This window comes from Microbacterium sp. NPDC012755, from assembly GCF_042901325.1.
GTDB classification, from domain to species: domain Bacteria; phylum Actinomycetota; class Actinomycetes; order Actinomycetales; family Microbacteriaceae; genus Microbacterium; species Microbacterium natoriense.
The window spans coordinates 3,502,279-3,559,065 of sequence record NZ_JBIBCT010000001.1; the positions used below are offsets into that span (position 1 = coordinate 3,502,279).

Consider the following 56,787-nt stretch of genomic DNA (forward strand, 5'->3'; position numbering starts at 1 on the left):
GCGACGCCCGAGATCCAGGCCGTCGACGAACAGCTCGCTCCGCTGATGGCCGCGCACACCGACGCCATCACCCTCGACGGCGCCCTGTACTGGCGCGTCAGGCTCGTGCACGAGCAGCGGGACTCCCTCGACTTGGACGCCGAGCAGGGCTACCTGCTCGAACGGCGGTTCCGCGAGATGACCCACGCCGGGGCGGCGCTCGACGACGAGGCCAAGGCGCATCTCACGCTCCTCAATCAGCAGCTGTCCACCCTGAGCAACACGTTCGAGCGGAACCTCCTCAACGACACGAACGACCTCGCGGTGGTCTTCGACTCCGCGTCCGAGCTCGACGGGCTCAGCGCAGGAGAGCTCTCCGCCGCCGCACGGGCTGCCCAGAGCCGCGGCCTCGACGGGAAGCTCCTCGTGTCCCTCCCCCTCTTCACCGGGCATCCGTACCTCGCACAGCTGCGCGATCGCGACGCCCGTCGTCGCATCATGGACGCGTCGCGCAGCCGGGCATCGCGCGACAACGCCGACGACAACCGCCCCGTGCTGCGCGAGATCGTGCGTCTCCGTGCCGAACGCGCCGCACTGCTCGGGTACGAGTCCCACGCCGCGTACGTCACCGCGGACGAGACGGCGAAGACCCCCGATGCCGTCGAACGGATGCTGCGCGCGCTCGCTGCGCCGTCGGCCCGCAATGCTCGCGCGGAGCGAGCGGCGCTGCAGGCCATCGTCGACGGGACCGAGCCGGAGCCGTTCGCGATCGAGGCGCACGACTGGGCGTTCTACACCGAGCGGGTGCGAGCGGCGACCTACGACATCGACACCAGCGCGCTTCGTCCGTGGTTCGAGGCGGAGCGGGTCCTGCAGGACGGGGTGTTCTTCGCCGCCACGCGGCTGTACGGGGTGACGTTCCAGGAGCGGCCCGATCTGACGGCGTACCACCCCGGTGCGCGGGTGTTCGAGGTCTTCAACGCCGACGGCAGCGCGCTCGGGCTGTACGTCCTCGACCTCTACACGCGCGACTCGAAGCGCGGTGGAGCGTGGATGAACCCCATCGTCAGCCAATCGCGTCTGCGCGGCACCGCCCCGGTCGTCGTCAACAATCTCAACGTGCCGGAGCCGGGAGACGGCGAGCCGACTCTGCTGACGCTCGATGAGGTGACGACGCTGTTCCACGAGTTCGGGCATGCACTGCACGGGCTGTTCGCCGTCGTGACCTACCCCCATTTCTCCGGGACCAACGTGTACCGCGACTTCGTCGAGTTCCCCAGCCAGGTCAACGAGATGTGGATCCTCTGGCCGGAGGTCCTCGACAACTACGCACGGCACCACGAGACCGGCGAGCCGCTCGACCCGGCGATCATCGACCGGCTCCGCGCCACGGAGACCTTCGACCAGGGACACGCCACCAGCGAGTACCTCGCCGCCGCCTGGCTGGATCAGGCGTGGCATCGGGTGGGTGCGGATGCCGACGTCGACGACGTCGCCGCGTTCGAGGCGGCGGCCCTCGCCGACATCGGCCTGAACGACCCGGTGGTCCCCACGCGCTACTCGTCGACGTACTTCGCGCACGTGTTCTCCGGCGGATACAGCGCCGGCTACTACTCGTACATCTGGAGCGAGGTGCTCGACGCCGACACGGTCGACTGGTTCCGCGAGAACGGCGGTCTCACACGGGAGAACGGCGACCGCTTCCGCGACCGACTCCTCGGCGTCGGCGGATCGAAGGATCCCCTGGAGGCGTACCGTGACTTCCGCGGTCGCGATGCCGAGATCGCCCCTTTGCTGAAGCGGCGAGGGCTGGATGTCTGATCGCATCGAACTGATCCGCCGCGCCTTCGACGGACGCGCGGCGGACTATGACGACAGCACGATGCATCGGACACTGGCTGCAGATGTCGCCGATGCCGTCGACCTCGACGGCGCGCGGACCGTGCTCGACATCGCCACCGGCACGGGGCTCGTGCTCCGCGCGCTCGCGCAGCGGGCGGACGGCATCCGACTGATCGGGGTCGACATCTCGTCGTCCATGCTGGCTGTGGCTGAGCGCGCGCTGCCGGTTGCGGAATGGATCACGGCGGAGGCGACGCAGCTGCCCCTGCTACCGGCCTCTATGGACATCGCGATCTGCGTGACGGCGCTGCACATCATCCCCGACGTGCCCGCCGCGCTCGACGAGTGGCACCGTGTGCTCCGTCCCGGCGGACGTCTCATCACCGCGACCTTCTCCTCGGAGTACAGGAGCGGCATCCCGAAGGCGTCCACCAATCGGACATATCCCAGCGACCACGATCCGTACGCGAGCGTCCCCGCGATCTCCGCCACCCTCGCACCGCACGGCTTCGGACTGCGCGCTCACCGAAACTGGACCGACGGGACCGACGCTGTGCTGATCGCGGAGTTCGTGGCAGAGTCGAGACCATGAGCGCCTTCCCCGAGACCCCGTTCGGCCTGATAGACCGCATCGAACTGGATGCCGTGGCTCTGGCGGTGATCCGCCACGAGGGCATCACGATCTCGGATCTCCGCGACGTGTTCGACGCGGGCTACTCGGCACTGGGGTCGTTGTTCACCTCGGGCGCCCTGGTGCCGGCGGGCCCCGCGGTGGCCGTGTACTACGGCGACCCGATGCGCGTGTTCGACCTCGAGCTCGGCTTCCCTCTCGTTCTCGCACCCGAGCAGCCCATCCTCGTGAACGGTCTCGAGGTCACGGCATCCGCTCTCCCGGCGGGTCCGGCGGCCGCGACGACCGTCCTGGGGTCGTACGACGAGCTCGGCGCCGGCTGGATGGGCCTGTCCGACCGAGCCCGCGCCGAGGGACTCGATCCGAGGGGCATCTGGATCGAGGTGTACGTCTCCGACCCGTCCACGGCGACCGACGCCTTGCGCACGGATCTCATCCTGCCCGTCGCCTGACGAGCACGACGAGGGCACGAACGCTCCCGTCGAGGCGAGACCGCCTCGACGCTCAGGCGCTCTTGCGCTTGCGCTCCATCACGATGGTGGGCGGGGCGCCCTCGTCGACCGCAGCGCGGGTCACGATGACCTTGGCGACGTCTTCGGCCGAGGGGATCTCGAACATGATCGGTCCGAGCACGTCTTCGAGGATGGCACGGAGACCACGAGCGCCGGTCTTGCGCTCGACGGCGAGGTCGGCGATCGAGCGGAGCGCGTCCTCCTCGAACTCGAGCTGCACCCCGTCGATCTCGAACATGCGCTGGTACTGCTTGACCAGCGCGTTGCGCGGACCGGTGAGGATGTCGATCAGCGCGCTCTGGTCGAGCGGCGACACCGAGGTCACCACGGGAAGACGGCCGATGAACTCGGGGATGAGGCCGAACTTGTGCAGGTCCTCGGGCAGGACCTCGCTGAACAGATCGAGATCCTTGCCCTTGTCGTGCAGCGGAGCACCGAAGCCGATGCCGTGCTTGCCGACGCGCGCCGAGACGATGTCCTCCAGGCCTGCGAAGGCGCCGGCGACGATGAACAGCACGTTCGAGGTGTCGATCTGCAGGAACTCCTGGTGCGGGTGCTTGCGACCGCCCTGCGGCGGCACCGATGCGACCGTGCCCTCGATGATCTTCAGCAGGGCCTGCTGCACGCCCTCACCCGAGACGTCGCGCGTGATCGACGGGTTCTCGGCCTTGCGGGCGATCTTGTCGACCTCGTCGATGTAGATGATGCCGGTCTCTGCGCGCTTGACGTCGTAGTCCGCTGCCTGGATGAGCTTGAGCAGGATGTTCTCGACGTCTTCTCCGACGTACCCTGCCTCGGTCAGCGCCGTCGCATCGGCGACGGCGAAGGGGACGTTGAGGCGCTTCGCGAGCGTCTGCGCGAGATAGGTCTTGCCGCAGCCGGTCGGGCCGATGAGCAGGATGTTGCTCTTGGCGATCTCGACGCTCTCGGCCTTCTGCTCGGCGGTCTGAAGCGTGCCGTGCGCGCGGATGCGCTTGTAGTGGTTGTAGACCGCGACGGCGAGGGCCTTCTTCGCGGGCTCCTGCCCGACCACGTACTCCTCGAGGAAGGAGAAGATCTCGCGCGGCTTGGGCAGATCGAAGTCGGCGGTGCCTGTGGCGGCGGACTCCGCCATCCGCTCCTCGATGATCTCGTTGCACAGCTCGACGCACTCGTCGCAGATGTACACACCGGGGCCAGCGATGAGCTGCTGCACCTGCTTCTGGCTCTTTCCGCAGAACGAGCACTTGAACAGGTCAGCGCTTTCACCGATACGGGCCATGCGCGTCCTCCTCAGGATGCCGAGATCGTCATCCGAGCCTAACCTCTGCACCGGACACCGGGACGCATTGGCGCGGTCACGATTATCCCCTGCACGCATCGACGCCTCCCGCCGAACGACGACGCCCCACCTGACCGACGTCGGCCCGGTGGGGCGTGGACGGTCAGCTGGGGCGTCGGCGAAGCGCTTCGGCGGGGTCAGACCATGCTCTTCGTGTGCCAGACGGTCTTCACCTCGGTGAAGGCCCCGATGCGCTCGGGAGAGGCCGAGACGGCGCCGGGGGCGAGAACCCGCTTGAGGGTCTCGGCCGCGGCGATCTGCATGTCGACCCAGTCCAGGTCACCGGCTCCGGCGAGGTCGAGTGCGTTCACATCCTGGTGGGAGGCGAGCCACGGCGCGATCTCGGCCGGCGAGCCGGTGAGGACGTTCACGACGCCCCCTGGCACGTCGCTGGTCGCGAGGACCTCGGCCAGGCTGATCGCGGAGAGCGGATGCCGTTCGCTGGCGATCACGACGACCGTGTTGCCCGCGACGAGCGCCGGCGCGACGACCGACACCAGGCCGAGAAGAGCGGAGTCCTGCGGCGCGACGATCGCGACGACGCCGGTCGGCTCCGGCACCGAGATGTTGAAGTACGGGCCGGCGACCGGGTTCGCGTTGCCTGCGACCTGCGCGTACTTGTCGCACCAGCCCGCGTACCAGACCCAGAGGTCGATGGCTTCATCGACCTGTGCACCCGCGACGGCGGCGGACACGCCCTCCTGGGCGACGATCTCGTCGACGAACTGCGCACGGCGTCCCTCCAGGACCTCCGCGACACGGTAGAGCACCTGACCGCGGTTGTAGGCGGTCGCACCGGACCAGCTCTTCACCGCGGCGCGCGCGGCGACGACGGCATCCCGAGCGTCCTTGCGCGACCCCTTGGCCGCGTTCGCGAGGAACGCCCCCTTCGCGGAGAGCACCTCGTAGGTGCGTCCGGACTCGCTCCGCGGGAACGCTCCGCCGATGGCGAGCTTGTAGGTCTTGGGCACGGTGAGTCGCTTGCTCATGATGCTGCTCCCTGGAGGTAGGCGGTCAGACCCTGACGTCCGCCTTCGCGGCCGTATCCGGACTCCTTGTAGCCGCCGAACGGGCTGGACGGGTCGAAGCGGTTGAAGGTGTTGGCCCAGATCACGCCGGCGCGCAGACGGTCTGCGACGGCGAGGATGCGCGACCCCTTGTCCGACCAGATTCCCGCGGACAGGCCGTAGGGGGTGTTGTTGGCCTTGGCGATCGCTTCCGCCGGGGTGCGGAAGGTGAGCACCGAGAGCACTGGTCCGAACACCTCGTCGCGGGCGATCCGGTGCGACGCCTCGACGCCGGTGAAGATCGTGGGAGCGAACCAGAAGCCCTTCTCGGGGATCACGCAGTCCGCGGTCCAGCGCTCGGCACCCTCGGCCTCTCCGATGTCGCTGAGCTCGCGGATGCGGGCCAGCTGAGCGGCGGAGTTGATCGCGCCGATGTCGGTGTTCTTGTCGAGCGGGTCGCCCAGGCGCAGCGTCGACAGGCGGTTCTTGAGCCTGTCGATGACCTCGTCGTGGATCGACTCCTGCACGAGCAGCCGGCTGCCCGCGCAGCAGACGTGCCCCTGGTTGAAGAAGATCCCGTTGACGATGCCCTCGACGGCCTGGTCGATCGGCGCATCGTCGAACACGATGTTCGCCGCCTTGCCGCCGAGTTCGAGCGTGAGCTTCTTGCCGGTTCCCGCGACGGCCTTGGCGATGTCGCGACCGACTCCGGTGGAGCCGGTGAACGCGACCTTGTCGACGTCGGGGTGACGGACGAGCGCCGCGCCGGTCGCACCGGCTCCGGTGATGATGTTCACCACACCGGCGGGGAGGTCGGCCTGCTGCAGGATCTCCGCGAAGATCAGCGCCGTGAGGGGCGTGGTCTCGGCGGGCTTGAGCACGACCGTGTTCCCCGCAGCCAGCGCAGGGGCGAGCTTCCACGCGAGCATGAGCAGCGGGAAGTTCCACGGGATGACCTGGCCTGCGACGCCGAGCGCGCGCGGGTTGGCGCCGAGCCCGGCGTAGTCGAGCTTGTCGGCCCAGCCGGCGTAGTAGAAGAACCAGGATGCGACGAGAGGAACGTCGACATCGCGGCTCTCCTTGATCGGCTTGCCGTTGTCGAGGCTCTCGGCGACCGCGAGCTCGCGGGCGCGCTCCTGCACCAGACGTGCGATGCGGAACAGGTACTTGCCGCGGTCCCGCCCGCTCATCTTCGACCAGGTCCGGTCGTAGGCGCGACGTGCGGCGGCGACGGCACGGTCGACGTCCTCGTCGCTCGCGGTGGCGATCTCCGCGATGCGGGTCTCATCCGACGGCGAGATGGTCGTGAAGCTCCTCCCCGATCCGTCGACGAACTCACCGTCGATGAACAGGCCGTAGCTGTCCCTGAGGTTCAGGACGGCCTTCGACTCGGGCGCGGGGGCGTATTCCAGAAATGACATGTTCGGTTCCACTCAGTCGATCGTGACGTAGTCGGGGCCGGAGTAGTGGCCGGAGGCGAGCTTCTGACGCTGCAGCAGCACGTCGTTGAGGAGGCTCGATGCGCCGAAGCGGAACAGGTGCGGCTGCAGCCATTCCTCGCCGACGGTCTCGGCGACGGTCACCAGGTACTTCACCGCGTCCTTCGACGAGCGGATGCCGCCGGCCGGCTTGACGCCGATCTTCTCGCCGGTGCCGCGGTGCCAGTCGCGCACGGTCTCCAGCATGAGCAGCGTGGTCGGCAAGGTCGCAGCGGGCTGCACCTTGCCGGTGGAGGTCTTGATGAAGTCGCCGCCCGCGAGGATGCCGAGCCAGGAGGCGCGCTTGATGTTGTCGTAGGTGTTGAGCTCGCCCGTCTCCAGGATCACTTTGAGCGAGGCATAGCTGCCGTCCTCGCGACGGCAGGCCTCCTTCACCTGGGCGATCTGGTCGAACACCAGACCGTAGCGACCCGACAGGAACGCCCCGCGGTCGATCACCATATCGATCTCATCGGCGCCCGCGGCGACGGCCTCTGCCGTGTCTGCGAGCTTGATGGCGAGGGATGAGCGACCGCTGGGGAACGCCGTGGCCACCGCCGCGACCGAGATGCGGCCGTCGTCGGGGTCGCCGTGCAGGTCGCCGAGAGCGGTGACCGCGTCGCCGACCATGTCGCCGTACACGCACACCGCGGCGACGCGCGGCGTGGTCGGGTCTGCCGCATCCGGATTCTTCGCCTTCGCGACGAGGGAGCGCACCTTGCCGGGCGTGTCTGCGCCCTCCAGGGTGGTGAGGTCGATCAGTTTGATGATCGTGTCGAGCGCCCAGGCCTTCGACGTCGTCTTGATCGATCGCGTGCCGAGTCCGGCCGCTCGCTGTTCCAGGCCCACCGCATCCACACCGGGGAGTCCGTGCAGGAAGCGCCGGAGCGTCGCATCGTCGGGCTCACCGCCCAGCACGTCCACCGCCGATCGGCGGCTGAGTTCTTTGGTCGTCACTGTTCCTCCAACAATGCTCTGGCTGTGTTCTCATCTGTCACGATCACGCTGCACAGGCCGCTGGTGACGACCGTGCGCGCGATGTCATGCTTCGCCGCACCCGTGGCGACGAAGACCGCCCTCGTGGCGGCGCGGAGTCTGTCGAGCTCGACACCCACCGTGCGGGCGTCGAGCTGGGGGTCGACGATGTTGCCGTCGGCGTCGATGTAGCGGCCGAGGACGTCGCCGACCGCTCCGCGGCGCGCCAGCTCCTCGACATCGGATGCCGTCAGGTAGCCGTTCTCGACGTGCGCGGATGTCGCGTCGCAGGGACCGGCGGTGAAGAGGAAGGCCTGCGCCTCCGCAGCCTCCTCGAGCACCGCGGCGACCGTGCGATCGGCTTCGATCGCCTGCTTGGTCTCGACGCGTTCCAGGATCGCCGGGCTCGGCAGCAGAGACACGTGTCCCGATGCCCGCTGGGCGATCGTGACCGCGAGACCGGCGGCACCACCGGAACGGCGGTTGAGGCTCACTCCCCCGTTCAGCTGCACGACCGTCACTCCCGTGGCCCAGCCGTCGGGCAGCGCCTCGGCGACCGCGCGGAGCGTACGGCCCCAGCTGACCCCGAGCGTGCGGGGAACGGGACGCATCGCGGTGAGATAGTCCGCTGCGGCCTGGGCGACGCGTTCGAGCGTGCCCTCATCACCTTCGGGCGCCGGCACGACGATGGCGGCGGCGAGGCCGTGCTTCTCCACGAGCTGGCGTTCGAGGCCGAGTCTGCGGGCGCGCGGATGCACGATCTCGATGCGGACGATGCCGCGCTCGCGAGCCTGCGTGAGCAGGCGGCCGACCTTCCAGCGGGAGATCTTGAGAAGGGCGCCGATCTCGTCCTGAGTCTTGTCCTCGTCGTAGTACAGCTCGGCGACGCGAACCATGACCAGCTCTTCTTCCACGGCATCCTCCTTCCTTCACCAGGATAGAGGGTCATCTGCGTTCGTGCACCCGTTTGCTCATATGAGCACCCGGTGCGCGAGTGGATGCGCAAAAGGACGCCGGTCTGATGACCGGCGTCCTTCTGCGGAGTGGAGCGCAGCTCAGACGCGCTTGCGCGTGGTGAGCACCTGGTCGACGATGCCGTACTCCTTCGCCTGCTCGGCGGAGAGGATGTTGTCACGGTCGATGTCGCGGTTGACCTGCTCGGCGGTGCGGTTGGTGTGGTGAGCCATGGTCTCCTCGAGCCAGGTCCGCATGCGGAGGATCTCCGCCGCCTGGATCTCGATGTCGGAAGCCTGACCGTGGCCCGCCTCGCCCATCGCCGGCTGGTGGATCAGCACACGAGCGTTCGGCAGAGCCAGACGCTTGCCAGGGGCACCGGCCGCGAGCAGCACGGACGCGGCGGACGCCGCCTGTCCGAGCACGACGGTCTGGATCTGCGGCGCAACATACTGCATCGTGTCGTAGATCGCCGTCATCGCGGTGAAGGATCCGCCGGGCGAGTTGATGTACATCGTGATGTCGCGCTCGGAGTCCTGGCTCTCCAGGACGAGGAGCTGCGCCATCACGTCGTCGGCGGACGCGTCGTCGACCTGTACGCCGAGGAAGATCACGCGGTCTTCGAACAGCTTGTTGTACGGGTCCTGACGCTTGAAGCCGTAGGCCGTGCGCTCCTCGAACTGCGGGAGCACGTAGCGGCTGGACGGGAGGTTGCCAGCGGACTGGAAGGTGGGGGTGTACATGTGATTCCTTCTCTTTCCGCTTACTTGGAGTCCTGCTCGGTGCCGCCGCCGCCGATGACGTCGGAAGCCGATTCGCGGATGTGGTCGACGAAGCCGTACTCGAGCGCCTCCTGAGCCGTGAACCAGCGGTCACGGTCGCCGTCGGCGTTGATCTGCTCGACCGACTTGCCGGTCTGGGCCGCGGTGATCTCCGCGAGGCGGTTCTTCATCGAGGTGATGAGCTGCGCCTGCGTCTGGATGTCGCTCGATGTTCCGCCGAAGCCGCCGTGCGGCTGGTGCAGCAGCACACGGGCGTTCGGGGTGATGTACCGCTTGCCCTTGGTGCCGGCGGTCAGCAGCAGCTGCCCCATGGACGCCGCCATTCCGATGCCGACGGTGACGATGTCGTTCGGGACGAACTGCATCGTGTCGTAGATCGCCATACCCGCGGTGATCGAGCCACCGGGCGAGTTGACGTAGAGGAAGATGTCCTTCTCGGAGTCCTCTGCCGCGAGAAGAAGGATCTTCGCACAGATCTCGTTGGCGTTCTCGTCGCGCACCTCCGACCCCAGCCAGATGATGCGGTCCTTCAGCAGACGGTCGAAGACGCTCGTCGCGAGGAGGGGTTCTGCAGCCATGTCAGCTCCTGATTCCGTGTTTCAGTGATTTCGAATCTACCGGCGACAACGCGGCGTTCAGGCCGTGTTCGCCGTCGGCATATCAGGTGTCGGCGTCGGCGATCTCGTGGGCGTACGCGGTCATGGAGCGGTGGTAGCGCGGCAGGTGCGGAACGAGGGCGAGCAGCGCCACCGAGAGGCCCCGTGCGGGCTGCCCCGCGTTCGCGAGGATGAGCGCGTGCACGGTCGCCACGGCATCCCGATACGGTCCGTCGGGCGAGCGCTCCTCCTCCGCCGTGATCACGGCGAGAGCATCGTCGTACTCTCCGAGATTGCGCAGGGAGCTCGCCAGCTGGATCACGCACTGCGGGCGGTGCTCCTCATCGAGGCCGAGCTCGAGCGCGCGACGGTAGAGCACCACGGCTTCGGCAGGACGTCCCGCCGAATCCCGCGCCCCCGCGCGCTCGAACTCCGCTCGCGCATCGTCCGCCCCGCGCTCCGCGGCGAGTGCGTCGATGCGTGCGATGGTCTCGTCGCCGACCTCCTCGCCCGAGGCGTCATCCCACACGTCGTCGATCCGCTGGTCCCAGCTCTTCATACCCTGTCCTTCCGGTGATGAAAAAGGGGCGGATGCCGCAGCATCCGCCCCTTCTCGTGATCGTTCGATCACTCAGCCTTGTCGGCGGCCTTCTTGGCCGGAGCCTTCTTGGCGGCCGGCTTCTTCGCGGCGGGCTTGTCCTCCGCTGCGGCGTCGGCCTTGTCAGCCGGAGCCTTCTTGGCCGGAGCCTTCTTCGCGGGAGCCTTCTTCGCGGGCTTCTCCTCGGCGGGAGCCTCCTCGTCCGAAGTCTCGTCATCGACGACGACGAAGTCGCTCAGGTCCACGGCCTTGCCGTTGGTGTCGACGACCTTGACCTTGCCCAGGGCGATCGCGAGGGCCTTGTTGCGGGCGACCTCGCCGACGAGCGCGGGCAGCTGGTTCGACGACTGCAGCGCCTCGACGAACTCCTGCGGCGCCATGCCGTACTGCGCAGCGGACTGCACGAGGTACTGCGAGAGCTCCTCCTGCGAGACCTGCACGTCAGCCTGCTCGGCGATGGTGTCGAGCAGCACCTGCGTGCGGAACTGCTTCTCGCTCGCCTCGGTGACCTCGGCACGGTGCACGTCGTCTTCGAGGCGGCCTTCGCCCTCGAGGTGGTTGTGCACCTCGTCCTCGATGAGCTGCGGCGGAACGGGGATCTCGATCTTCTCGAGCAGCGTCTCGACGAGCTTGTCGCGAGCGGCGGAGCCCTGCGTGAAGACGCCCTGCTGCGAGACGCGCTCGGCCAGGCTCGCGCGGAGCTCGGCGATCGTGTCGAACTCGCTGGCGATCTGCGCGAAGTCGTCGTCGGCCTCGGGGAGCTCGCGCTCCTTGACGGCCTTGACGGTCACGGAGACCTCGGCCTCGGAGCCGGCGTGGTCGCCGCCGACGAGGGCGGAGCGGAAGGTCGTGTCCTCACCGGCGGTGAGCGACTCGATCGCGTCGTCGATGCCCTCGAGCAGCTCGCCGGAGCCGACCTCGTAGGAGACGCCCTCCGCGCGGTCGATCTCGGCGCCGTCGATCGTGGCGACCAGGTCGAGCTCGACGAAGTCGCCCTTCGCTGCGGGGCGGTCGACGGGGACGAGCGTGCCGAAGCGGGCGCGCAGCTTCTCGAGCTCCTCGTCGAGAGCCGCGTCGTCGGCCTCGACGGCGTCGACCGTCAGGGTGATGCCGTCGTAGGAGGGCAGCTCGATCTCGGGGCGGACGTCCACCTCGATGTCCACGAGCAGGTCGCCCGAGAAGTCCTTCTCGTTCGGCCACTGCGTGATCTCGGCCGACGGGCGGCCGACGACGCGGACCTTGTGCTCGACCGTGGCGTCACGGAAGAACTTGTCGAGGCCCTCGTTGACCGCGTGCTCGATGACCGCACCGCGGCCGATGCGCTGATCGATGATGGGAGCAGGGACCTTGCCCTTGCGGAAGCCGGGGATCTGCACGTCCTGAGCGATGTGCTCGTAGGCGTGGGCGATGCTGGGCTTGAGGTCTTCCGGGGTGACCGTGATGCTGAGCTTGACCCGGGTCGGGGTCAGCTTCTCGACGGTGCTGTTCGCCATGCTGGTTTGTTCTCCTTGTAGTTTCCGCGCTGAATCGCGGCGCTGAGGCTTGAGAAAGCCGTGTCGGGGCGACAGGAGTTGAACCTGCGACCTCCCGCTCCCAAAGCGGGCGCTCTACCAAACTGAGCTACGCCCCGGGGAATCCGCGCGCAGATTCAGCCCCATCGAGTCTAACGGACAAGAGCACCCCTGACTGTCCGCTATGATCGATGAGTCGGTGCGGCGCCAGCAATGGCCCGCGTCGGGGGTGTAGCTCAATGGTAGAGTCTCAGTCTTCCAAACTGATTGCGCGGGTTCGATTCCCGTCACCCCCTCGATCTGATCAGGTCCTCGCCCACGGCGAGGACCTTTTCTACAGGGAGGGATGCCGTGACCGACCCGGACTCCCCTCTGCGCGGCGCACATGACCTTCCGCTCCTCTTCTCCAGTGCGCCCGTCGCCCCGACCCGTCCGAGGAGAAGGCGCACGGGACCGGTGCTCGGGGTCGTCGGAGCTCTCGTCGTCGCCGGCGGACTCGCCGCGGCTCAGCTGGGTGCGAATCTGAGCTACGACGACGCCGCCGAGCGGTACGACGCCGCAGTGCAGACGACACGCGAGACCATCGCCGAGGTGCGAGCGGACACCGACGACCTGCAGTCGGCCACCGGCTACGCCTCCCAACTGATCCAGAGCGATGACGGGACACTGGTGGATTCCGCGTCGAAGGACGCGCTCGCCGCTGCCGTGTCCGGAGCGGAGGCCGCCGCATCCGACGCGGAGGACGTCCTGGACTCGCGCATCCCCGAGCCCGGCGAGAAGCCCACCTGGTTCTGGGAGCTCTTCGCCGTGTCCGATCGGCTCGCAGACGACCGCGACGGTCTCGACGATCTGGCAGACGACCTCGCCGATGAGACTCCGGCGATCGACGAGGCGCAGACGGCGCTGTCGGATGCCGGTCTGACGCTGCTCACGACGGCGGCATCGACCGCCGCCGGATTCGAGGCCGCGCATCCCTCGGCGAAGAACGATGCGGTGATCGCTCTCCGCGATGCGGCGGCGAAGGCGTCCGCGGCGACCGGCATCGACGCCAGCGCCGCGACGTCGCTCGCCTCCCTGCAGAGCGCCGCCGCCCTGGTCGTCTCGTCCGAGCAGGCCGAGCTGGCCGAGAAGGCGGGGCCGCTGCTGTCGAAACGGCTGGAGATCGAGGCGTTCGCGCGCTCGCTGGCGCCCGGCGTGCTCCTGGAGTTCGACTGGAACCCCATCGTCAGCGGAGCCGGAGGCAGCGGGAGCATGGGCGGACTCACCACCTGGTGGTGGGACACGCCAGGACGCGCGGTGATCGAGCTCTCGAACTCGGTGGCGGAAAGGTGGCCCTCCTACAGCAGCAAGTCGCTCGTCGCGCACGAGGTCGGCCACGCGATCAGCGTCAAGTGCGAGGACATGTACGACTCGTCCACCCAGGACAGTATCGAGAAGTGGGCGACGGCCTGGGCGATCAGCATGGGGTACACGGACGACGCGAACGGGGTCTGGGCCTACGGCTATCCCCCGCAGTCGTACATCGACGCCGCTGCCGGATGCCGGTGATCGCACCGACCTGACCGCGGACCGAGCCCGACGACGCGAGAGGCCGCCACGACGGATCGTCGTGGCGGCCTCTCGCGAAGGAACCGGGGTCTTACTGACCCCGGCGCTCGCGCAGCTGTGTCAGCGCGTCCTCGAGGAGCTGAACGGCTTCCTCGTCGGTGCGTCGCTCCTTCACGTACGCCAGGTGGGTCTTGTAGGGCTCGGTCTTGGCGAGAGCAGGAGGGTTCTCCTTGTCTCGACCGGCCGGCAGACCCGACTGCGGGTGATCGATGATCTCCGGGATCTCCTCTTCGGGGAGACCTGCGGCGAAGTAGCGGACGGTCTCGTTGCCGAGTCCGTCCCAGTAGGAGACCGCGATGCGGTCTGCGTGATAGCCGTGGTCCTGCTCGCCCATCGGGCCGGAGCCGACCCGGGTGCCTCGGATCGCGTTGCCGCCGGTAGCCATCAGATCACCTCGAACTTGGTGATGAGGCCGAGCGCGACGATCGCCACGAACCAGGCCAGCGCCAGGACGACCGTGAAGCGGTTGAGGTTCCGCTCGGCCAGACCGGACGAGCCGACCGCCGAGGACATGCCTCCGCCGAACATGTCGGACAGGCCGCCGCCGCGACCCTTGTGGAGCAGGATGAGGAGGGTCAGCAGGACGCTGGTGATGCCCAGCACGACCTGCAGGACGAACTCGAGAATTTCCACGAGGAAGAGCCTTTCGCTGGGGCACGACTGCCCCCGTAACGGTCAAGTATACGGTGCGGCGGGGCCGGAGCCCCGCCACAACTCACACTCCGACGTGCTTCTCGAACCGGATGATCGCGGCGAACTCGTCGACGACGAGGCTCGCCCCGCCGACCAGAGCGCCGTCCACATCGGGCTCGCGCATGAAGCTGGCGATGTTCGCCGACTTGACCGAACCGCCGTAGAGGATGCGCGTGCGCGCGGCGGCCTCGTCGCCGAGGACCTTCGCGATCACACCGCGCAGAGCGGCGCAGACGTCCTGCGCCTGCTGCGGCGTCGCCGCCTGGCCGGAGCCGATGGCCCAGACCGGCTCGTAGGCCACGACGATGTCGGCATCCTTCGAGACGCCCTGGAGCGCTGCCTCCAGCTGCCCGGCCGGAACCGCGCTCGCACCGAACTTCTCGAGGTCCTCCGCGGTCTCGCCGACGCAGATGACCGGAACGAGTCCGTTCTTCAGCGAGGCCTTCACCTTCGCGGCCACGACATCGTCCGACTCCGCGTGGTACTCACGGCGCTCGGAGTGGCCGATGATGACGTACTTCGCGTCGAGCTTGGCCAGGAACGCGCCCGAGACCTCGCCCGTGTACGCGCCGGAGTCGTGCGCCGAGACGTCCTGCGCGCCGAGGGCGAACGGGATCTTGTCGGCGTCGATCAGCGTCTGCACGCTGCGGATGTCGGTGAACGGAGGGAAGACCGCGACCTCGACGGACCCGTCCTCGTGCTTCGCATCCTTCAGCGTCCAGTGCAGCTTCTGGACGAAGGCGACCGCCTGCAGGTGGTCGAGGTTCATCTTCCAGTTTCCCGCGATCAGCGGGGTGCGCTTGTTCGTCGCCACGATGTCACTCCCATCCCAGGACGGTGAGTCCGGGTAGTTTCTTGCCCTCGAGGAATTCGAGGCTGGCGCCGCCGCCGGTCGAGATGTGGCCGAACTGGTCGTCGGCGAAGCCGAGCTGGCGCACGGCCGCAGCGGAGTCGCCGCCGCCGACGACGCTGAGTCCGTCGACCTCGGTGAGAGCCTGCGCGACGGTCTTGGTGCCACCGGCGAAGGCCGGGAACTCGAACACGCCCATCGGGCCGTTCCAGAACACCGTCTTCGAGCCGCGTACGACCTCCGCGAACCTCGCGGCGGTCTCCGGACCGATGTCGAGGCCGATTCCCGAGGCGCCGAATGCGGTGTCCTCGATCGCGTCGGCCGCAGCGATCTCATGCGCGGCATCCGCGGCGAAGGCCGAGGCCACCACGACGTCGGTGGGGAGCACGAGTTCGACTCCGCGCTCCGCCGCCTCGGCGATGTATCCGCGAACGGTGTCGAGCTGGTCCTCCTCCAGGAGGCTCGAGGCGACGTCGTGCCCCTGAGCCTTGAGGAAGGTGAACAGCATGCCGCCTCCGACGAGGATGCGGTCGACGCGCGGGAGCAGGTGCGAGATGACGCCGAGCTTGTCGCTGACCTTCGAGCCGCCCAGGACGACCGCGTACGGACGCTCCGGGTTCTCCGTGAGGCGGTCGAGCACATCGAGCTCGGCAGCGATCAGCAGACCGGCGGCCGACGGCAGGATGTCGGCGAGATCGTAGACGCTGGCCTGCTTGCGATGCACGACGCCGAAGCCGTCGGAGACGAGGACGTCGCCCAGTTCGGCGAGCTGCGCCGCGAACGCGCCGCGGATCTCGTCGTCCTTGGAGGTCTCCCCCGCGTTGAACCGCAGGTTCTCGATGACGACGACGCCGCCGTCTTCGAGCGAGGCGACGGCATCCTTCGCGGATTCGCCGACCGTGTCGCGCGCGAACGCGACCGGAGCGCCGAGCAGCTCGGACAGTCGCTGCGCGACCGGCTCCAGGCTGTACTGCGGGTCGGGTGCACCGTCGGGACGACCGAGGTGCGAGCAGACGACGACGCGGGCGCCGGCGTTGATGAGGGCGTTGAGGGTCGGCAGCGAGGCGCGTACACGCCCATCGTCCGTTATGACCCCGTCCCGCAGGGGGACGTTCAGGTCACAACGGACGATGACGCGCTTGCCCTCGAGCGAACCCAGTGAGTCCAGGGTGCGCAGAGTCATGTGTCTGAGATTCAGAGACGCTCGGCGACGTACTCGGTCAGGTCGACGAGACGGTTGGAGTAGCCCCACTCGTTGTCGTACCAGCTCGAGACCTTGACGAGGTTGCCGCTGACGTTGGTCAGCGTCGCGTCGAAGATCGAGGAGTGCGGGTTGTGCACGATGTCGCTGGAGACGATCTGGTCCTCGTTGTACTGCAGGTAGCCGGCGAGGCGACCCTCGGCAGCGGCCTTCTTGTAGGCCTCGTTGACCTCGTCGACCGTGAGGTCCTCGCGGTCGGTGATCAGCGTGAGGTCGACGATCGAGCCGGTGGGAACCGGAACGCGGTACGACGAGCCGCTCAGCTTGCCCTGGAGCTCCGGGAGCACCTCTCCGATCGCCTTGGCGGCACCGGTGGAGGCCGGGGTGATGTTGATCGCGGCGGCGCGTGCGCGGCGCAGGTCGCCGTGCGGGCCGTCCTGCAGGTTCTGGTCGGCCGTGTAGGCGTGCGCGGTCATCATGAAGCCGCGGTCGATGCCGAACGCGTCGTTGAACACCTGAGCCAGCGGCGCGAGGCAGTTGGTCGTGCAGGAGGCGTTGGAGATGATGTGATCCGTCTCCGGGTTGTAGGTGTCCTCGTTCACGCCCATGACGAACGTGCCGTCGACACCCGTGCCGGGAGCCGAGATCAGGACCTTCTTGGCGCCGGCCTCGATGTGCTTTTTGGCCAGCTCCGCCTTGGTGAAGAAGCCGGTCGACTCGATCACGATGTCGACGCCCAGCTCGCCCCACGGGAGGTTGGCGGGGTCGCGCTCAGCGAACGCCTTGATCTCCTTGCCGTTGACGGTGATGCTGTCGTCGTCGTAGCTGATGTCGGCGTCGAGGACGCCTCCGACCGAGTCGTACTTCAGCAGGTGCGCCAGCGTCTTGTTGTCGGTGAGGTCGTTGACCGCGACGATCTCGAGGTCAGCCCCCTGCGCGAGAGCCGCGCGGAAGTAGTTGCGTCCGATGCGGCCGAAGCCGTTGATACCGATCTTGACAGACACTCAGGTCTCCTGATTTCTTGTGCGCTCGCGCGCGGTTTCAACTAGAGAGAGCATGGACAACGGCGTCCCGACGGGCGAAGAGTCCATCGGGACGCCCGTCTTGTTTACGACAGTACCAGCAGGCCAGCGGTCTTCTCACGGGCGATGTCGAAGCGCTGTGCGACGTTCTCCCAGTTCGCGATGTTCCAGGCGGCCTTGACGTAGTCGGCCTTCACGTTCAGGTAGTCGAGGTAGAAGGCGTGCTCCCACATGTCGAGCTGGAAGATCGGGACCGTGCCCTGAGCCGTGTTCGACTGCTGGTCGAACAGCTGCTGGATGATCAGTCGCTGTCCGATCGAGTCCCAGCTCAGCACCGACCAGCCGGAGCCCTGGATGCCGAGGGCGTTCGCGGTGAAGTGCGCCTGGAACTTCTCGAAGGAGCCGAAGAACTCGTCGATGGCGGCGCGGAGCTCGCCCTCGGGCTCGCCTCCGCCGTTCGGCGACAGGTTGGTCCAGAAGATGGAGTGGTTGACGTGACCGCCGAGGTTGAACGCGAGGTCCTTCTCGAGCTTGTTCACGTTCGCGAGGTTTCCGGTCTCACGGGCCTCAGCGAGACCGTCGAGCGCGGCGTTGGCACCGGCGACGTAGGCCGCGTGGTGCTTGTCGTGGTGCAGCTCCATGATCTTGCCGCTGATGTGCGGCTCGAGGGCTGCGAAGTCGTACGGAAGGTCGGGGAGCGTGTAGGTCGCCATTTCGCTTTCATCCAATCCGCGCCGCGCCGCGGCGCTTGCCGATCCTCCGCGCCACCGAAGTGCGGTGCGGAGCGGACGCTTTTCATCCTACTGACGACAACGCGGCGAGGGACCCGTTCCTTCCGCCGTATGACGAAAGAGAGCCGGCCCCGTCGGGGGTCGGCTCTCTTTCGTCGGTCGTGAGATCAGACGTCGAGTCCTGCCGGCACGGCGGCCTCGGTACCGGGGATGCCCTCCTGCTGCGCGCGCTTGTCGGCCATCGCGAGGAGTCGGCGGATGCGCCCTGCGACGGCATCCTTCGTCATGGGAGGCTCGGCGTGGTGGCCGAGTTCGTCGAGGCTCGCATCGCGATGCGCCAGGCGCAGCTCGCCGGCGACCTTGAGGTGGTCGGGCACGTCATCGGCGAGGATCTCCAGTGCGCGCTCCACGCGCGCGCACGCGGCGACGGCGGCCTGCGCGGAGCGGCGGAGGTTCGCGTCGTCGAAGTTCACGAGGCGGTTCACGCCGGCCCGCACCTCGCGGCGCTGACGCATCTCCTCCCAGGCGACGGCGGTGCGCTGAGCACCCATCTCGCTGAGGATCGTGCGGATCGCCTCGCCCTCGCGGACGACGACGCGCGGCATCCCGCGGACCTCGCGGGCCTTCGCGGCGACGCCGAGACGGTGTGCGGCGCCGACGAGGGCCATGGCGGCCTCGGACGTGGGGCAGGACACCTCGAGCATCGCGGAACGGCCGGGCTCGCTGAGCGTACCTGCAGCGAGGAACGCTCCGCGCCACAGTCCGGAGACCTCCGCGCGGGAGCCGGTGGTCAGACGGTTCGGCAGGCCGCGCACGGGGCGACGGCGCTGGTCGAGGAGACCGGTCTGGCGTGCGAGGGTCTCCCCCGAGGCGATCACGCGCACGGCCCAGCGGGCACCGTCGTTCGCGGTGCTCGACTGCACCTGGGCGATCTCCGGGCGCACGCCGTAGATCTCCGCGAGGTCCCTGGCGACGCGCTGTGCGAGCACCTCCGCATCCACCTCGGCTTCGACGGCCACCCGGCCGGCGATCGAGTGCAGTCCGCCGGCGAACCGGAGGATGGCGGTGACCTCCGCGACACGCACCGTGGGGGGTGCATTGCGGATGCTGACCAGCTCAGCCTTGACGTCGGTGGTTAGTGCCACGGGACTCCTTCACGTTCACGCGCCGGGTCGCGACGCAAACCTCCAGCCTACCCGGCTTTGCGGCTCGGCTACTCCCGGCCCAGGTCTCTGTGACGCACGCTGACGGCGACTCCGGGGACCGCCGCGAGGCGTCGAGCGAGCTCCTCCACCATGGCGACCGAGCGGTGCTTTCCGCCGGTGCATCCGATGGCGACGGTGGAGTGGCTCTTGTTCTCGCGCTGGTAACCCTCGAGGACCGGCGTGAGGGCGGCAGTGTAGGCGTCGAGGAACTCCGTCGCCCCTTCCCGCGAGAGCACGTAGTCTCGCACCGCCTCATCCTGACCGGTCTGTCCGCGGAGCTCCTCGTTCCAGAACGGATTGGGCAGGAAGCGCATGTCTGCGACGAGGTCGACGTCGGTGGGCAGACCGTACTTGAAGCCGAAGCTCATCAGCGTCACGCGGTGGCGGGCGGCGCCCTCTTCGGAGAACAGGTCGGACACCTGGGTCGCGAGCTGATGGATGTTCAGCGAGGACGTGTCGATCACGAGATCCGCCGCCTCGCGGATCGCCGCGAGACGCGAGCGCTCGATGCGGATGCCGTCGAGCAGCGTGCCGTCGCCCTGCAGCGGATGCGGCCGGCGGACCGACTCGAATCGACGCACGAGCACGTCGTCGGAGGCGTCGAGGAACAGCACACGCACGGATCCTCGCGAGCGCAGCGCACGCGCGACCCCGGGGAAGTCGTCGAAGAGGTTGCGACCGCGGACATCGACCACGGCGGCGATCTTCGGAAGCGCATCACCGCCCATGTCGGTGAGGTCGAGGAGGGGCCGCAGGATCTGCGGTGGGAGGTTGTCGACGACGTACCAGCCGAGGTCCTCGAGTGCGTTCGCGACGGTCGTGCGCCCCGCGCCCGACATCCCCGTGACGATGAGGAACTCGCCCTTGTCCCCGTCTGCCATCATTGCTCCTTCTCCCCCGCCGTCACCAGCCTAGCGAGTGGAGAGATGCGTGTGGATGCTCTGTGCGAGCACGGGGCCGATGCCTTGGACCTCTTCGATCTCCCCCGGCTGCGCCGCACGCAGCGCGGTGACCGAACCGAAGTGCTTGAGCAGCACCTTGATGCGGGCAGCGCCGAGCCCTGGGACCTCGGCGAGGATCGTCGTGATGTCATTGCGCCGGCGCTTGCGCTGGTGCGTGATCGCGAAACGATGCGCCTCGTCGCGGAGACGCTGGAGAAGGTACAGGGACTCGCTCGTGCGCGGGAGGATCACCGGGAAGTCCTCGCCGGGCAGCCAGATCTCCTCCAGGCGCTTGGCGATGCCGCAGACCGCGATCTCGGTGTGCCCCGAGTCGCGGAGCGCCCGTGCGGCGGCTTCCACCTGCGGCTGACCTCCGTCGACGAGCAGGAGCTGCGGCGGGTACGCGAAACGCGGCTTCCTGCGCCCGGTCGTCTCCTCACCCTCGGTGTCCTCCAGAGGCTCCGGCCTGTCGAGGTAGGCGAGGCGCCTGGTGAGCACCTGGTACATCGAGTCGGTGTCGTCGGTCGTCTCTGCGATGTTGAACGAGCGGTACTGGTCCTTGCGTGGGAGGCCGTCCTCGAAGACGACCATCGACGCCACGACGTTCGTGCCGCTCAGATGCGAGATGTCGTAGCACTCGATGCGCAGCGGAGCATCCGCCATTCCCAGGGCGTCCTGCAGATCGGTGAGCGCCTGCGTGCGGGCGACGTAGTCGCTGGTGCGTCTGGTCTTGTGCCTGATCAGCGCTTGCTGCGCGTTCAGCGTCGCCGTGCGCATGAGGTCGGCACGCTGCCCTCGCTGAGCGACGGCGATCTCGACCTTCTTGCCGCGGCGCTCTCTGAGCCAGAGCTCCAGCTCCGCCGCGTCGTCGGGCAGCGTCGGCACCAGGATGCGGCGGGGCACGTCCTGGGCATCGCCGTAGGCGCGCTGCAGCACCTGATCGACGAGTTCCGCACCGGAGATGTCGATCTCCTTGTCGAGCGCCAGCGCCCTGACGCCTCGCACCCGACCGCCTCTGATGACGAAGTGCTGCACAGCCGCCGACAGCTCGTCCTCCGCGATCCCGAACAGGTCGGCGTCCTCGTCGGGCGAGAGCACGAGAGCGCTCTTGCCGAGCACGGCCTCGATCGCGGAGAGCCGGTCGCGGTACTTCGCCGCGGCCTCGTAGTCCATGGCTGCGGATGCGGCGAGCATCCTCGCGGTCAGGTCCTTCGTGAACCGTTCATCGCCCCCGGCCATGAAGGCGACGAAGTCGTCGACCATGGCACGGTGCTCCTCGATCGTGACCGTCATCGAGCACGGTCCGCCGCACTTGCCGATCTGCCCGGGGAAGCAGGGACGCCCCGTCTGCATGGCGCGCTTGTAACTGGCGTCGCTGCACGTGCGGATGGGGAAGACCTTGATCATCAGGTCGATCGTGTCGTGCACGGCCCACACCTTGGGGTACGGACCGAAGTAGCGCGCGCCGGCGATCTTGCGGTTGCGGGTCACGATCACGCGAGGAGCTTCGTCTCCGAGGGTCACCGCCATGAAGGGGTAGGACTTGTCGTCCTTGTAGCGCACGTTGAAGGGCGGATCGAACTCCTTGATCCACATGTACTCCAGCTGCAGGGAGTCCACGTCGGTCGACACGACCGTCCACTCCACCGACGCCGCCGTCGTCACCATCCGCCTGGTGCGCTCATGCAGGGTGCGCAGCGGGGCGAAGTAGTTCGAGAGACGCTGGCGCAGGTTCTTCGCCTTGCCGACGTAGAGCACGCGCCCCTCCGCATCGCGGAACCTGTACACGCCGGGGTCGGTGGGGATCTCACCGGTCCGCGGCTTGTACGGCAGCACGTCGGCCATCAGCTGGCCTTCCGAGCCGCCCGCCCGTCGCCGAGGATCTCCGCGAGGAACTGACCGGTGTGGCTCTCCTCGACGCGGGCGATCTGCTCCGGCGTGCCGACCGCGAGGATCTCACCACCGCCCGAGCCGCCCTCGGGGCCGAGGTCGATGACCCAGTCCGCCGACTTGATGACGTCGAGGTTGTGCTCGATGACGATGACCGTGTTGCCCTTGTCGACGAGTCCGTTCAGCACCTCGAGGAGCTTGCGGACGTCTTCGAAGTGCAGACCTGTCGTCGGCTCGTCGAGCACGTAGATGCTGCGTCCGTTGCTGCGACGCTGGAGCTCGGTCGCGAGCTTCACGCGCTGCGCTTCGCCGCCCGACAGGGTGGTCGCGGACTGCCCCAGCCGCACGTAGCCGAGGCCGACGTCGACCAGCGTCTTCATGTAGCGGTGGATCGCCTGGATCGGCTCGAAGAACTCGGCGGCCTCGGCGATCGGCATCTCGAGCACCTCGGCGATGTTCTTGCCCTTGTAGTGCACGGCCAGGGTGTCGCGGTTGTACCGCTTGCCGTGGCACACCTCGCAGTCGACGTAGACGTCGGGGAGGAAGTTCATCTCGATCTTGATCGTGCCGTCGCCAGAGCAGGCGTCACAGCGTCCGCCCTTGACGTTGAAGCTGAAGCGCCCGGGCTGGTAGCCGCGCACCTTCGCCTCCGGCGTCTCGCTGAACAGCGTGCGGATGCGGTCGAACACGCCCGTGTAGGTCGCCGGGTTCGACCGCGGGGTGCGCCCGATCGGCGCCTGGTCGACATGCACGACCTTGTCGAGGTTGTCGAGGCCGGAGACGCGGGTGTGCTTGCCGGGGACCGTGCGCGCTCCGTTGAGTCGCGAGGCGAGCACCTGGTACAGGATGTCGTTGACGAGCGACGACTTCCCCGAACCGCTCACACCCGTCACGGCGGTGAGGAGGCCGAGCGGGAAGTCGGCGTTCACGTTCTTGAGGTTGTTCTCCCGCGCTCCGACGACGCTCAGCATCCGCTTCTTGTCGATCTTGCGGCGCTTCTTCGGGGCGGGGATCTCGCGGCGTCCGGAGAGGTACTCCCCCGTCATCGACGCGGACTCGCTCAGCAGCGCGGAGTACGGCCCGGAGTGGACGACCTCTCCTCCGTTGACGCCGGCGCCGGGGCCGATGTCGACGACCCAGTCGGCCGCCTCGATGGTCTCTTCATCGTGCTCGACGACGATGAGGGTGTTGCCGAGATCGCGGAGCTTGAGCAGCGTGTCGATGAGCCGGCGGTTGTCGCGCTGGTGCAGTCCGATGGACGGCTCGTCGAGCACGTACAGCACGCCGGTGAGGCCGGAGCCGATCTGCGTCGCGAGCCGGATGCGCTGCGCCTCGCCGCCGGAGAGCGACCCTGCGGATCGGCTCAGGTTGAGGTACGAGAGACCGACCTGCAGCAGGAAGTCGAGGCGGAGACGGATCTCGCGCAGCACCTGCGCGGCGATCTTCGCCTCGCGGTCGGTGAGTGTGAGCGTGCCCATGAACTCACGCGCATCGGCGAGGCTGAGGTGCGAGACCTCGGCGATCGAGTGTCCGTGCACCTGCACCGCGAGAACCTCGGGCTTGAGGCGGTTGCCGTCGCACACCGGGCACGGCACCTCGCGGAGGTACTCGCCCCAGCGGGCCCGCTGCGTGTCGGACTCCGCCTGCGCGTACTGCCGCTCGATGTAGGGCACGACGCCCTCGAATCCGGAGGCGTAGCGCATCTCGCGGCCGTACCGGTTCTTCCACTTGACCGTGACCTTGTAGTTCTCACCGCGGAGGATCGCATCCTGCACGTCGACGCGCAGATCCTGCCATGGTGTGTCGAGCGAGAAGTTGAGGTCGGAGGCGAGCCCCTCGAGAAGCCGCTCGTAGTACTGGAACAGCCCCTTGCCCTGCGTGGTCCAGGGGATGATGGCGCCCTCGCGGATCGAGAGCTCCTCGTCGCCGAGCATCAGATCGATGTCGACCGACATGCGCGTGCCGAGACCCGAGCACGCGGGGCACGCGCCGAACGGCGCGTTGAACGAGAAGGTCCGCGGCTCGATCTCGGTGAGCGTGATCGCGTGGCCGTTGGGGCATGCGAGCTTCTCCGAGAACGACTGCCAGGCGTCGTCGCCCTCCTCGTCGACGAAGTTGACCTGCACGACCCCGCCGGCGAGACCGAGGGCGGTCTCTACGGAGTCCGTGACGCGGCCGAGGATGTCATCGGCGGCCACGAGGCGGTCGACGACGACGGCGATGTCGTGCTTGTAGCTCTTCTTCAGCGTGGGCGGCTCGGCGAGCTGGATCAGGTCGCCGTCGACGATCGCGCGCGAGTAGCCCTTGGCCCCCAGCTCGCGGAACAGGTCGACGAACTCGCCCTTCTTCTGCGAGACGACCGGCGCGACGATCTGATAGCGGGTGCGCTCGGGGAGCTCCATGAGCTGGTCGGCGATCTGCTGCACGGTCTGACGCTGGATCTTCTCTCCGCACTCCGGGCAGTGCGGGATGCCGATGCGCGCCCACAGCAGACGCATGTAGTCGTAGATCTCGGTGATCGTGCCCACGGTGGAGCGCGGGTTGCGGTTGGTCGACTTCTGGTCGATCGACACCGCGGGGCTCAGCCCCTCGATGAAGTCGACGTCTGGGCGGTCCACCTGCCCGAGGAACTGGCGCGCGTACGCGCTCAGCGATTCGACGTAGCGGCGCTGCCCCTCTGCGAAGATCGTGTCGAACGCGAGGCTGGACTTCCCGGAGCCGGACAGGCCGGTGAACACGACGAGGGAGTCGCGCGGGATGTCGATGTCGACGTTCTTGAGGTTGTGCACGCGGGCACCGCGAACACTGAGTTTTCCTGGGGTTGCAACCGGGACGATAGGCACCGGTCAAGTCTACGAGGGGCCACGGACATCGGCTCCGCCGGCGGCCTCGGTGCGCTCCTCCTCCGTGGCGGGGCACCGCCGACGGCTAGGCCCCGGACAGCTCCGTGACGCGCCGACCCGCGAAGGCCGACAGGCCGTCTCTCAAGACGGACACCTGCGAGATGTCCATGTCGACGGCGGCCATGACCTGATGCGGAACGTCGAGGGCCCGTTCCCGCAGCGCGGCGCCGGCATCCGTCAGCGCGATCTCCAGCCGCCTCTCGTCCTGCGGGCTGCGCTGTCGGGTGACGAGTCCGTCCGCCTCGAGGCGCTTGACCAGCGGCGACGCGGTGGCCGGCTCCATGGCGAGATCGGCGGCGAGGTCGGCGAGGGTGCGAGGCGCCCGCTCCCAGAGCGCGAGCATGACGAGATACTGCGGGTGCGTGAGGCCGAGGGGCTCGAGGATCGGACGGTAGATCGCCACCACGTTGCGCGCGGCCGTGACCACGGCGAAGCACAGTTGGTTCTCGAGCTTGAGCAGGTCATCGGATGCCGTCACGGCTCCGAGTATACATAGGCACTAATAGTTAGTACACTAATGAACATGGCAACGAACTCCGACCGCGCTCCCCTTCGCACCCGTATCCGCGAGGCGGGCGGTCTCTACGCCTGGTTCAACACGAACCTGATCCGCTTCGCCGGCCCCGCCTCGGTGGGCCCGTACGAGAAGACGCCGCCGCCCAGCGCCGCCGAACGCGCCGAACGTGCGTGCCCGCTGTGCGGCGCGCCGATGACGGAGCACGAGATCGACCGCTCGGGCCCGAAGCCCCTCATGCACTGCCCCTGAACTCGCGCGGCCTCTCACACGACGGCGCGTTCATGGGCGACCCGCCGAGTCCTCCCTGGCGGCGTCGATCCAGAACATGAGCGCGTCGTCATCGGCCACGGTGGCGGCGTCGACGTCCAGCCAGCTCGCACTCATCGTCTTGGCGCCCATCACGGCCCTGGCGACTCCCGGCCTCACCGCCAGCGCGGCGCCCTGCTCCTCCGACACCCGCACCAGCAGCACCCCGCCCTTGCGCGCACCCACCAGGATGCGGCCGTCCATCAGGAAAGCCCGGCTTCCGAACATCCGCTTCTCCTCGATCGACGGATCCGCTCCCATGAGCGCACGGATGCGATCGGCGAGCTCTTCTCCTGCCGCGTCCATCGCGTGCCTCTCCTCGTCGAGCCGGTGAGAGGCCGTGCCCTCTCGCGCTCTGTCCAGATCTCCGCCGATCAGGCGTGTCCGGCGCGCTCCATGGCGCGCAGCTCCTTCTTCAGATCCTGCACCTCATCGCGAAGTCGCCCGGCGAGCTCGAACTTCAGCTCTCCAGCGGCGGCCAGCATCTGATCGGAGAGATCCTGGATGGTCGCCTCCAACTGCAGCGCTCCTTCGGCCGCGATGCCCGTGCGTCGCAGGTTCGGCGTCGGCGACTTGCCCTTGCCCGTGGCACGTCCTCGACTCGACATCATGTCGGCCGTGTCGGCCCCCTCGCGGGCGAGCACCTCGGTGATGTCGGCGATCCGCTTGCGCAGCGGCTGCGGATCGATCCCGTGCTCGGTGTTGTACGCGATCTGCTTGTCGCGGCGCCGATCGGTCTCCTCGATCGCCTTGGCCATCGAGTCGGTCATGTTGTCGGCGTACATGTGCACCTCGCCGGAGACGTTGCGGGCTGCGCGCCCGATCGTCTGGATCAGGGAGGTCCCCGAGCGGAGGAAACCCTCCTTGTCGGCATCGAGGATCGCGACCAGCGACACCTCTGGCAGGTCGAGACCCTCGCGAAGAAGGTTGATGCCGACCAGCACGTCGTAGACGCCCGCCCTGAGCTCGCTGAGCAGCTCCACTCGTCGGAGCGTGTCGACGTCGGAGTGCAGATAGCGCACGCGGACCCCGTGCTCGCCCAGGAAGTCGGTGAGCTCCTCGGCCATCTTCTTGGTGAGGGTGGTGACGAGGACGCGCTCGTCCTTCTGGGCGCGGATCCTGATCTCCTCGAGGAGGTCGTCGATCTGCCCCTTCGACGGCTTCACGATGATGTGCGGGTCGACGAGTCCGGTGGGGCGGATGATCTGCTCGACCACGCCGTCGGCGATGCCCATCTCGTACTTGCCCGGGGTCGCCGAGAGGTAGACGGTCTGACCGATGCGGTTCTTGAACTCGTCCCACCGCAGCGGCCTGTTGTCCATGGCGCTCGGAAGACGGAAGCCATGATCGACGAGCGTGCGCTTGCGCGAGGCGTCGCCCTCGTACATCGCGCCGATCTGCGGCACGGTGACGTGCGACTCGTCGATCACCAGGAGGAAGTCGTCGGGGAAGAAGTCGAGCAGAGTGTGCGGCGGCTCCCCGGCCTCGCGCCCGTCCATGTGGCGCGAGTAGTTCTCGATGCCGGAGCAGAATCCGAGCTGCTGCAGCATCTCGAGGTCGAAGGTCGTCCGCATGCGCAGGCGCTGGGCCTCGAGGAGCTTGCCCTGCTTCTCGAACTCGGCGAGCCGCTCCTCCAGCTCCGCCTCGATCGTGCCGATGGAGCGCTGGATGACGTCGGTGCCGGCGACGTAGTGGGATGCGGGGAAGATCGGCACGGCGTCGAGCTTCTCGATGACCTCGCCCGTGAGCGGATGCAGGGAGTACAGCGCCTCGATCTCGTCGCCGAAGAGCTCGATGCGGATCGCGTGCTCCTCGTACACGGGGATGATCTCGATCGTGTCTCCGCGGACCCGGAAGTTGCCGCGGGAGAAGTCGACGTCATTGCGGTTGTACTGCATCGCGATGAACTGGCGGATCAGGGCGTCGCGGTCGTAGCGCTCCCCCACCTGCAGGGCGACCATGGCACGGAGGTACTCCTCCGGAGCGCCGAGGCCGTAGATGCACGACACGGTCGACACGACGACGACGTCGCGACGGCTGAGCAGCGAGTTCGTCGTCGAGTGCCGCAGCCGCTCGACCTCGGAGTTGATCGACGAGTCCTTCTCGATGAAGGTGTCCGTCTGCGGCACGTAGGCCTCTGGCTGGTAGTAGTCGTAGTACGAGACGAAGTACTCGACGGCGTTGTTGGGCATGAGCTCGCGGAACTCGTTGGCGAGCTGCGCTGCGAGCGTCTTGTTGTGCGCCAGCACGAGAGTCGGACGCTGCACCTGCTCGATGAGCCACGCCGTCGTGGCCGACTTTCCGGTGCCTGTTGCGCCGAGCAGCACGATGTCGGTCTCGCCCGCGTTGATCCGCGCGGCGAGGTCGGCGATCGCCTTCGGCTGATCACCGGCCGGGACGTACTCGCTGATGACCTCGAACGGACGGACACTGCGCGTGGGTTGCATACCTCCAGCGTAGGCGGGACCACGGACATCGAGGCCGGCTCCGCCTAGTCTGAGGGGGTGATCGAGTTCGTCATCGGCACCAGCCTCGCGGCATCCGCCGGCCTCAACGCCTGGATGCCGCTGTTCCTGCTCGGTCTCGCCGACCGCGTGCTGCCGGCGGTGCAGCTCCCACCCACCTGGTCGTGGCTGTCGGGCGATCTCGCGCTGTGGATCATCGGTGCGCTCCTGCTGCTCGAGATCGTGGCCGACAAGATCCCCGCGCTCGACTCGGTCAACGACGTCGTCCAGAGCATCCTGCGGCCTGCGGCTGGCGGCATCGCGTTCGGCGCCGGCTCCAGCGCGCAGACGATCGCCGTCGACGACCCCGCGTCCTTCTTCTCCGAGAACACCTGGGTCCCCGTCGTCGTCGGCATCGCGATCGCGCTCGTCGTCCACGTCGTCAAGGCCACGGCGCGCGTCGCCGCGAACGCCACGACCGGAGGACTCGCCGCGCCCGTCCTCAGCACCGCAGAGGACGGAGCCTCCTTCGCCCTCGCGGCCGCCGCCATCGTGATCCCCGTCCTCTCAGGGGTGCTGCTCGTCGGGCTGATCGTGGTCATCGTGGCGGCGGTGAGGCGCCGCGTACGGCGCCGACGGGAGCGCTCGGATCAGTCCGCCGGGCGCGCCCACACGTAGGGCGTCGTGGTCGAGACCTTCACGAATCCCGACCTCTCCAGGATCGGGCGGGAGAACTCCGTCGAGTCCGACTGCAGGTAGCGGACGCCGCGGGCCAGAGCGGATCGGGCCCGCTCGGCGGTGAGCGCGCGATAGATGCCGCGGCCCCGCCACTCCTCGAGGGTCGAGCCGCCCCACAGACCGGCGAACTCGGTGCCGGCGACGGGCTCCAACCGCCCCGCGCTGACCACCTCGCCGTCGACGACCGCGATCCACAGCTCCACCGTGTCGTCGACGCGCATGCGTTCGATCAGCGACTCGGCGCGCGAGCGCCAGTCCCCATCATCGAAGACGCGCCCCTGCATCTCGCCGGCGGCGAGCACCTCGTCCTCCGAGAGCGCGCGGCGGATCCTCACCTCACTGGGGATGACGACGTCCTGAGCGAGCAGAGCGGCCTCGCCGATCATGATCGACTCCGGCTCCTCCGGCACGAATCCCGCCGCGAGCAGGGCCTCATGGAGACCGGGGGCCGTGTCGTGCCCTCGGGTCTTCCACTCCACCTCCGCGACCTGCGCCCTGTCGGCGAAGTGCGCGAGCGCTCCCTCCACCAGCTCGCGGATGCCGTCGGCATCCGCTCCCCCGAGGTCCGCGTACGTGATGAAGCCTCGCCCGCCGTGGAAGGTCGCGAGGCTCAGCGGTCCGAGCTGCACGACCCGCTCCGCGTGCGCGGTCTCCGGCCCTGTGCGGAGCTGGCGGTCGTAGGCGTCGAGATACTGCGTCTGCATGTCTCCATGCTCGCAGAGGATCGCGGTCAGGGCCGACCCGTCGGCGTCGCCCTGAGCGCTGCCACCGCGGCCGACGCCGCCAGCGCGCACATGGACACGACGGCGACGATGAACCATCCCCACGCGACCGCTCCGAACACCAGCCCGAGCGCCCAGCCGAACAGGCTCGATCCGGCGTAGTAGGCGAAGTAGTACAGGGACGACGCCTGTGCTCTGCTCTCCGCTCCCGCAGCGACCGGGGTCCATCCGGAGGCGATCGCGTGCGCGCCGAAGAAGCCGGCCGTGAACAGGAGGAGGCCCGCGAGCACGATCGCCGCGGAGGGCGCGAGCATCAGCAGAGCGCCGACCGCCATGACCGCGATCGAGAGGACGAGCACGGGGAAACGGCCGATCCTGGCCGCCCACGACCCCGCCCACGGCGAGGAGACGGTGCCGGCCAGATAGGCGAGGAACAGGAGCGTCACGAGCCACGCCGGCAGGGAGAAGGGGGCGGCCGAGAGGTGGAACCCGAGGTAGTTGTACACCGCGACGAATGCGCCCATCAGCAGGAAGCCCTGCGCATACAGAGCCCACTGCCGCGAGGAGCGCAGCGGCGATCGGAGACGCTCGAGGATGCCGGGACCGCGCTCGCTGCGCAGCCTCCCCGGAACGAAGCCGCGCGCACGGGGTGTGAGCCAGAGGAACAGCACCGCAGCCCCGGCGCACACCGCGGCGACCGCCCAGACGCCGGCTCGCCAGCCCGCGACCTCACCGACGGTTCCCGACACGATGCGCCCGAGCAGGCCGCCGACGGTGGTGCCGGCGATGTAGCTCCCGGCCGCGGCCGCCGCATGACGGGGCTCGACCTCCTCGCTGAGATAGGCGAGGGCGACAGCGGGCACGGCGCCCAGCGCCAGTCCCTCCGCGAATCGCAGAGTCAGGAGCAGCACGATCCCGTCGCTCAGGGGAGCCAGGAGCCCGAGCGCGGTGGCGGTGAGGACGCCGATCGCCATGGCCGGCACCCGCCCGATGCGATCCGCCACGGATGACCACGGGATCACCGCGACGGCGAGCCCGAGGGTGGCGGCCGACACGGTGATCGCCGCGGTCGCGGGGCTCACCTCGAGGTCGACGGAGATGAGCGGAAGGACGGCCTGAGCGGAGTACAGCTGCGCGAAGGTCGCGATCCCGGCGAAGAACAGGCCGATGATGAGACGCCGGTACTCGCGCGTCCCGGGGACGTGGCCGGAGAAGGTCACTTCGCGCGGATCCGCTCCCAGAGCGCGTCCGTCTGCTCCTCGGTGTGCGCGAGGTCGCCGGCGGTGTCGATCACGACGTCGGCGATGGCGAGACGCCGATCGTCGGATGCCTGCGCATCGATCCGCTCCTGCGCCGCGCGCTCGTCCATCCCGCGCAGCTCGACGAGCCTCTGCCTGCGGACGGATGCCGGCGCGTGGGCGACGACGATCAGATCCCAGGGATCGTCCGGCCGCGCCTCCACGAGAAGCGGCACGTCGTAGACCACGACGGCATCCGGATCCGCGGCGAGGGCTTCCTCGAACCGGCGCCGGGACTCGGCGCCCACCGCGGGGTGGACGATCGCGTTCAGCTTCGCGAGGAGCACCGGGTCTCCGAACACCTTCGCCCCGAGGGCGGGGCGGTCGAGTGATCCGTCCGCCCCGATGACCTCTTCGCCGAAGGCCTCCTCGATGCCCCGCAGCACGGGTGAGCCCGGCGCCTGCACGTCGCGCACGATCTGATCGGCGTCGACGACCACCGCGCCCTTCTCGGCGAGACGACGGGCGATGGTCGACTTTCCGGACGCGATTCCGCCGGTGAGCGCGATGAGGGGCATGACGTCCATCCTCGCACCTGTCGAGCGCCGGTCGGCCCGATACGCGGAACGGGCCGCCACCTCGAAAGGTGACGGCCCGTTCCTGAGCGAAATGCTTACGCGTTGCCGCCCGAGAGCTTCTCGCGCAGAGCCGCGAGAGCCTCGTCGTCAGCAAGCGTGCCCGCGCCGGCGGACTCGCTGGAGAAGGACTGGCCACCGAAGTCGGCACCGGCCTCCGCCTCCGCCTCGGCCGCCTTGGCGACCTGAGCCTTGTGAGCCTCCCAGCGGGACTGAGCAGCTGCGTACTCCTGCTCCCATGCCTCGCGCTGAGCGTCGAAGCCTTCCTTCCACGCACCGGTCTCGGCGTCGAAGCCCTCCGGGTACTTGTACTCGCCGTTCTCGTCGTACTCCGCGAGCATGCCGTACAGCGCCGGGTCGAACTCGGTGCCGTTGGGGTCGACCGACTCGTTGGCCTGCTTGAGCGACAGCGAGATGCGGCGACGCTCGAGGTCGATGTCGATGACCTTGACGAAGACCTCTTCGCCGACGGAGACGACCTGCTCGGCCAGCTCGACGTGCTTGCTGGAGAGCTCGGAGATGTGGACGAGGCCCTCGATGCCGTCTGCGACGCGCACGAACGCACCGAACGGAACGAGCTTGGTGACCTTACCCGGCGTGACCTGACCGATCGCGTGGGTGCGGGCGAAGACCTGCCACGGGTCCTCCTGCGTCGCCTTCAGCGACAGGGAGACGCGCTCGCGGTCGAGGTCGACCTCGAGGATCTCGACGGTGACCTCCTGGCCGACCTCGACGACCTCGGAGGCGTGCTCGATGTGCTTCCAGGACAGCTCGGAGACGTGCACGAGGCCGTCCACGCCGCCCAGGTCGACGAACGCGCCGAAGTTGACGATCGAGGACACGACACCCTTGCGGACCTGACCCTTGTGCAGGTTGTTCAGGAACGTGGTGCGCGACTCCGACTGCGTCTGCTCGAGCAGCGCGCGGCGGCTGAGGACGACGTTGTTGCGGTTCTTGTCGAGCTCGAGGATCTTCGCCTCGATCTCCTGACCCAGGTAGGGCGTGAGGTCGCGGACGCGACGCAGCTCGATGAGCGAGGCCGGGAGGAAGCCACGGAGGCCGATGTCGACGATGAGGCCGCCCTTGACGACCTCGATGACGGTACCGGTGACGACGCCGTCGTTCTCCTTGATCTTCTCGACGTCTCCCCAGGCGCGCTCGTACTGCGCACGCTTCTTGGAGAGGATCAGACGGCCTTCCTTGTCCTCCTTCTGGAGAACGAGAGCCTCGACCTCGTCGCCGACCTTGACGACCTCGTTGGGGTCGACGTCGTGCTTGATGGAGAGCTCGCGCGAGGGGATGACACCCTCGGTCTTGTACCCGACGTCGAGCAGAACCTCATCGCGGTCGATCTTGACGATCGTGCCTTCGATGATGTCGCCGTCGTTGAAGAACTTCAGGGTCTTCTCGACCGCGGCCAGGAAGTCCTCAGCAGATCCGATGTCGTTGATGGCGACCTGCTTGGTGGCCGGGGCGGTCGTTGCGGTAGTCATGTAGTGGGTTGTCCTTGTTGAATGGAGACTCGGGCTGCGGGGCAACGGACGCGCACGTCCGACAGCATGCTTCGCAGCGGTTGGATTTTGATTGCCTTGCCACGAGGGCATGCATAGGCACGCCACGAGTGACACTTCAGGCTATCAGACATCTCGGACGCCCGGAGAACGGATTCCGGTCCGTTACCTCTATGCGCGAGGGACGAGCGCGAGCACGATCGACTCGCCGTCCTCCCCCGTGTAGCCGGCCAGCGTGAGCGCGGCGTCGGGAGCGACGTCCGGCGCGTCCACGAAGGTGATCCGCGGCACGAGGTCCATCGTGCACACGCCGTCCTTCGGCTCGTCGAGGGTGAGCACGCTCCCCTCGACGGCTCCGGACTCCGGCACGCAGGTCGAGGAGCCCCAGGTGAGGACCGCGAGCTCCCCCTCCCCGATCCACGCGGCGGCGGGGAGCTGCGACGGCATCCTGTCCGCCGGCGCGATCTCACCCTGGGGAAGTCCGGGGAGCTCGATCAGCGTGGCCTCGCCGCCGTGCTGCGTGACCGCGATCGTGAGCGGCTTCGAGGAGTCGAGTCCGGCGGGGACTCCGAGGTACGTGCCGTGGGTCGTCGACGACGTCTCCGAATCGGCGCACGCGCCCTCGGCAGGAGCGGTGAGAGTCACCTCGATGCGCTGCTCCCGGGTGACGAGATCGCTGATCTCCGGTGCGCATCCGTCTCCCCGCGTCGCGATCACGAAGGAGGAGGCGTCCAGCCACGCCGCGCGCGGGGCGTCCTCGGGGCTGATCTTCGACGACTGGCCGTCCGGAGTGCTCGGCTGATGCGTGGGCGCAGCGCCGGGCGCCGACGCGCAGCCCGAGACGAATGCGGCGAGGACGAGCGCTGCGACGACGGACAGGATACGGGCGGAGGTCTTCATACCCATCTGGTGTGTCGCGGCCCGCGATCGTCTCGCATCGTTGTCCGCGCCGCATGCAAGACTGTGCTCCGTGACCGATCGTCTGATGCTGCTCGACACCGCCTCTCTCTACTTCCGCGCGTTCTACGGCGTGCCCGACAAGGTCACCGCTCCCGACGGCTCCCCCATCAACGCCGCCCGCGGCCTGCTCGACATCATCGCGAAGCTGATCACCCTCTACGAGCCGACGCACATCGTCGCCTGCTGGGACGACGACTGGCGCCCGCAGTGGCGTGTCGACCTCATTCCGAGTTACAAGACGCACCGCGTCGTCGAGGTCGTGGCAGCGGGCCCCGACGTCGAAGAGATCCCCGACCCGCTCGAGGCGCAGATCCCGCTCATCCGCGAGACCCTCGGGCTCCTCGGCATCCCGATCGTGGGGGTCGCCGCGCACGAGGCCGACGACGTGATCGGCACCCTCGCCACCAAGTCCGCCATCCCGGTCGACATCGTGACCGGTGACCGCGACCTGTTCCAGCTCGTCGACGACGGCAGGGACGTCCGCGTCATCTACACGGCGCGCGGCATGAGCAACCTCGAGATCGTGACCGATGCCGTCGTCGTGGCGAAGTACGGCGTCCTCCCCTCGCAGTACGCCGATTTCGCGACGATGCGCGGCGACGCCTCCGACGGTCTCCCCGGCGTCGCCGGAGTCGGCGAGAAGACGGCGGCGACGCTGCTGCAGGCGCACGGCGACCTCGACGGCATCCGCGCGGCGGCTGAGGCTGGCGAAGGCATGAGCGCCGGCGTCCGAGCCAAGGTCCTCGCGGCGTCCGCCTACCTCGACGTCGCCCCCACCGTGGTCGAGGTGGCCAGGTCCCTCGACGTCGAGCCGCCGACGGATCCCCTGCGACCGCTCGACCCCGCGGAGGAGGATGCGGCGTCCGCCATCGCGGAGAAGTGGAACCTCGGCGGGTCGATGACGCGCGCGGTCGCCGCCGTCGCGACGATGTCGCGCTGACTCAGTCGGCCCAGGCGAGCAGCCGCTCGAGGCCCCAGGTGGTGACGATCCGACTCGCGGGGACACCTGCCCGCTCCGCACGCAGAGCGCCGTGGTCGAGCAGCGACAGCTGACCGGGCGCGTGCGCATCGGAGTCGATGGAGAACAGGCACCCCGCCTCCAGCGCGATCGAGATCAGCTCGTCCGGGGGATCCTGTCGTTCCGGTCGCGAGTTGATCTCGACGGCGACGCCGTTCTCCGCGCACGCGGCGAAGACGGCCGCGGCGTCGAACGAGGACGGCGGTCTGGTTCCGCGCTCGCCTTCCACGAGTCGCCCCGTGCAGTGGCCCAGCACGTTCACCCGCGGGTGCGAGACGGCGGCGATCATCCTCGCGGTCATCGGCCGCGCTTCCATCCGCAGTTTCGAGTGGACCGAGGCGACCACGATGTCGAGCTCACCGAGGAGGGAGTCCTCCTGGTCCAGCGCGCCGTCCTCGAGGATGTCGACCTCGATGCCCGCGAGGAGCGTGAAGCCCTCTCGCGATTCCGCGCGCACGAGAGGGATCTGCGTCCGGAGACGCTCCGCCGTCAGTCCGCGGGCGACGCGCAGTCGAGGCGAGTGATCGGTGATCGCCTGGTATTCGTGCCCCAGCGCGCGGGCGGCCTCCGCCATCACCGCGATCGGCGTGGTCCCGTCCGACCAGTCCGTGTGCGCGTGCAGGTCGCCGCGAAGCGCGGGTCGGAGCGTCGAGACGATCTCCGGCTCGACCTCTCCCCTGAGCTCCACGAGATACCGCGGAACCGCGCCGGACTGCGCCTCTCTGATCACGCCGAAGGTGGACTCGCCGATCCCCTTCACCGCCCGAAGGCGGGTGGGATCGCCCTTCACGTCATCGGGGAGGCCCTCCAGTGCTGCGGCCGCCACACGGAACGCCTTCGCCCGGTAGCGAGACGCGCGCTCCCTCTCCAGCAGAGAGGCGATCTCGAGCAGCGCGGCGATCGGTTCCACGACGGACCTCAGGCCGAAGCCAGCTCCCGGCTCACGCCGATCCACTCGTCGAGCTTGGCTGCGGCCCGCCCGTCGTCGATGGCGGCCTCCGCGCGCTCGTAGCCCTCGCGCAGCCGCTCGAGGATCGGGCGCTGCACCTGTCCGGCGTCCTGCGACAGTTCGAAGGCGACGATGCCGGCTGCGGCGTTGAGCAGGACGATGTCGCGAACGGCGCCCTTCTCACCCGAGAGAGTGCGGCGCAGGACGTCCGCGTTGTGCTCGGGGGATCCGCCGATGAGGTCGGCGAGCTCGGCGATCGGGATGCCGAGATCGCGCGGGTCGAGGTCGTGCTCGTGGATGTCGCCGCGGGTGACCTCCCAGATCCGACTGTGTCCGGTGGTCGTGAGCTCGTCGAGCCCGTCGTCGCCGCGGAAGACCAGCGCCGTGGCGCCCCGCGTGCGGAACACGCCGGTGATGAGAGGGACGCGCTCCATCTGGGCGACGCCGACCGCGTTGGCTTCGGCGCGCGCAGGGTTGCAGAGGGGTCCGAGCATGTTGAACACGGTCGGCACGCCGAGCTCGGCGCGCACGGGTCCCGCGTGCTTGAAGCCGGGGTGGAACGCCCCGGCCCACGCGAACGTGATGCCCGTGCGATCGAGGATCGAAGCCACGGCGGCGGGGTCGAGCGACAGCTCGAGACCCAGCGCCCCCAGGACGTCCGAGGAACCCGAGGCCGAGCTCGCGGCCCTGTTCCCGTGCTTCACGACCGGGATGCCGGTCGCACCGATGATGATCGCCGCGGTCGTGGAGACGTTCACGGTTCCGACGCGGTCGCCGCCGGTCCCCACGATGTCGAGCACGTTCGGCGACACGGGCAGCGGCACGGCTGCCTCGAGGATGGCATCGCGGAAGCCGACGATCTCGTCGATCGTCTCGCCCTTCGCGCGGAGCGCGACGAGGAAGCCGGCGAGCTGCGCCTGGGTGACGTCGCCCCGCATGATCTGCCGCATCGCCCACGTCGATTCCCAGACGCTGAGATCGCGACGCTCCAGAAGGGTGGTGAGCACATCGGACCAGGTCAGGGATTCAGCCATGTGTGCGATCCTATCGGCGTCGGGAAAACGTGCATGCGGTTCGAGACGATCGCGGATGCCGACGGCATCCGCTGTTTCCCGCGGATTCACCGAGGATTCGCAGTGTTTTCTTAGGGTCCCCTAAGTCTGCGGACGGCAAAACGACGGTCCCCGGTGCAAGAATCACGCTCGCGGATCGGCCATAATGGAATGGTGACGACCTCAGCGACGTATGCCCCGGCGGCGAGAACGATCAAGCGGCCCAACCCGGTAGCTGTCGGAACCATTGTGTGGCTCGGCAGTGAGGTGATGTTCTTCGCGGGACTCTTCGCGATCTACTTCACCCTTCGCAGCACCTCCCCCGAACTGTGGGCGGCGCGCACCGAGCTGCTGAACGTCCCGTACGCACTCGTGAACACCCTCATCCTGGTGTTCTCCTCGATCACCTGCCAGATGGGCGTGTTCGCTGCGGAGGACCTGCAGCCGTACCGCATCGCCAAGGGCGAGAAGAACGCGGCCGGCCGTCGCCGCCTCTTCGGCTGGGGCATGGTCGAGTGGTTCTTCCTCACCTTCGCCCTCGGCGCGATCTTCGTGTCCGGCCAGGTCTGGGAGTACGCGCAGCTCGTCGCAGAGGGCATGCCCATCAGCGCCGACTCCTACGCTTCGGCCTTCTACCTGACGACCGGCTTCCACGCCCTGCACGTCACCGGTGGCCTGATCGCGTTCCTCCTCGTCATCGGCCGCGCGTACGCGGTGAAGAACTTCCGGCACAAGGAGGCGACCTCCTCGATCGTGGTGTCCTACTACTGGCACTTCGTCGACGTCGTCTGGATCGTGCTGTTCATCGTTATCTACTTCCTGAAATAAGAGCGGAGCTGATCCCCGAGATGGCACGAGAGAAGAAGCGCCGTTCGAACGGTCGTCGCAGTCCCCTGGCTGCCGCGGCCCTCATCGGAGCAGGCCTCATGATCACCGGCGCCGTGTACGCCGGAGCGTCGGCGGCGTTCGCTGCGACCGACACCAAGGCTTCCGCGTCCACCACGCTGACCGTCGAAGACGGCGAGAAGCTGTTCCAGGCCAACTGCGCGACCTGCCACGGCCTCGACATGCAGGGCACCGCCAACGGGCCGAGCCTGTACGGCGTGGGCGAGCTGGCCGCTGAGTTCCAGCTGTCGACCGGACGCATGCCGCTGCAGATGCAGGGACCGCAGGCCCCGCAGAAGAAGCCGCAGTTCACGGAGGACCAGATCCTCGCGATCTCGTCCTTCATCCAGTCCGAGGCCCCCGGCCCCACCTTCCCCGAGGACCGCATCCTCGACGGCAAGGGAGACGTCGCGCACGGCGCCGAGCTGTTCCGTGTCAACTGCGCGATGTGCCACAACGTCGCCGCGGCCGGTGGAGCGCTCACCGAGGGCAAGTACGCCCCCGCGCTCACCGAGACCAGCGCGCTGCACATGTACGCGGCCATGGTCACCGGACCCCAGAACATGCCGGTCTTCGGCAACATGAACCTCTCGGACGAGGACAAGCGCGACATCATCTCCGCGCTGCTCTTCCAGCAGCAGTCCGTGCAGGTCGGTGGCGCGACGCTCGGGTCTCTCGGCCCCGTGTCCGAGGGCCTGTTCGTCTGGATCTTCGGCATCGGCGCTCTCGTCGCCATCACCGTGTGGATCACGGCGAAGTCCAACTGACGCTTAATCATCGAAGAGGAACGTACGAGGAGCACCATGGCACACGACGACGACTCGCAGGCTCTTGACAGGGCCTACCAGCCCTCTCCGGGGCTGGGCGTCGCAGTCAGCGACCCCGTGGAGAACCCGGGGCTGCCGCCGCACCGCGAGCGGATGACCGACAAGGACCCGCGCGCCGAGAAGGCTGCAGTGCGCACGGTCTACACCCTGTTCTACCTCTCCCTCGCGGGCAGCATCTGGGCGGTCGCCGCCTACATGCTGTTCCCGATCGAGAGCGGCGCGCTGATCGACATCCGCCAGAACAACCTCTTCATCGGTCTGGGCATCGCTCTCGCGCTGCTCGCCCTCGGCCTCGGAGCGATCCACTGGTCGAAGGCCCTGATGAGCGACAAGGAGCACATCGAGTACCGCCACCCCACCCGGGGCAAGGACTCGACGCGCGAGGCCGCCGTCAAGGCGTTCGCCGACGCCAACGAGGAGTCCGGCTTCGGACGCCGCACGATGATCCGCAACTCGCTGTTCGCAGCGATCGTCGCGTCGATCATCCCCGGTGTCACGCTGTTCCGCGGTCTCGCACCGCACTCGACACCCGACGACCCCGAGGCCGGCGATCCCGTGGCACTGCTCAAGCAGACCATGTGGGACAAGGGAATGCGTCTCGTGCGCGATCCCGACGGCACTCCGATCCGCGCGGCGGACGTCACCCTCGGCTCGGCGTTCCACGTCATCCCGGAGGACCTGGCCGAGCTCAGCCACCACGACGGCTACCTCGAGGAGAAGGCCAAGGCCATCGTCCTGATGATGCGCCTCCGCCCGGAGCAGCTGATCGAGGCCGATGACCGCAAGGACTGGTCCTACGACGGCATCGTCGCGTACTCGAAGGTGTGCACCCACGTCGGCTGCCCCGTCGCCCTCTACGAGCAGCAGACGCACCACCTGCTCTGCCCCTGCCACCAGTCGCAGTTCGATGTGACGGATCACGCCAAGGTCATCTTCGGCCCGGCCGCACGTCCGCTGCCTCAGCTGCCCATCACCGTCGACGACGAGGGCTACCTCGTCGCACGCAGTGACTTCCACGAACCCGTCGGCCCGAGCTTCTGGGAGCGCCATTGAGCACCGCAACGCTGTCCAAGGACGAGAAGGACACCAAGGCGCCCCTCGGCGGCCGCTTCGTCGGTGCCGCGTCGAACTACATCGACGAGCGCACCAGCCTCTCCGGCTTCGTCAAGGAGCTCGGACGTAAGATCTTCCCCGACCACTGGTCGTTCATGCTCGGCGAGATCGCACTGTGGAGCTTCGTCGCGGTGTTCCTCTCCGGAACGTTCCTGACGTTCTTCTTCGAGGCCTCCATGGTGCCCACGCACTACACGGGCGCCTACGCGCCGATGCGCGGCATCGAGATGTCGGCGGCCCTCGAGTCGTCGCTGCACATCTCCTTCGACCTGCGCGGTGGCCTCCTGGTCCGCCAGATCCACCACTGGGCGGCCCTCGTGTTCGTGGCGGGCATCGGCGTGCACATGCTCCGCGTGTTCTTCACCGGCGCGTTCCGCAAGCCTCGCGAGCTCAACTGGGTGATCGGCTTCGTGCTGTTCGTCCTCGCGATGGCCGAGGGCTTCACCGGCTACTCGCTTCCCGACGACCTGCTCTCGGGCAACGGCCTCCGCATCATCGACGGCATGATCAAGGGCTTCCCGCTCGTGGGCACCTGGATCTCCTTCCTGCTCTTCGGCGGGGAGTTCCCGGGGACCGCGATCGTCGGCCGCCTGTACACGCTGCACATCCTGCTGCTGCCGCTCCTAGTGATCGGTCTGATCGTCGTGCACCTGATGCTGATGATCGTCAACAAGCACACCCAGTTCGCCGGTCCCGGCCGCACGAACGAGAACGTCGTCGGCTACCCGATGATGCCGGTGTACATGTCGAAGATGGGCGGCTACCTGTTCATCGTGTTCGGCACCATCGTGCTGATCGCGACGTTCTTCCAGATCAACCCGATCTGGAACTACGGCCCGTACGACCCGTCCCCCGTGTCGGCCGGAACCCAGCCCGACTGGTACATCGGCTTCGCGGATGGTGCGCTGCGTCTGGCGCCGTCGAACCTCGACGTCGTGTTCCTCGACCGCACCTGGTCGTTCGGCATCCTGCTTCCGGTGATCGTCCTCGGACTGTTCATCGTGCTCGTGGCGATCTACCCGTTCATCGAGGCCTGGGTCACGGGCGACAAGCGCGAGCACCACATCGCTCAGCGCCCCCGCAACGCGGCGACCCGCACGGGTATCGGCGTGGCCGGTGTCATCTTCTACGCGGTCCTGTGGGCTGCGGCGTCCTCCGACCTGATCGCGACCCACTTCATGCTCACCATGGAGGGTGTCATCCACACCCTGCAGGCGCTGCTCTTCGTGGGCCCGGTGCTCGGCTACTTCGTCGCCAAGCGCATCGCGATCGCCCTGCAGAAGAAGGATCGTGAGATCGTCCTGCACGGCTACGAGTCCGGACGCATCGTCCGCCTCCCCGGCGGCGAGTTCATCGAGGTGCACCAGCCGGTCGACACGTACGACCGGTGGAAGCTCATCGACATCGACGGCTACGAGCCCCTCGTCGTGCGACCGAACGACAAGGGCCGCATCCCGTGGACGCAGAACCTGCGCTCCGCCATGTCGCGTTGGTTCTTCGAGGACCGTCTGGCTCCGCTCACGCAGGCTCAGATCGACGAGGCGGATGCTCACCAGCACCACGTCACGGCTCACACCGATGAGACCGAGGCCGCCGAGATCCAGGGCGCTCATGAGCGTGCCGGATTCCCGGACGCCCCGCTCGCCCCGGCCGACGAGACCCACATCGACGAGACGCCGAACACGCCGAGCACGGTGATCGCCACCGAACCGGTGAAGAAGCCTCGCAAGAAGTCGGAGGACGGCGAGTAAGCTCGCTCCTCCCCCGGCCCCGGTCGCGCTGATCCGTTCAGCACGACCGGGGCCTTCTTCGTTCCCGCCGCCCCGGCCTGACAGGATGGATCGATGACCTCTGTAGTCCAGCTGCTCCGCGCCCCCGCTCTCGCCGATGCTCCGTATGCCTACGCCGCCACCGCACCCGCGGATGCGCGGCTCCTCTTCCTCGCCGGCTCCTGCCCCCTGGACGCCGACGGAGGCACTGTCTCCCCCGGCGACCTTGCCGCACAGGCCGCACGTTGTGTGACGAACCTCAGGGAGGCACTGACGGCCGCAGGCGCTGAGCTCACGGACGTGATCAGCACGCGCGTGCTCGTGGCCTCCACGTCTCGCTCCGACCTCGTCGCCGCCTGGGACGTCGTGCACGCCGCTTTCGGCGACCACGATGTCCCCAGCACCCTGCTGGGCGTCACCGTGCTGGGATACCCGGATCAGCTCGTCGAGATCGAGGCGGTCGCCGCGGTGAAGGACGGGCAGCCGTGAGCGTCCTCATCCGCCTCGCCGAGTCCCGAGACTACGGTGCGACCGAACGCATCGAGGCGGATGCCGACGCGCTCCTGATCGACCGCTTCGCCGCTCAGGACTGGCCGGGCGCCACGAGTGCGGCGGAGCGCGAGGCGGCTCCCGGCTTCGTCCTGGTCGCCGAGAACCAGGACACGGCCGAGGTGGTCGGATTCGTGCAGGTGCTGGAGATCGACGACCATGCCCACCTCGAGCAGCTCTCGGTTCTCCCGTCCTACTCGCGTCGGGGTCTGGGACGTCGTCTGGTCCAGGCGGCACTCGACGAATCGACGAAGCGCGGATACGAGGAGGTCACCCTTCGCACGTACGCGGACGTCCCCTGGAACGCACCGTTCTACGCCTCCTGCGGCTTCATCGAGACGGATCCTGACACGCACTTCCTGCGTTCTCTCGTCGACGTGGAGCGTGCTCTGGGACTCTTCGACCATGGTCCGCGGGTGCAGATGACGGCTCGCCTCGGCGACTGGCAGCATTCCTCGCTCGCGCGTCCGTAAAGTCGGCGACGTCTCGCTGGACCCCGCTCTAGGCTGAGGGCATGATCGAACGTGCCGACTACTACGCCGCCAAGCTCGCCTATGAGACCGATGCCAGCGATGTCCACGCTGCGCGCATGGCCGGCGAGACGATCTACGTGATCGACGTCCGTTCCGATGAGGCATGGGCTCAGGGTCGCGTCGCCGGAGCCGTCCATATGCACTACAGCGAGATCGCCACCCGCGCGCCTGCCGAGATCCCCGCGGGGGCGCCCGTGGTCGTGTACTGCTGGAGCCCCGGCTGCAACGCCGGCGCCAAGGGGGCTCTCGAGTTCTCTAAGCTCGGGTACGAGGTCCGCGAGATGATCGGCGGATTCGAGTACTGGGTGCGAGAGGGCTACCCCGTCGAAGACGCAGACGGAGTCCATCGGCGTCCCGTCGACCCGCTCACGGGAATCGCGCGCGTACGCACCCGAGCCTGACGCGCGAGGGACACGCCCCGCACATGATGAAGGCCCCCGGAGAATGCTCCGGGGGCCTTCATCATGTGGATCAGCGGGCGAAGTTGCCGCGGTAGTACTCGTAGACCCATCCGACGATCGCGACCACGAAGATCGCGAGACCGATCGGAAGCAGGAAGTGCCCGACGGCGAGGCCGACGACGAACACGGCGGCGGAAGCCGCGAGAACCAGCGGCCACCAGGACCACGGGCTGAACTCGCCGAGCTCGGGATCACCGTCGTCGATGTCGGCCGTCAGGATGTCTTCGGGCAGCTCGCCCTGCTGTGCGTGGTGCGTGCGGTCGAGGTAGAACGCGACCATCGCGCCCATGAACGCCGCGAAGAACAGGGCGACCGTGCCGACCCACTCGATGCGCTCGGCGAAGTTGTCCGACGGCGTGGCCAGGATGTGCCAGCCCGTGTAGATCACACCGATGAGGGCGAAGAACGCGGTGAGGACCCACCAGAGGATGACGTTGTCGCGCATGGCTCAGTGCACCTCTCGCTCGCCGGCCGCGACCGGGAAGTCGGCCGCCTCCGGGTGGTTCAGGTCGAACGCGGGACGCTCGCTGCGGATGCGCGGGATCGACGTGAAGTTGTGGCGCGGCGGCGGGCAGGAGGTCGCCCACTCGAGCGATCCGCCGTAGCCCCACGGGTCGTTGACCGTGACCTTAGGCGCCTTGCGTGCCGTGATCCAGACGTTCAGGAAGAACGGCAGCATCGAAGCGCCGAGGATGATCGCACCGATCGTCGAGACCTGGTTCTGCCACGTCCAGTTGTCGTACGACGAGTAGTCGGCGTAACGACGCGGCATGCCGTCGACGCCCAGCCAGTGCTGGATGAGGAACGTCATGTGGAAGCCGATGAACAGCATCCAGAAGTGGATGTAGCCGAGGCGCTCGTTGAGCATACGGCCGGTCCACTTCGGCCACCAGAAGTAGAAGCCGGCGAACATCGCGAAGACGACGGTGCCGAAGACGACGTAGTGGAAGTGAGCGACCACGAAGTACGAGTCGGAGAGGGCGAAGTCCAGCGGCGGAGCCGCGAGGATGACACCGGTCAGACCACCGAAGACGAACGAGACGAGGAAGCCGAGGGCGAAGACCATCGGGGTCTCGAAGGTCACCGAGCCGCGCCACAGCGTGCCGATCCAGTTGAAGATCTTCACACCGGTCGGGACTGCGATGAGCATGGTCATGACGGCGAAGAACGGCAGGAGCACGGAACCGGTGACGTACATGTGGTGCGCCCACACCGCCACGGACAGTGCCGCGATCGCGATGGTCGCGTAGACGAGGGTCTTGTATCCGAAGATCGGCTTGCGGCTGAACACCGGGAAGATCTCGGAGACGATGCCGAAGAACGGCAGCGCGATGATGTACACCTCAGGGTGCCCGAAGAACCAGAACAGGTGCTGCCAGAGCAGGACGCCGCCGTTGGCCGGGTCGTAGATGTGCGCGCCGAGGACGCGGTCCGCTCCTGCGGCGAAGATCGCCGCGGCGAGCACGGGGAACGCCATCAGGATCAGGAGGCTCGTGATGAGCGTGTTCCACGAGAAGATCGGCATGCGCCACATGGTCATACCGGGGGCGCGCATCGTGATGATCGTCGTGATGAAGTTCACCGCACCGAGGATCGTGCCGAAACCGGAGATGCCGAGTCCCAGCATCCAGAGGTTTCCACCCGCACCCGGAGAGAAGGAGGCGCTCGCGAGCGGCTGATAGGCGAACCAGCCGAACGAGGCCGCACCCTGCGGGGTGAGGAAGCCGGCGACGGCGATCGTCGAGCCGAACAGGAAGAGCCAGAAGGCGAAGGCGTTCAGACGCGGGAACGCGACGTCAGGGGCGCCGATCTGCAGCGGCAGGATCGCGTTCGCGAAGCCTGCGAAGAGCGGCGTCGCGAACATCAGCAGCATGATCGTGCCGTGCATCGTGAACAGCTGGTTGTACTGCTCCTTCGTCGGGATGATCTGCATGCCCGGCGCGAACAGCTCGGCGCGGATGACGAGAGCCATCACGCCGCCGAGGAGGAAGAACAGCACGGAGGCGATGAGGTACATGTACCCGATCGTCTTGTGGTCGGTGGAGGTGATCCACTTGACGACGATGTTGCCCTTCTGCTCGACGCGCGAGGAGCTCATCAGAGCAGCCTGACGCGCGGGAACAGCAGTCGGACGGGAGCGAGGAGCCTCGTCGGTGCGGGGTGCTTCAGTGGTCGACATGGCTTACTCCTCTCCTTCCTCGGTGCCGGTCGCGCCGGTCTTTCCGGGATAGTTCGACAGGCGATCGTAGGCTTCGGTGATGTCGCCCGTGTTGCCCTCTTCCTTGAGGGACTCGAGGTAGGCCTCGTAGTCCGCCTGGGAGACGACCTTGACGTTGAAGACCATCATCGAGTGGTACTCGCCGCAGAGCTCTGCGCACTTGCCGTCGTACTCGCCGATGCGGGTCGGGATGAAGGACCAGGAGTTGTCCCTCCCGATGAACATGTCCTTCTTGTAGAGGAAGTCGATGATCCAGAAGGAGTGGATGACGTCGCGCGACTGGAGGTTGATCGTGACCTTCTGGTCGACCGGGAGCACCAGGGTCGGCAGCGTCGAGCGGTCGATGTTGCCCTCGGCGTCGGGCTGGGCCTGGATGCCCATGGTCCAGACGGCGTCGGAGTTGTCCTCCTTCTCGCCGTCGTACTGGAAGTCCCACGCCCACTGCTTGGCGATCGCCGTGATCTCGACGTCGGGGTTCTCCCACTTCGTCTCGATCTCGGTCTGGTCACGAGCGGTGAAGAAGAACATGCCCAGGACGAGGATGAGCGGCACGATCGTGTAGAAGATCTCGATCGGCATGTTGTAGCGCATCTGCACCGGCAGACCCGTCTGGCCCTTGCGGCGACGGTAGGCGATCGCGGCCCAGGCCATCAGGCCCCAGGTGATCACGCCGACGGCGAGCAGGACGATCCAGGAGTTGACCCAGAGAGACGACACGCGCTCGGTCTGGTTGGTGGCCGCAGGCTCACCCTCCACGAAGCCCGGCAGGTAGCCGTTCAGCTCGGTGGTGGTACATCCCGCCAGGATCACGGCTGCCACGACTCCCATGGGGAGTGCGGCCCAACGAAGGCGGCGTTTCGAGGGCACGATGCACCTTTCAGATTGCGGACAGGGCACACCCAAGTCTAGGGCAACCTCACACCTGATTCATGCCAACCACGCAGGTTGACCGAGGCCCATCGGGTCAGTGGAAGCTGTCGCCGCAGGCGCAGCTGCCCGCCGCGTTGGGGTTGTCGATCGTGAAGCCCTGCTCCGAGATCGTGTCCTTGAAGTCGATCGACGCGCCGTCCAGGTAGGGCACGCTCATGTTGTCGATGATGACCTCGACGCCGTCGAAGTCGACGGTCTCGTCGCCCTCGAGATAGCGCTCGTCGAAGTAGAGCTGGTAGATCAGGCCCGAGCATCCGCCCGGCTGGACGGCGACGCGCAGACGCAGGTCGTCGCGGCCCTCCTGCTCGAGAAGGTTCTTCACCTTGGTCGCCGCGGCGTCGGTGAGGCTCACGCCGTGTGCGCGGGTGGTGTCTGCTGCTGTCAGGGTGGTGTCGCTCATGTCGCTCCTTGTGACGGGCGCCGCTCGCACGGCAGGTGCTTCGATTTTACCCTCCGGCGTGTCCGGAGGGGCGGTTCAGAGGGTGATCTCGTTCATCCGCGACAGCATCAGCGCTTCGGTGGCGACCGCGTGGCGGAACGTGTCGAGGTGCAGGGACTCGTTGGGGCTGTGCGCGCGGGAGTGCGGGTCCTCGACCCCGGTGACCAGGATCTGCGCGGCGGGGAACTCCCGGACGAGATCGGCGATGAACGGGATCGAGCCTCCGACGCCGAGGTCGACGGGCGGAACACCGTAGCCGTCGCGCATCGCGTCGCGGGTGAGCGAGACGGCCCAGCCGCTGGTGTCGACGAGGAATCCGTTGCCGAGATCGACGTCGGAGAAGGTCAGCTCTGCGCCGTACGGGGCGTGCGCCCGGAGGTGCTCCTCGAGCGCGCGGTAGGCCTCCTCGCCCGTCTGCCCGGGAGCCACGCGGGCGCTGATCACGACGGTGACCTCGGGGAGAAGGGTGTTGGATGCCGCGGCGACACTCGTCGCATCGATGCCGATCACCGTGACGGACGGCTTGTTCCAGATCCGGCTGAGTATGGTGCCTTCGCCGATCGGCGAGGTGCCGGGCAGGAGTCCTGCCTCATCGCGCAGCGTCGCCTCGGTGTACTCGGGCGTGTCGGCATCCCTGGAGGTCATCCCGGCGACGGCGACGGAGCCGTCCTCGTTCCAGAGCGTCGCGAGCAGGCGGACGGTCGCCATCGTCGCGTCGGGCACCGCTCCCCCGAACATCCCGGAGTGCGATGCGTGGTCGAGCGTGCGGACGCGCATCGTGAAGCGGGCGTTGCCCCGGAGCGAGACCGTCAGTCCAGGGGTGACCGAGTCCCAGTTGCCCGAGTCCGCGACGACGATCGCGTCGGCCCGCAGAGCCTCCTTGTTGTCGGAGAGGAACTGCGCGAAGGAGCGGGAGCCGTACTCCTCCTCCCCCTCGATGAACATCGCGATGCCGAGCTCGAGGTCGTCTCCGAGCACCTCGGCGACCGCGCGGATCGATGCGATGTGCGCCATGATCCCGGCCTTGTCGTCCGCGGCGCCGCGACCGTAGAGCCGTCCGTCGCGGACGGTCGGCTCGAAAGGCGGGGTCTCCCACAGCGCGTCGTCCCCCGGAGGCTGCACGTCGTGGTGGGCGTAGAGCAGAATCGTCGGCTTGCCGCCGCGCGCCGCGCGCGTCGCGAGGACCGCGGGCTGCCCGTGCTCGTCCGTTCCCGGGATCGCCGCTCGAAGCACCCGCACCTCGTCGAAGACTCCGGTCGCCGTCGCCAGCGCCGCGACGGCGTCCGCGCTGCGCTCGAGCTGGGACTGGTCGAACGCCGGCCACGCCATCCCGGGGATGCGCACCAGGTGCCCGAGATCGCTGAGAGCCGCCGGGATGCCGGTGGCCACCGCGTCGAGGATCGTCGAGTCGTTATCACGGGGAGGAACGGGAGAGGTCATGCGAGTAATCTTAAGGTGATCCACCGCAAGCGAACCGAGGAACCTCGTGCCCAACAACCCCGCCTCCCCTTCGACGAACGACGACGCCCCCGAGACGCCTGCCGTCGGCAAGGGACGCGCGACGCCGACCCGCGCGGAGCAGGAGGCGGCTCGACGCCGTCCCCTCGTCGCGAACACCAAGGAAGCCAGGGCCGCTGCCCGTGCCGACCTCAACGAGCGCCGCAACCGCGCTCAGGCCGGGCTGGCCGCCGGCGAGGAGAAGTACCTCCCCGCTCGCGACAAGGGCCCTCAGCGCCGCTGGGTGCGCGACTACGTGGACGCCGGCTGGCACCCCGCCGAGTTCGTGATGGGCATCATGGTGCTGGTCATCGTCGCCTCGCTCATCCCCGTCACCGCCATCGCCTACTGGGCGTACCTCGTCATGATGGGGTACATCGTGCTCGCGATCGGCGGGATGGTCCTGCTCGGCATCCGCGTGAAGAGCAAGGCCGCGGCGAAGTTCGGCAAGGACCGCCTCGAGCGCGGTCTCGGCTGGTACGCCGCGATGCGATCGCTGCAGATGCGCTTCATGCGCCTGCCGAAGCCGCAGGTCAAGCGCGGCGACTACCCCGCCTGACTCGCCGGCTCAGCGGGCTCGACGCCGAAGTGCGATGAGCCCGCGGTTGATCTCGCGACCCCAGAAGGGCCCTCGGTAGAGGAACGCCGTGTAACCCTGAACCAGAGTCGCCCCGGCATCCAGACGCTCCTGCACGTCAGAGGGGGTCTCCACTCCCCCGACCGCGATCACGCAGAAGTCCTCGGGAACGGCATCGCGCACGAGCCGCAGCACCTGCAGCGACCGCTCCTTCAGCGGTGCTCCGGAGAGCCCACCCGCGCCGGCCGCCTCGACCACGGCGGCATCCGTCAGCAGTCCTTCACGGGAGATCGTCGTGTTGTGCGCGATGATCCCCGCGAGACCCTCGTCCACCGCGAGCTGCGCGATCGCCGTGATCTCGTCGTCGGGGAGGTCGGGGGCGATCTTCACCAGGAGAGGTGTGCTGCCTGATGCCGCTTTCACCGCGCGGAGCAGCGGCGCGAGGGTCTCGACCGCCTGAAGTCCGCGCAGGCCGGGGGTGTTCGGCGACGAGACGTTCACCGCGAGGTAGTCGGCGAGGGGGGCGAGACGCGTAGCCGATGCGACATAGTCGGCGGTGGCGTTCTCCACCTCGACGACGCGGCTCTTGCCGATGTTCACGCCGATCACCGTGTCGGGCGCGCCGCGACGCAGCGTCGCGAGTCGGCGAGCGGCGGCGTCCGCTCCCTCGTTGTTGAATCCCATGCGGTTGATGACCGCGCGGTCGGCGATCAGACGGAACAGCCGCGGCTTCGGGTTGCCGTCCTGTGGGATCGCCGTGAGGGTTCCGACTTCGACATGTCCGAAGCCGAGCGCTGCCAGGCCGCGCACTCCCACCGCGTTCTTGTCGAAGCCTGCGGCGATCCCGAACGGCGAAGGGAAGGTCAGCCCCAGCGCCTCGACCGAGAGCGACGGATCGGGCCGGGTGACCGCACGAGTCGCCCAGGAGAAGGGCGGTACGCCGAGCACGCGGATCACCGCCATGCCTGCGTGGTGGGCGAACTCGGGATCGAAGCGCGAGAGGACAGCGCGGAAGAGCAGCGGATACATCACTGCCAGATTACCGCGCGGCGCCGTGCCTACTCGGCGTGATCGGCCCGGAGGTCGCTGATCGCGCTCTCGAAGTCCTCGAGAGAGTCGAATGCCTGGTAGACGCTCGCGAAGCGCAGATAGGCGACTTCGTCCAGATCGCGGAGCGGACCGAGGATCGCCAGTCCGATCTCGTTCGCGTCGAGCTGGGACACCCCCGTCTGACGCACGGCCTCCTCGACGCGCTGCGCGAGGATCGCCAGGTCGGCTTCGGTCACGGGACGCCCCTGACACGCCTTGCGGACGCCGAGGATCACCTTGTCGCGGCTGAACGGCTCCATCACCCCCGAACGCTTGATCACGTTCAGGCTCGCCGTCTCGGTGGTCGTGAAGCGGCCGCCGCACTCGGGGCACTGACGACGACGACGGATGGAGAGTCCGTCATCGCTCGTGCGGGAGTCGATCACGCGCGAGTCTGGGTGACGGCAGAAGGGGCAATGCACCTGAAGATCCTACGCCGTGAACCTGGCCTCGATCGCCTCACCGTGCGCGGGGAGCACTTCGGTGTTCGCGAGCGCGACGACACCCTCCCGCACCGCGCGGAGCGCATCGCGATCGTAGGAGATCACCTGCTGCGGCCGAAGGAAGGTGTACGACCCGAGTCCAGGGGCGTAGCGCGCCTGCCCACCGGTCGGCAGGACGTGGTTGCTCCCGGCCATGTAGTCACCGAGGCTCACGGGGGTCTGGTCGCCGACGAAGACGGCGCCGGCGCTGGTGAAGGCGGATGCCGCGTCCTCCGCATCCTGCAGGTGCAGCTCCAGGTGCTCCGGCGCATAGGCGTTGCTGAATGCGGTCGCCATGGCGCGGTCGTCGACGAGAACGATCGCCGACTGAGGGCCGTCCAGGGCCGCGGACACGCGCGCCGAGTGGCGCGTCCTGGCCGCGTGCTCCGCGACCTCCACCGCGACGCGCTCCGCGAGCTCGGGAGAGTCGGTGACGAACACGGCGGAGGCCTGCTCGTCGTGCTCCGCCTGGCTGACCAGATCGGCGGCGATCAGACGCGGATCTGCGGGCGCATCCGCCACGACGAGGATCTCGGTCGCTCCGGCCTCGGAGTCGGTACCCACCACTCCCGCGACGGCGCGCTTGGCCGATGCGACGTAGTTGTTGCCGGGACCCGAGACCACGTCCACGGGATCCAGGCCGATCCCCTGCACGCCGTGCGCGAAGGCGCCGATGGCGCCGGCACCGCCCATCGCGTACACCTCGGTCACGCCGAGGAGACCGGCGGCGGCGAGGATCGTGGGGTGGATGCGGCCGCCCTGATCCTCCTGCGGAGGAGAGGCGAGTGCGATCTGCTCGACGCCGGCGACCTGCGCCGGGACCACGTTCATGATCACGCTGGACGGATAGACGGCCTTGCCGCCGGGGATGTAGACGCCGACGCGCTGCACCGGCTGCCAGCGCTGCGTGATGCACGCACCGGGGCCGATCTCGGTGATCTGCGTCTGCGGCACCTGTGCGGCCGAAGCGATCCGCACGCGACGGATCGCCTCCTCCAGCGCGGCGCGGACGTCTGCCGAGAGCACCTCGAGCGCCTCGGCGATGTGCGCGGCGGGGACGCGGATGTCGTGTCCGCTCACGCGGTCGAAGCGATCAGCCTGCTCGCGCAGCGCCTCCTCACCACGGTCGCGGACGTCGTCGACGATGCGTGCCGCCGTGTCCAGTGCCTCTGCCCGCGCCTGCGTGGCGCGAGGGACGGCGGCGAGCATGTCAGCCGGCGAGAGCTCGCGCCCCCGCAGATCGATCGTGCGCAATGTCAGCCCTTCGTGATGTCGGAGATGTCGTGCAGATAGCCGATGCGGCCGTCGTCATGTCGCACGACGAATGCGCCGCCGCGGTCTTCGATCACCAGCGCCCACGCGGTCGGGCCGATCGTGAAGATCGCGTCGCCGCGCTCGTCGTGCACATCGCGCTCGCTCGGGGCGAGGACCCAGAACGGCTGCTGCGGCTCGACGGCGGCCTCCCGAGAACTGTCGCCCGAGGACTCGCGGGGGTTCGTCGCCTCGACGTCCACGTCGGATGCCTCGGCATCCGCGTCACGCCCCGACCGTCGCGACGGCACCGGCTCGACGGCGATCGGCTCGACCGCGTCGGTGTCGGGGGTCACGAGCGCGACGATGCTGTCGGTGTCCGAGACGATCTCCTCGCCTCGCGACCGACGGGAGTAGACCGGGGTGTACTCCTCGTCTGCGGTCGCCTGCTCCGTGCCGGTTCCCCCGCCCGAGGCGTGGGCCGCCAGCGGCACCTGTGCGGCCAGGTCGACACGGGCGATCTCGTCGGTCGCGTGCTGGCCGGAGAGCTCGACGTCGAGCTCGGCAGCGGGCGAGTAGGCGACGGTGACGGATTCCGACGGCGCGGGCTCGGCCTCAGCAGCCGCAGCGGGCTCCACGCCTGCCTCGGCGTCATCGACCGGAGCCGGCTCGGGGGGGACGACCGGTTCCGGTCGGGGGCGCGGGATGACGGGCCGGACGGGGTTGGCGTTGCGGTGCGCGAGCGTGACCAGCCGACCGTGGAAGTCGTCCTTCAGGCCGGGGATGATCGGCGCGAAGACGGTCAGCGCGACGAGTGCGAGGGAGAGGATGAGCTGCGCCCACGGCACCCAGACGACGGCGTCGAGTCCGGTCGCGATCACGGTCGCGAGGTACTCCCACAGCATCTGCACCCACCACACCGCGGCGACGGAGAAGGCCACGGAGGCGAACTGGTCGATCCCGAGGGATCCGACCCGGCGGATGCCATCGGGCGAGAAGCGTCGGAGGACGATGAGGAACACCGCGGCCGTGGGGACGCCGATGGGGAGGATCCAGGCCACCCCCTGCGCCCACAGCGCCGGCGACCATCCCAGAGGGAAGAACGACAGCACGAACGTCACCAGCCACACGCCCACGATGAGCAGCTCGCGCAGGGTGAATCCGAGGATGCCGTACTCCGGCGTCACGTCGTCGTCGTACAGCACGCCGTCGTCGACGAATCCGCTGTCGGTGTCGAGGGTGTCGGATTCGGGAGTCTCCGGCAGATCGGTCATGGTGTTCCTTTCGTCACGGCGCGCGGCGAGGGGACCCGCGAGCCTAACGCGTCCCGATATTACCCGCTCACCCTAGACAGGAAGGTCCGAGCAGAGATTTGAGGTCACCGAAGAGGTCAGCCGACACCTTGACCGGCATCGGGACGTCGAACACCTTGGCGGTCCCCCCGCGGTGGACGCGGAGCACGACCTCCGTCTCACCGTTGTGCCTGCGCAGCACCTCGGCGAGCTCGTTCATGACCCGCTCGGTCGCACGCTGTTCCGCGAGCACCAGGGCGAGTGGTCCGGCGGCGTCGAAGGAGCCGATGTCCGGGGCGAACGCCGACTGCGCATGGAGGTTCAGACCGTCGTCGCGTCGCGACACGCGCCCCCGAACCGCGAGGATCGAGTCCTGCTGCAGGATGTGCTGGAACTCGGTGTAGGTCTTTCCCATGAACATCACGGTGACCTCGCCGTTGAAGTCCTCGACCGTGATCATGCCGTACGGATTGCCGCTGGCCTTGGCGACGCGGTGCTGGACGCTGGTGACCAGTCCTGCGACCGTGACCTGATCTCCGTCCTGCATGTCCTCGGAGTTGTTGAGGTCGTGGATCGAGATCGAGGCATGCTTGGCGAGCGGCACCTCGAGTCCGGCGAGGGGATGGTCGGAGACGTACAGACCGAGCATCTCGCGCTCGAACGCGAGCTTGTCCTTCTTGATCCACTCCGGACGATCGGGGACCTTCGCCGGCGGCGCCTCCTCCATCTCGTCGTAGAGGCTGTCGAAGTCGAATCCGATGGCGCCCTGTGCCTCGTTGCGTTTGCGGTCCACCGCGGCCTCGACGGCGTCTTCGTGGATCTCCATGAGCGCTCGTCGGGAGTCGCCCATCGAGTCGAAGGCTCCTGCCTTGATCAGGGACTCGACCGTGCGCTTGTTCGCGACGTGCAGGGGCACCTTGTCGAGGAAGTGGTGGAACGACGTGAACCGCTCGTCCTTGCGCGACTGGACAATGCCGTCGACGACGTTGCTGCCGACGTTGCGGACGGCGCCGAGCCCGAAGCGGATGTCGTCGCCGACGGCGGCGAAGAAGTTGATCGACTCCGAGACGTCGGGCGGGAGGACCTTGATGCCCATGCGACGGCACTCGTTGAGGTAGAGGGCCATCTTGTCCTTGGAGTCGCCGACGCTCGTGAGGAGCGCCGCCATGTACTCGGCGGGATAGTGCGCCTTGAGGTAGGCGGTCCAGTACGACACGACACCGTAGGCGGCCGAGTGCGCTTTGTTGAAGGCGTAGTCGGAGAACGGGAGCAGGATCTCCCACAGCGCGTTGACCGCGGCATCCGAATAGCCGTTGGCGTGCATGCCCGCTTGGAAGCCCTCGAACTGCTTGTCTAGCTCGGACTTCTTCTTCTTGCCCATCGCGCGGCGGAGGATGTCTGCCTGACCGAGAGAGAAGCCCGCCACGCGCTGTGCGATGGCCATGACCTGCTCCTGGTAGATGATCAGACCATAGGACTCCTCCAGGATGTCTGCGAGAGACTCCGTGAACTCCGGGTGGATCGGCGTGATCGGCTGCTGGCCGTTCTTGCGCAGCGCGTAGTTCGTGTGCGAGTTCGCGCCCATGGGTCCCGGTCGATACAGCGCGATGAGTGCCGAGATGTCTTCGAAGCTGTCGGGCTTCATGAGGCGCATCAGCGCGCGCATGGGCCCGCCGTCGAGCTGGAACACGCCCAGCGAGTCGCCCCTGGCCAGCAGGTCGTATGCGCCCTGATCGTCGAGGGCGAGGTGCTCGAGGTCGAGCTCCTCCCCACGGTTCATCCGGATGTTGTCGAGCGCATCCGAGATGATCGTGAGGTTGCGCAGACCGAGGAAGTCCATCTTGATGAGGCCGAGGGTCTCGCACGACGGGTAGTCGAACTGCGTGACGATCTGGCCGTCCTGCTCGCGGCGCATGATCGGGATGATGTCGAGCAGCGGCTCGGACGACATGATCACACCGGCCGCGTGCACGCCCCACTGGCGCTTCAGGCCTTCGAGACCGAGGGCGCGGTCGAAGACCGTCTTCGCCTCGGGGTCGGTCTCGATGAGCGCGCGGAACTCGCTGGCCTCCTTGTAACGGGGGTGAGCCGAGTCGAACATGCCGTCGAGCGGCATGTCCTTGCCCATGACGGGCGGCGGCATCGCCTTCGTCAGCCGCTCCCCCATGCTGAACGGGAACCCGAGGACGCGTCCGGCATCCTTGAGCGCCTGCTTGGACTTGATCGTCCCGTATGTCACGATCTGCGCGACGCGCTCAGACCCGTACTTCGCCGTGACGTAGTCGATGACCTCGCCACGACGACGGTCGTCGAAGTCGACGTCGAAGTCGGGCATCGAGACGCGATCGGGGTTGAGGAAGCGCTCGAAGATGAGGCCGTGCTCGAGAGGGTCGAGGTCGGTGATCCTCATCGCGTAGGCGACCATCGATCCGGCACCGGAGCCACGCCCGGGTCCGACGCGGATGCCGTTGTCCTTCGCCCAGTTGATGAAGTCCGCGACGACGAGGAAGTAGCCGGGGAAACCCATCTGCAGGATGATGTCGGTTTCGTACTCGGCCTGCTTGCGCACCTTGTCGGGGATGCCGCCCGGGTAGCGGTACTGGAGGCCGTTCTCGACCTCCTTGATGAGCCAGCTGTCTTCCGTCTCGCCGTCGGGCACGGGGAAGCGCGGCATGAAGTTGGCCGAGGTGTTGAACTCGACCTCGCAGCGCTCGGCGATCAGCAGCGTGTTGTCGCAGGCCTCCGGGTGATCCCGGAACAACTGGCGCATCTCGGCGGCGGTCTTGATGTAGTAGCCGTCGCCGTCGAACTTGAAGCGGTTCGGGTCGTCGAGAGTGGAGCCGGACTGCACGCAGAGCAGGGCCGCATGCGCGTCTGCCTCGTGCTGGTGCGTGTAGTGAGAGTCGTTCGTGGCGACGAGAGGGATGCCGAGGTCTTTCGAGAGCCGCAGCAGGTCGGTCATGACCCTGCGCTCGATCGAGAGGCCGTGATCCATGATCTCGGCGAAGTAGTTCTCCTTGCCGAAGATGTCCTGGAATTCGGCCGCCGCAGCGCGAGCCGCGTCGTACTGCCCCAGGCGAAGGCGCGTCTGCACCTCGCCGGACGGGCATCCGGTCGTCGCGATGAGCCCCTTGCCGTAGGTCTGCAGCAGCTCGCGGTCCATGCGGGGCTTGAAGTAGTAGCCCTCCATGCTCGAGCGCGAGCTCAGCCGGAACAGGTTGTGCATGCCCTGGGTGCTCTGGCTCCACAGCGTCATGTGGGTGTAAGCGCCGGAGCCGGAGACGTCGTCGCTCTTCTGGTCGGGGGACCCCCACTGCACACGGGACTTGTCGCTGCGGTGCGTGCCGGGGGTCACGTAGGCTTCGAGGCCGATGATCGGCTTGACGCCCGCGGCCTGCGCCGCGCGGTAGAACTCGAACGCCGCGAAGGTGTTGCCGTGGTCGGTCACGGCGATGGCCGGCATGCCGTAGTCGGCGGCCGCCTGGGTCATCGCACCGATCTTCGCAGCGCCGTCCAGCATCGAGTATTCGCTGTGGACATGCAGGTGCACGAAGG

General features: G+C 68.0%; 54 protein-coding genes and 2 tRNA genes (2 of these 56 cut by a window edge). 16 read left to right on the plus strand and 40 right to left on the minus strand.

Annotation, left to right across the window (positions count from 1 at the left end; translation table 11 throughout):
* The 3 genes in view from ACFY5A_RS16400 to ACFY5A_RS16410 are tightly spaced (each overlapping or abutting the next) and all read left to right on the plus strand, a layout consistent with a single transcriptional unit that may run on beyond the window.
* Window positions 1–1,800, plus strand: the 3' portion of a protein-coding gene (locus ACFY5A_RS16400; protein ID WP_387235632.1) for a M3 family metallopeptidase. The gene continues 252 nt to the left of window position 1, outside the view; the window shows 1,800 of its 2,052 coding nt (coding positions 253–2,052); the start codon falls outside the window, past its left edge; its stop codon occupies window positions 1,798–1,800.
* The gene (locus tag ACFY5A_RS16405; protein ID WP_387235635.1) at window positions 1,793–2,413 is read left to right on the plus strand and encodes a class I SAM-dependent methyltransferase; all 621 of its coding nucleotides are present in this window, start codon (window positions 1,793–1,795) and stop codon (window positions 2,411–2,413) included. The genes ACFY5A_RS16400 and ACFY5A_RS16405 overlap by 8 nt, the downstream gene beginning before the upstream one ends.
* Entirely contained in the window at window positions 2,410–2,904 is a 495-nt protein-coding gene (locus ACFY5A_RS16410) for a GyrI-like domain-containing protein (RefSeq protein WP_387235638.1), read from the plus strand. Before ACFY5A_RS16405 ends, ACFY5A_RS16410 begins: the two co-directional genes overlap by 4 nt.
* Window positions 2,905–2,956: 52 nt before the next feature.
* Here ACFY5A_RS16410 and clpX read toward each other — a convergent pair whose 3' ends face one another.
* The 10 genes from clpX to ACFY5A_RS16460 form a co-directional block, all read right to left on the minus strand.
* The gene (gene clpX / locus ACFY5A_RS16415) at window positions 2,957–4,225 is read right to left on the minus strand and encodes an ATP-dependent Clp protease ATP-binding subunit ClpX (RefSeq protein ID WP_105674442.1); all 1,269 of its coding nucleotides are present in this window, start codon (window positions 4,223–4,225) and stop codon (window positions 2,957–2,959) included.
* A 197-nt stretch (window positions 4,226–4,422) separates the two neighbouring features.
* Window positions 4,423–5,274: an aldehyde dehydrogenase family protein gene (locus tag ACFY5A_RS16420; protein WP_387235642.1), complete on the minus strand. Its 852-nt coding sequence runs from the start codon at window positions 5,272–5,274 to the stop codon at window positions 4,423–4,425.
* Complete coding sequence (locus tag ACFY5A_RS16425) at window positions 5,271–6,713, minus strand: aldehyde dehydrogenase family protein (protein WP_341941919.1); 1,443 nt, start codon at window positions 6,711–6,713, stop codon at window positions 5,271–5,273. Before ACFY5A_RS16425 ends, ACFY5A_RS16420 begins: the two co-directional genes overlap by 4 nt.
* Before the next feature lie 12 nt (window positions 6,714–6,725).
* Window positions 6,726–7,727: a deoxyribose-phosphate aldolase gene (gene deoC / locus ACFY5A_RS16430; protein WP_341941918.1), complete on the minus strand. Its 1,002-nt coding sequence runs from the start codon at window positions 7,725–7,727 to the stop codon at window positions 6,726–6,728.
* On the minus strand, window positions 7,724–8,659 hold the full coding sequence (locus ACFY5A_RS16435) for a sugar-binding transcriptional regulator (RefSeq protein ID WP_105674435.1): 936 nt from the start codon (window positions 8,657–8,659) through the stop codon (window positions 7,724–7,726). Before ACFY5A_RS16435 ends, deoC begins: the two co-directional genes overlap by 4 nt.
* Before the next feature lie 141 nt (window positions 8,660–8,800).
* The gene (locus ACFY5A_RS16440; RefSeq protein ID WP_105674433.1) at window positions 8,801–9,442 is read right to left on the minus strand and encodes an ATP-dependent Clp protease proteolytic subunit; all 642 of its coding nucleotides are present in this window, start codon (window positions 9,440–9,442) and stop codon (window positions 8,801–8,803) included.
* Window positions 9,443–9,462: 20 nt separating this feature from the next.
* Window positions 9,463–10,059: an ATP-dependent Clp protease proteolytic subunit gene (locus tag ACFY5A_RS16445; RefSeq protein ID WP_105674431.1), complete on the minus strand. Its 597-nt coding sequence runs from the start codon at window positions 10,057–10,059 to the stop codon at window positions 9,463–9,465.
* An 82-nt stretch (window positions 10,060–10,141) separates the two neighbouring features.
* Window positions 10,142–10,636 carry a tetratricopeptide repeat protein gene (locus tag ACFY5A_RS16450; RefSeq protein ID WP_387235647.1) on the minus strand — a complete coding sequence of 165 codons (495 nt, stop codon included), beginning with the start codon at window positions 10,634–10,636 and terminating at the stop codon, window positions 10,142–10,144.
* Window positions 10,637–10,704: 68 nt separating this feature from the next.
* Window positions 10,705–12,168, minus strand: coding sequence for a trigger factor (tig, locus tag ACFY5A_RS16455; protein WP_341941916.1), 1,464 nt, complete (start codon window positions 12,166–12,168; stop codon window positions 10,705–10,707).
* A gap of 63 nt (window positions 12,169–12,231) precedes the next feature.
* A tRNA-Pro gene (locus tag ACFY5A_RS16460) sits at window positions 12,232–12,305 on the minus strand.
* Between the two features lie 106 nt (window positions 12,306–12,411).
* Here ACFY5A_RS16460 and ACFY5A_RS16465 point away from each other — a divergent pair.
* A tRNA-Gly gene (locus ACFY5A_RS16465) sits at window positions 12,412–12,482 on the plus strand.
* Between the two features lie 55 nt (window positions 12,483–12,537).
* Window positions 12,538–13,734, plus strand: a complete 1,197-nt coding sequence (locus ACFY5A_RS16470) for a hypothetical protein (RefSeq protein WP_387235650.1) — start codon at window positions 12,538–12,540, stop codon at window positions 13,732–13,734.
* Window positions 13,735–13,825: 91 nt separating this feature from the next.
* Here ACFY5A_RS16470 and ACFY5A_RS16475 read toward each other — a convergent pair whose 3' ends face one another.
* The 11 genes from ACFY5A_RS16475 to ACFY5A_RS16525 all read right to left on the minus strand — a co-directional run bounded on the left by ACFY5A_RS16475 (window position 13,826) and on the right by ACFY5A_RS16525 (window position 25,708).
* Window positions 13,826–14,179, minus strand: coding sequence for an RNA polymerase-binding protein RbpA (locus tag ACFY5A_RS16475; RefSeq protein WP_105674423.1), 354 nt, complete (start codon window positions 14,177–14,179; stop codon window positions 13,826–13,828).
* Complete coding sequence (gene secG / locus ACFY5A_RS16480) at window positions 14,179–14,427, minus strand: preprotein translocase subunit SecG (RefSeq protein ID WP_067352826.1); 249 nt, start codon at window positions 14,425–14,427, stop codon at window positions 14,179–14,181. The genes ACFY5A_RS16475 and secG overlap by 1 nt, the downstream gene beginning before the upstream one ends.
* A gap of 82 nt (window positions 14,428–14,509) precedes the next feature.
* Window positions 14,510–15,301, minus strand: coding sequence for a triose-phosphate isomerase (gene tpiA / locus ACFY5A_RS16485; protein WP_105674421.1), 792 nt, complete (start codon window positions 15,299–15,301; stop codon window positions 14,510–14,512).
* A gap of 4 nt (window positions 15,302–15,305) precedes the next feature.
* A complete protein-coding gene (locus ACFY5A_RS16490) occupies window positions 15,306–16,520 on the minus strand; it encodes a phosphoglycerate kinase (protein ID WP_387235653.1) in 1,215 nt (404 codons plus the stop codon).
* 11 nt (window positions 16,521–16,531) lie between these two features.
* Window positions 16,532–17,542: a type I glyceraldehyde-3-phosphate dehydrogenase gene (gap, locus tag ACFY5A_RS16495; RefSeq protein WP_105674417.1), complete on the minus strand. Its 1,011-nt coding sequence runs from the start codon at window positions 17,540–17,542 to the stop codon at window positions 16,532–16,534.
* 104 nt (window positions 17,543–17,646) lie between these two features.
* Complete coding sequence (locus ACFY5A_RS16500; RefSeq protein WP_105674415.1) at window positions 17,647–18,273, minus strand: superoxide dismutase; 627 nt, start codon at window positions 18,271–18,273, stop codon at window positions 17,647–17,649.
* 185 nt (window positions 18,274–18,458) lie between these two features.
* Window positions 18,459–19,436, minus strand: a complete 978-nt coding sequence (whiA, locus tag ACFY5A_RS16505) for a DNA-binding protein WhiA (RefSeq protein WP_105674413.1) — start codon at window positions 19,434–19,436, stop codon at window positions 18,459–18,461.
* 68 nt (window positions 19,437–19,504) lie between these two features.
* The gene (gene rapZ, locus ACFY5A_RS16510; protein WP_341941913.1) at window positions 19,505–20,377 is read right to left on the minus strand and encodes an RNase adapter RapZ; all 873 of its coding nucleotides are present in this window, start codon (window positions 20,375–20,377) and stop codon (window positions 19,505–19,507) included.
* 30 nt (window positions 20,378–20,407) lie between these two features.
* Entirely contained in the window at window positions 20,408–22,282 is a 1,875-nt protein-coding gene (gene uvrC, locus ACFY5A_RS16515) for an excinuclease ABC subunit UvrC (protein WP_341941912.1), read from the minus strand.
* Window positions 22,282–25,170, minus strand: coding sequence for an excinuclease ABC subunit UvrA (gene uvrA, locus ACFY5A_RS16520; protein ID WP_105674409.1), 2,889 nt, complete (start codon window positions 25,168–25,170; stop codon window positions 22,282–22,284). The genes uvrC and uvrA overlap by 1 nt, the downstream gene beginning before the upstream one ends.
* 85 nt (window positions 25,171–25,255) lie before the next feature.
* The gene (locus tag ACFY5A_RS16525; protein WP_105674407.1) at window positions 25,256–25,708 is read right to left on the minus strand and encodes a MarR family winged helix-turn-helix transcriptional regulator; all 453 of its coding nucleotides are present in this window, start codon (window positions 25,706–25,708) and stop codon (window positions 25,256–25,258) included.
* A 45-nt stretch (window positions 25,709–25,753) separates the two neighbouring features.
* On the opposite strand from ACFY5A_RS16525, the gene ACFY5A_RS16530 reads away from it, so the two are divergent.
* Window positions 25,754–25,996, plus strand: a complete 243-nt coding sequence (locus ACFY5A_RS16530) for a hypothetical protein (protein WP_105674405.1) — start codon at window positions 25,754–25,756, stop codon at window positions 25,994–25,996.
* Between the two features lie 30 nt (window positions 25,997–26,026).
* Here ACFY5A_RS16530 and ACFY5A_RS16535 read toward each other — a convergent pair whose 3' ends face one another.
* Complete coding sequence (locus ACFY5A_RS16535; RefSeq protein ID WP_387235657.1) at window positions 26,027–26,359, minus strand: TfoX/Sxy family protein; 333 nt, start codon at window positions 26,357–26,359, stop codon at window positions 26,027–26,029.
* 68 nt (window positions 26,360–26,427) lie between these two features.
* On the minus strand, window positions 26,428–28,500 hold the full coding sequence (uvrB, locus tag ACFY5A_RS16540; RefSeq protein WP_223586271.1) for an excinuclease ABC subunit UvrB: 2,073 nt from the start codon (window positions 28,498–28,500) through the stop codon (window positions 26,428–26,430).
* 57 nt (window positions 28,501–28,557) lie between these two features.
* On the opposite strand from uvrB, the gene ACFY5A_RS16545 reads away from it, so the two are divergent.
* Complete coding sequence (locus ACFY5A_RS16545) at window positions 28,558–29,175, plus strand: DUF4126 domain-containing protein (protein WP_387235660.1); 618 nt, start codon at window positions 28,558–28,560, stop codon at window positions 29,173–29,175.
* Here ACFY5A_RS16545 and ACFY5A_RS16550 read toward each other — a convergent pair.
* From ACFY5A_RS16550 to ACFY5A_RS16570, 5 genes are all read right to left on the minus strand, one after another.
* A complete protein-coding gene (locus tag ACFY5A_RS16550; RefSeq protein ID WP_387235663.1) occupies window positions 29,148–29,939 on the minus strand; it encodes a GNAT family N-acetyltransferase in 792 nt (263 codons plus the stop codon). The two genes, ACFY5A_RS16545 and ACFY5A_RS16550, sit on opposite strands and share 28 nt — an antisense overlap.
* Window positions 29,940–29,965: 26 nt before the next feature.
* Window positions 29,966–31,177, minus strand: coding sequence for an MFS transporter (locus ACFY5A_RS16555; protein WP_105674400.1), 1,212 nt, complete (start codon window positions 31,175–31,177; stop codon window positions 29,966–29,968).
* On the minus strand, window positions 31,174–31,773 hold the full coding sequence (gene coaE, locus ACFY5A_RS16560; RefSeq protein ID WP_387235666.1) for a dephospho-CoA kinase: 600 nt from the start codon (window positions 31,771–31,773) through the stop codon (window positions 31,174–31,176). The genes ACFY5A_RS16555 and coaE overlap by 4 nt, the downstream gene beginning before the upstream one ends.
* Before the next feature lie 95 nt (window positions 31,774–31,868).
* Window positions 31,869–33,323, minus strand: a complete 1,455-nt coding sequence (rpsA, locus tag ACFY5A_RS16565) for a 30S ribosomal protein S1 (protein WP_105674396.1) — start codon at window positions 33,321–33,323, stop codon at window positions 31,869–31,871.
* Window positions 33,324–33,512: 189 nt separating this feature from the next.
* Window positions 33,513–34,241, minus strand: coding sequence for a hypothetical protein (locus ACFY5A_RS16570; protein ID WP_387235669.1), 729 nt, complete (start codon window positions 34,239–34,241; stop codon window positions 33,513–33,515).
* Window positions 34,242–34,311: 70 nt separating this feature from the next.
* Here ACFY5A_RS16570 and ACFY5A_RS16575 point away from each other — a divergent pair, with 70 nt between their 5' ends.
* The gene (locus tag ACFY5A_RS16575; protein ID WP_387235672.1) at window positions 34,312–35,241 is read left to right on the plus strand and encodes a 5'-3' exonuclease H3TH domain-containing protein; all 930 of its coding nucleotides are present in this window, start codon (window positions 34,312–34,314) and stop codon (window positions 35,239–35,241) included.
* A 1-nt stretch (window position 35,242) separates the two neighbouring features.
* On the opposite strand, the gene ACFY5A_RS16580 is transcribed toward ACFY5A_RS16575, so the two are convergent.
* A complete protein-coding gene (locus tag ACFY5A_RS16580) occupies window positions 35,243–36,229 on the minus strand; it encodes a PHP domain-containing protein (RefSeq protein WP_105674540.1) in 987 nt (328 codons plus the stop codon).
* An 8-nt stretch (window positions 36,230–36,237) separates the two neighbouring features.
* Complete coding sequence (gene trpD / locus ACFY5A_RS16585) at window positions 36,238–37,302, minus strand: anthranilate phosphoribosyltransferase (protein ID WP_387235675.1); 1,065 nt, start codon at window positions 37,300–37,302, stop codon at window positions 36,238–36,240.
* 189 nt (window positions 37,303–37,491) lie between these two features.
* On the opposite strand from trpD, the gene ACFY5A_RS16590 reads away from it, so the two are divergent.
* The 7 genes from ACFY5A_RS16590 to ACFY5A_RS16620 all read left to right on the plus strand — a co-directional run bounded on the left by ACFY5A_RS16590 (window position 37,492) and on the right by ACFY5A_RS16620 (window position 43,397).
* The gene (locus ACFY5A_RS16590; protein WP_341941903.1) at window positions 37,492–38,148 is read left to right on the plus strand and encodes a heme-copper oxidase subunit III; all 657 of its coding nucleotides are present in this window, start codon (window positions 37,492–37,494) and stop codon (window positions 38,146–38,148) included.
* A gap of 20 nt (window positions 38,149–38,168) precedes the next feature.
* Complete coding sequence (locus ACFY5A_RS16595) at window positions 38,169–38,972, plus strand: c-type cytochrome (protein ID WP_105674386.1); 804 nt, start codon at window positions 38,169–38,171, stop codon at window positions 38,970–38,972.
* Window positions 38,973–39,008: 36 nt separating this feature from the next.
* Window positions 39,009–40,085, plus strand: a complete 1,077-nt coding sequence (locus tag ACFY5A_RS16600; protein WP_105674384.1) for a ubiquinol-cytochrome c reductase iron-sulfur subunit — start codon at window positions 39,009–39,011, stop codon at window positions 40,083–40,085.
* The gene (locus ACFY5A_RS16605; protein WP_341941902.1) at window positions 40,082–41,896 is read left to right on the plus strand and encodes a cytochrome bc complex cytochrome b subunit; all 1,815 of its coding nucleotides are present in this window, start codon (window positions 40,082–40,084) and stop codon (window positions 41,894–41,896) included. The genes ACFY5A_RS16600 and ACFY5A_RS16605 overlap by 4 nt, the downstream gene beginning before the upstream one ends.
* A 93-nt stretch (window positions 41,897–41,989) precedes the next feature.
* Window positions 41,990–42,403: a RidA family protein gene (locus tag ACFY5A_RS16610; RefSeq protein ID WP_341941901.1), complete on the plus strand. Its 414-nt coding sequence runs from the start codon at window positions 41,990–41,992 to the stop codon at window positions 42,401–42,403.
* A complete protein-coding gene (locus ACFY5A_RS16615; protein WP_387235681.1) occupies window positions 42,400–42,936 on the plus strand; it encodes a GNAT family N-acetyltransferase in 537 nt (178 codons plus the stop codon). The genes ACFY5A_RS16610 and ACFY5A_RS16615 overlap by 4 nt, the downstream gene beginning before the upstream one ends.
* A gap of 41 nt (window positions 42,937–42,977) precedes the next feature.
* Window positions 42,978–43,397, plus strand: a complete 420-nt coding sequence (locus tag ACFY5A_RS16620) for a rhodanese-like domain-containing protein (RefSeq protein ID WP_387235684.1) — start codon at window positions 42,978–42,980, stop codon at window positions 43,395–43,397.
* 70 nt (window positions 43,398–43,467) lie between these two features.
* On the opposite strand, the gene ACFY5A_RS16625 is transcribed toward ACFY5A_RS16620, so the two are convergent.
* From ACFY5A_RS16625 to ACFY5A_RS16645, 5 genes are all read right to left on the minus strand, one after another.
* Window positions 43,468–43,902, minus strand: coding sequence for a cytochrome c oxidase subunit 4 (locus tag ACFY5A_RS16625; protein ID WP_105676426.1), 435 nt, complete (start codon window positions 43,900–43,902; stop codon window positions 43,468–43,470).
* A 3-nt stretch (window positions 43,903–43,905) separates the two neighbouring features.
* A complete protein-coding gene (gene ctaD / locus ACFY5A_RS16630) occupies window positions 43,906–45,636 on the minus strand; it encodes a cytochrome c oxidase subunit I (protein WP_181155957.1) in 1,731 nt (576 codons plus the stop codon).
* A gap of 3 nt (window positions 45,637–45,639) precedes the next feature.
* Window positions 45,640–46,542 (minus strand): cytochrome c oxidase subunit II, encoded by a 903-nt coding sequence (gene coxB / locus ACFY5A_RS16635; RefSeq protein WP_341941898.1) that lies wholly within the window; start codon window positions 46,540–46,542, stop codon window positions 45,640–45,642.
* A 97-nt stretch (window positions 46,543–46,639) separates the two neighbouring features.
* The gene (gene erpA, locus ACFY5A_RS16640) at window positions 46,640–47,005 is read right to left on the minus strand and encodes an iron-sulfur cluster insertion protein ErpA (protein ID WP_105676429.1); all 366 of its coding nucleotides are present in this window, start codon (window positions 47,003–47,005) and stop codon (window positions 46,640–46,642) included.
* Window positions 47,006–47,080: 75 nt separating this feature from the next.
* A complete protein-coding gene (locus ACFY5A_RS16645) occupies window positions 47,081–48,484 on the minus strand; it encodes a dipeptidase (protein ID WP_387235688.1) in 1,404 nt (467 codons plus the stop codon).
* Window positions 48,485–48,530: 46 nt separating this feature from the next.
* Here ACFY5A_RS16645 and ACFY5A_RS16650 point away from each other — a divergent pair, with 46 nt between their 5' ends.
* The gene (locus ACFY5A_RS16650) at window positions 48,531–49,100 is read left to right on the plus strand and encodes a DUF3043 domain-containing protein (protein ID WP_105676433.1); all 570 of its coding nucleotides are present in this window, start codon (window positions 48,531–48,533) and stop codon (window positions 49,098–49,100) included.
* 9 nt (window positions 49,101–49,109) lie between these two features.
* Here the strand turns inward: ACFY5A_RS16650 and ACFY5A_RS16655 are convergent, their stop codons facing one another.
* The 5 genes from ACFY5A_RS16655 to dnaE all read right to left on the minus strand — a co-directional run.
* Complete coding sequence (locus ACFY5A_RS16655; protein WP_387235691.1) at window positions 49,110–50,147, minus strand: quinone-dependent dihydroorotate dehydrogenase; 1,038 nt, start codon at window positions 50,145–50,147, stop codon at window positions 49,110–49,112.
* A 29-nt stretch (window positions 50,148–50,176) separates the two neighbouring features.
* Entirely contained in the window at window positions 50,177–50,629 is a 453-nt protein-coding gene (gene nrdR / locus ACFY5A_RS16660) for a transcriptional regulator NrdR (protein ID WP_105676437.1), read from the minus strand.
* 9 nt (window positions 50,630–50,638) lie between these two features.
* Entirely contained in the window at window positions 50,639–51,943 is a 1,305-nt protein-coding gene (gene hisD, locus ACFY5A_RS16665; RefSeq protein ID WP_387235694.1) for a histidinol dehydrogenase, read from the minus strand.
* A gap of 2 nt (window positions 51,944–51,945) precedes the next feature.
* Window positions 51,946–53,214: a hypothetical protein gene (locus ACFY5A_RS16670; protein WP_387235697.1), complete on the minus strand. Its 1,269-nt coding sequence runs from the start codon at window positions 53,212–53,214 to the stop codon at window positions 51,946–51,948.
* A 67-nt stretch (window positions 53,215–53,281) separates the two neighbouring features.
* Window positions 53,282–56,787, minus strand: partial view of a DNA polymerase III subunit alpha gene (gene dnaE / locus ACFY5A_RS16675; protein WP_341941893.1) — the 3' portion only. Its footprint extends 13 nt past the window's final position; the window shows 3,506 of its 3,519 coding nt (coding positions 14–3,519); its start codon lies off the right edge, out of view; the stop codon is at window positions 53,282–53,284.

Coding starts and splice junctions, on each gene's coding strand:
- erpA (WP_105676429.1), bottom strand. CDS start 47,005: ATGAGCGACACCACCCTGACAGCAGCAGACACCACCCGCGCACACGGC.
- ACFY5A_RS16550 (WP_387235663.1), bottom strand. CDS start 29,939: ATGCAGACGCAGTATCTCGACGCCTACGACCGCCAGCTCCGCACAGGG.
- ACFY5A_RS16600 (WP_105674384.1), top strand. CDS start 39,009: ATGGCACACGACGACGACTCGCAGGCTCTTGACAGGGCCTACCAGCCC.
- ACFY5A_RS16405 (WP_387235635.1), top strand. CDS start 1,793: ATGTCTGATCGCATCGAACTGATCCGCCGCGCCTTCGACGGACGCGCG.
- ACFY5A_RS16590 (WP_341941903.1), top strand. CDS start 37,492: ATGGTGACGACCTCAGCGACGTATGCCCCGGCGGCGAGAACGATCAAG.
- ACFY5A_RS16645 (WP_387235688.1), bottom strand. CDS start 48,484: ATGACCTCTCCCGTTCCTCCCCGTGATAACGACTCGACGATCCTCGAC.
- ACFY5A_RS16535 (WP_387235657.1), bottom strand. CDS start 26,359: ATGGACGCGGCAGGAGAAGAGCTCGCCGATCGCATCCGTGCGCTCATG.
- ACFY5A_RS16450 (WP_387235647.1), bottom strand. CDS start 10,636: ATGAAGAGCTGGGACCAGCGGATCGACGACGTGTGGGATGACGCCTCG.
- tig (WP_341941916.1), bottom strand. CDS start 12,168: ATGGCGAACAGCACCGTCGAGAAGCTGACCCCGACCCGGGTCAAGCTC.
- rpsA (WP_105674396.1), bottom strand. CDS start 33,323: ATGACTACCGCAACGACCGCCCCGGCCACCAAGCAGGTCGCCATCAAC.
- ACFY5A_RS16610 (WP_341941901.1), top strand. CDS start 41,990: ATGACCTCTGTAGTCCAGCTGCTCCGCGCCCCCGCTCTCGCCGATGCT.
- coaE (WP_387235666.1), bottom strand. CDS start 31,773: ATGCCCCTCATCGCGCTCACCGGCGGAATCGCGTCCGGAAAGTCGACC.
- clpX (WP_105674442.1), bottom strand. CDS start 4,225: ATGGCCCGTATCGGTGAAAGCGCTGACCTGTTCAAGTGCTCGTTCTGC.
- ACFY5A_RS16475 (WP_105674423.1), bottom strand. CDS start 14,179: ATGGCTACCGGCGGCAACGCGATCCGAGGCACCCGGGTCGGCTCCGGC.
- ACFY5A_RS16595 (WP_105674386.1), top strand. CDS start 38,169: ATGGCACGAGAGAAGAAGCGCCGTTCGAACGGTCGTCGCAGTCCCCTG.
- ACFY5A_RS16440 (WP_105674433.1), bottom strand. CDS start 9,442: ATGTACACCCCCACCTTCCAGTCCGCTGGCAACCTCCCGTCCAGCCGC.
- ACFY5A_RS16425 (WP_341941919.1), bottom strand. CDS start 6,713: ATGTCATTTCTGGAATACGCCCCCGCGCCCGAGTCGAAGGCCGTCCTG.
- ACFY5A_RS16625 (WP_105676426.1), bottom strand. CDS start 43,902: ATGCGCGACAACGTCATCCTCTGGTGGGTCCTCACCGCGTTCTTCGCC.
- ACFY5A_RS16445 (WP_105674431.1), bottom strand. CDS start 10,059: ATGGCTGCAGAACCCCTCCTCGCGACGAGCGTCTTCGACCGTCTGCTG.
- ACFY5A_RS16655 (WP_387235691.1), bottom strand. CDS start 50,147: ATGTATCCGCTGCTCTTCCGCGCTGTCCTCTCGCGCTTCGATCCCGAG.
- ACFY5A_RS16570 (WP_387235669.1), bottom strand. CDS start 34,241: ATGAAGACCTCCGCCCGTATCCTGTCCGTCGTCGCAGCGCTCGTCCTC.
- ACFY5A_RS16420 (WP_387235642.1), bottom strand. CDS start 5,274: ATGAGCAAGCGACTCACCGTGCCCAAGACCTACAAGCTCGCCATCGGC.
- ACFY5A_RS16500 (WP_105674415.1), bottom strand. CDS start 18,273: ATGGCGACCTACACGCTCCCCGACCTTCCGTACGACTTCGCAGCCCTC.
- ACFY5A_RS16620 (WP_387235684.1), top strand. CDS start 42,978: ATGATCGAACGTGCCGACTACTACGCCGCCAAGCTCGCCTATGAGACC.
- uvrB (WP_223586271.1), bottom strand. CDS start 28,500: ATGCAACCCACGCGCAGTGTCCGTCCGTTCGAGGTCATCAGCGAGTAC.
- rapZ (WP_341941913.1), bottom strand. CDS start 20,377: ATGGCAGACGGGGACAAGGGCGAGTTCCTCATCGTCACGGGGATGTCG.
- ctaD (WP_181155957.1), bottom strand. CDS start 45,636: ATGTCGACCACTGAAGCACCCCGCACCGACGAGGCTCCTCGCTCCCGT.
- ACFY5A_RS16530 (WP_105674405.1), top strand. CDS start 25,754: ATGGCAACGAACTCCGACCGCGCTCCCCTTCGCACCCGTATCCGCGAG.
- ACFY5A_RS16490 (WP_387235653.1), bottom strand. CDS start 16,520: ATGACTCTGCGCACCCTGGACTCACTGGGTTCGCTCGAGGGCAAGCGC.
- trpD (WP_387235675.1), bottom strand. CDS start 37,302: ATGGCTGAATCCCTGACCTGGTCCGATGTGCTCACCACCCTTCTGGAG.
- uvrC (WP_341941912.1), bottom strand. CDS start 22,282: ATGGCCGACGTGCTGCCGTACAAGCCGCGGACCGGTGAGATCCCCACC.
- ACFY5A_RS16410 (WP_387235638.1), top strand. CDS start 2,410: ATGAGCGCCTTCCCCGAGACCCCGTTCGGCCTGATAGACCGCATCGAA.
- ACFY5A_RS16670 (WP_387235697.1), bottom strand. CDS start 53,214: ATGACCGATCTGCCGGAGACTCCCGAATCCGACACCCTCGACACCGAC.